General features: G+C 59.6%; 43 protein-coding genes (1 of these 43 running past the window's edge). 15 read left to right on the forward strand and 28 right to left on the reverse strand.

The window, feature by feature from the left end; genetic code table 11:
• Positions 1–388: 388 nt before the first annotated feature.
• Positions 389–1,189 (reverse strand): SDR family oxidoreductase, encoded by an 801-nt coding sequence (locus tag AAA069_RS01625; protein ID WP_006235414.1) that lies wholly within the window; start codon positions 1,187–1,189, stop codon positions 389–391.
• Positions 1,190–1,483: 294 nt separating this feature from the next.
• On the opposite strand from AAA069_RS01625, the gene AAA069_RS01630 reads away from it, so the two are divergent.
• Positions 1,484–3,229, forward strand: a complete 1,746-nt coding sequence (locus AAA069_RS01630; RefSeq protein ID WP_349127396.1) for a hypothetical protein — start codon at positions 1,484–1,486, stop codon at positions 3,227–3,229.
• 388 nt (positions 3,230–3,617) lie between these two features.
• Here AAA069_RS01630 and queA read toward each other — a convergent pair whose 3' ends face one another.
• From queA to AAA069_RS01650, 4 genes are all read right to left on the reverse strand, one after another.
• Positions 3,618–4,829, reverse strand: a complete 1,212-nt coding sequence (queA, locus tag AAA069_RS01635; protein WP_343000696.1) for a tRNA preQ1(34) S-adenosylmethionine ribosyltransferase-isomerase QueA — start codon at positions 4,827–4,829, stop codon at positions 3,618–3,620.
• Positions 4,830–4,962: 133 nt separating this feature from the next.
• Complete coding sequence (gene argF, locus AAA069_RS01640; protein ID WP_055285784.1) at positions 4,963–5,973, reverse strand: ornithine carbamoyltransferase; 1,011 nt, start codon at positions 5,971–5,973, stop codon at positions 4,963–4,965.
• A gap of 32 nt (positions 5,974–6,005) precedes the next feature.
• On the reverse strand, positions 6,006–7,250 hold the full coding sequence (locus AAA069_RS01645; RefSeq protein ID WP_148332090.1) for an arginine deiminase: 1,245 nt from the start codon (positions 7,248–7,250) through the stop codon (positions 6,006–6,008).
• A 28-nt stretch (positions 7,251–7,278) separates the two neighbouring features.
• Complete coding sequence (locus AAA069_RS01650) at positions 7,279–8,721, reverse strand: YfcC family protein (protein WP_035137320.1); 1,443 nt, start codon at positions 8,719–8,721, stop codon at positions 7,279–7,281.
• A gap of 253 nt (positions 8,722–8,974) precedes the next feature.
• On the opposite strand from AAA069_RS01650, the gene AAA069_RS01655 reads away from it, so the two are divergent.
• On the forward strand, positions 8,975–10,225 hold the full coding sequence (locus tag AAA069_RS01655; RefSeq protein ID WP_035137321.1) for an arginine deiminase family protein: 1,251 nt from the start codon (positions 8,975–8,977) through the stop codon (positions 10,223–10,225).
• A 2-nt stretch (positions 10,226–10,227) separates the two neighbouring features.
• On the forward strand, positions 10,228–10,884 hold the full coding sequence (locus tag AAA069_RS01660) for an XRE family transcriptional regulator (protein ID WP_052044062.1): 657 nt from the start codon (positions 10,228–10,230) through the stop codon (positions 10,882–10,884).
• A gap of 61 nt (positions 10,885–10,945) precedes the next feature.
• Here the strand turns inward: AAA069_RS01660 and AAA069_RS01665 are convergent, their stop codons facing one another.
• Both AAA069_RS01665 and AAA069_RS01670 read right to left on the reverse strand, forming a co-directional pair.
• Positions 10,946–11,521, reverse strand: a complete 576-nt coding sequence (locus AAA069_RS01665; protein ID WP_347478869.1) for an epoxyqueuosine reductase QueH — start codon at positions 11,519–11,521, stop codon at positions 10,946–10,948.
• Positions 11,522–11,531: 10 nt separating this feature from the next.
• Positions 11,532–12,098 carry a DUF3267 domain-containing protein gene (locus tag AAA069_RS01670; protein WP_349127397.1) on the reverse strand — a complete coding sequence of 189 codons (567 nt, stop codon included), beginning with the start codon at positions 12,096–12,098 and terminating at the stop codon, positions 11,532–11,534.
• 132 nt (positions 12,099–12,230) lie between these two features.
• On the opposite strand from AAA069_RS01670, the gene AAA069_RS01675 reads away from it, so the two are divergent.
• Both AAA069_RS01675 and AAA069_RS01680 read left to right on the forward strand, forming a co-directional pair.
• Positions 12,231–14,381, forward strand: coding sequence for a class I tRNA ligase family protein (locus AAA069_RS01675; RefSeq protein ID WP_195234927.1), 2,151 nt, complete (start codon positions 12,231–12,233; stop codon positions 14,379–14,381).
• Between the two features lie 59 nt (positions 14,382–14,440).
• A complete protein-coding gene (locus AAA069_RS01680) occupies positions 14,441–15,544 on the forward strand; it encodes an RsmB/NOP family class I SAM-dependent RNA methyltransferase (protein ID WP_349127398.1) in 1,104 nt (367 codons plus the stop codon).
• Positions 15,545–15,568: 24 nt separating this feature from the next.
• Here AAA069_RS01680 and AAA069_RS01685 read toward each other — a convergent pair whose 3' ends face one another.
• A complete protein-coding gene (locus AAA069_RS01685) occupies positions 15,569–15,739 on the reverse strand; it encodes a hypothetical protein (protein WP_195234931.1) in 171 nt (56 codons plus the stop codon).
• A 192-nt stretch (positions 15,740–15,931) separates the two neighbouring features.
• On the opposite strand from AAA069_RS01685, the gene AAA069_RS01690 reads away from it, so the two are divergent.
• Positions 15,932–17,023 (forward strand): hypothetical protein, encoded by a 1,092-nt coding sequence (locus tag AAA069_RS01690; protein WP_342996742.1) that lies wholly within the window; start codon positions 15,932–15,934, stop codon positions 17,021–17,023.
• An 81-nt stretch (positions 17,024–17,104) separates the two neighbouring features.
• Here the strand turns inward: AAA069_RS01690 and AAA069_RS01695 are convergent, their stop codons facing one another.
• Positions 17,105–17,995: a DegV family protein gene (locus AAA069_RS01695; protein ID WP_055285769.1), complete on the reverse strand. Its 891-nt coding sequence runs from the start codon at positions 17,993–17,995 to the stop codon at positions 17,105–17,107.
• Positions 17,996–18,315: 320 nt separating this feature from the next.
• Between AAA069_RS01695 and AAA069_RS01700 the strand changes: the two genes are divergently transcribed.
• From AAA069_RS01700 to AAA069_RS01710, 3 genes are all read left to right on the forward strand, one after another.
• Positions 18,316–20,232, forward strand: coding sequence for a fructose-1,6-bisphosphatase (locus tag AAA069_RS01700; RefSeq protein WP_349127399.1), 1,917 nt, complete (start codon positions 18,316–18,318; stop codon positions 20,230–20,232).
• A 78-nt stretch (positions 20,233–20,310) separates the two neighbouring features.
• Complete coding sequence (locus AAA069_RS01705) at positions 20,311–20,706, forward strand: GtrA family protein (RefSeq protein ID WP_022095122.1); 396 nt, start codon at positions 20,311–20,313, stop codon at positions 20,704–20,706.
• A gap of 219 nt (positions 20,707–20,925) precedes the next feature.
• Positions 20,926–21,333, forward strand: a complete 408-nt coding sequence (locus AAA069_RS01710) for a GtrA family protein (protein WP_022095123.1) — start codon at positions 20,926–20,928, stop codon at positions 21,331–21,333.
• A gap of 159 nt (positions 21,334–21,492) precedes the next feature.
• Here the strand turns inward: AAA069_RS01710 and AAA069_RS01715 are convergent, their stop codons facing one another.
• The 7 genes from AAA069_RS01715 to AAA069_RS01745 form a co-directional block, all read right to left on the reverse strand.
• Positions 21,493–22,395 carry a DUF4430 domain-containing protein gene (locus tag AAA069_RS01715; protein WP_349127400.1) on the reverse strand — a complete coding sequence of 301 codons (903 nt, stop codon included), beginning with the start codon at positions 22,393–22,395 and terminating at the stop codon, positions 21,493–21,495.
• The gene (locus AAA069_RS01720) at positions 22,385–26,215 is read right to left on the reverse strand and encodes a DUF4430 domain-containing protein (RefSeq protein WP_349127401.1); all 3,831 of its coding nucleotides are present in this window, start codon (positions 26,213–26,215) and stop codon (positions 22,385–22,387) included. The genes AAA069_RS01715 and AAA069_RS01720 overlap by 11 nt, the downstream gene beginning before the upstream one ends.
• A 350-nt stretch (positions 26,216–26,565) precedes the next feature.
• Positions 26,566–28,329 carry a lipopolysaccharide core heptose(II) kinase RfaY gene (locus tag AAA069_RS01725; RefSeq protein WP_349127402.1) on the reverse strand — a complete coding sequence of 588 codons (1,764 nt, stop codon included), beginning with the start codon at positions 28,327–28,329 and terminating at the stop codon, positions 26,566–26,568.
• 8 nt (positions 28,330–28,337) lie between these two features.
• Positions 28,338–28,754 carry a hypothetical protein gene (locus AAA069_RS01730; protein WP_117583986.1) on the reverse strand — a complete coding sequence of 139 codons (417 nt, stop codon included), beginning with the start codon at positions 28,752–28,754 and terminating at the stop codon, positions 28,338–28,340.
• Positions 28,755–28,853: 99 nt separating this feature from the next.
• The gene (locus AAA069_RS01735; protein WP_349127403.1) at positions 28,854–30,377 is read right to left on the reverse strand and encodes a C69 family dipeptidase; all 1,524 of its coding nucleotides are present in this window, start codon (positions 30,375–30,377) and stop codon (positions 28,854–28,856) included.
• A 355-nt stretch (positions 30,378–30,732) separates the two neighbouring features.
• Positions 30,733–31,587, reverse strand: coding sequence for a tetrahydrofolate dehydrogenase/cyclohydrolase catalytic domain-containing protein (locus AAA069_RS01740; protein WP_349127404.1), 855 nt, complete (start codon positions 31,585–31,587; stop codon positions 30,733–30,735).
• 2 nt (positions 31,588–31,589) lie between these two features.
• Positions 31,590–32,222 carry a cyclodeaminase/cyclohydrolase family protein gene (locus AAA069_RS01745; protein ID WP_195919175.1) on the reverse strand — a complete coding sequence of 211 codons (633 nt, stop codon included), beginning with the start codon at positions 32,220–32,222 and terminating at the stop codon, positions 31,590–31,592.
• A 548-nt stretch (positions 32,223–32,770) separates the two neighbouring features.
• On the opposite strand from AAA069_RS01745, the gene AAA069_RS01750 reads away from it, so the two are divergent.
• The 4 genes from AAA069_RS01750 (at position 32,771) to AAA069_RS01765 (ending at position 36,825) form a co-directional block, all read left to right on the forward strand.
• Complete coding sequence (locus tag AAA069_RS01750) at positions 32,771–33,199, forward strand: hypothetical protein (RefSeq protein ID WP_349127405.1); 429 nt, start codon at positions 32,771–32,773, stop codon at positions 33,197–33,199.
• Between the two features lie 241 nt (positions 33,200–33,440).
• The gene (locus tag AAA069_RS01755; RefSeq protein WP_195621080.1) at positions 33,441–34,034 is read left to right on the forward strand and encodes a hypothetical protein; all 594 of its coding nucleotides are present in this window, start codon (positions 33,441–33,443) and stop codon (positions 34,032–34,034) included.
• Between the two features lie 305 nt (positions 34,035–34,339).
• Positions 34,340–34,894: a hypothetical protein gene (locus AAA069_RS01760; protein WP_349127406.1), complete on the forward strand. Its 555-nt coding sequence runs from the start codon at positions 34,340–34,342 to the stop codon at positions 34,892–34,894.
• A gap of 86 nt (positions 34,895–34,980) precedes the next feature.
• Positions 34,981–36,825 carry a phosphatidylinositol-specific phospholipase C gene (locus tag AAA069_RS01765; RefSeq protein ID WP_349127407.1) on the forward strand — a complete coding sequence of 615 codons (1,845 nt, stop codon included), beginning with the start codon at positions 34,981–34,983 and terminating at the stop codon, positions 36,823–36,825.
• 95 nt (positions 36,826–36,920) lie between these two features.
• Here the strand turns inward: AAA069_RS01765 and AAA069_RS01770 are convergent, their stop codons facing one another.
• Entirely contained in the window at positions 36,921–37,190 is a 270-nt protein-coding gene (locus AAA069_RS01770; protein WP_022095134.1) for a hypothetical protein, read from the reverse strand.
• 168 nt (positions 37,191–37,358) lie between these two features.
• On the opposite strand from AAA069_RS01770, the gene AAA069_RS01775 reads away from it, so the two are divergent.
• A complete protein-coding gene (locus tag AAA069_RS01775) occupies positions 37,359–38,408 on the forward strand; it encodes a PDDEXK nuclease domain-containing protein (protein ID WP_349127408.1) in 1,050 nt (349 codons plus the stop codon).
• Between the two features lie 429 nt (positions 38,409–38,837).
• On the opposite strand, the gene AAA069_RS01780 is transcribed toward AAA069_RS01775, so the two are convergent.
• The gene (locus AAA069_RS01780) at positions 38,838–40,175 is read right to left on the reverse strand and encodes a hypothetical protein (protein ID WP_349127409.1); all 1,338 of its coding nucleotides are present in this window, start codon (positions 40,173–40,175) and stop codon (positions 38,838–38,840) included.
• Between the two features lie 218 nt (positions 40,176–40,393).
• Between AAA069_RS01780 and AAA069_RS01785 the strand changes: the two genes are divergently transcribed.
• A complete protein-coding gene (locus tag AAA069_RS01785) occupies positions 40,394–41,575 on the forward strand; it encodes a cation diffusion facilitator family transporter (RefSeq protein ID WP_260699241.1) in 1,182 nt (393 codons plus the stop codon).
• A gap of 12 nt (positions 41,576–41,587) precedes the next feature.
• Here AAA069_RS01785 and AAA069_RS01790 read toward each other — a convergent pair whose 3' ends face one another.
• From AAA069_RS01790 to AAA069_RS01835, 10 genes are all read right to left on the reverse strand, one after another.
• The gene (locus AAA069_RS01790) at positions 41,588–42,574 is read right to left on the reverse strand and encodes a hypothetical protein (protein ID WP_347478890.1); all 987 of its coding nucleotides are present in this window, start codon (positions 42,572–42,574) and stop codon (positions 41,588–41,590) included.
• A gap of 179 nt (positions 42,575–42,753) precedes the next feature.
• Positions 42,754–44,421 carry a formate--tetrahydrofolate ligase gene (locus AAA069_RS01795; RefSeq protein ID WP_347483834.1) on the reverse strand — a complete coding sequence of 556 codons (1,668 nt, stop codon included), beginning with the start codon at positions 44,419–44,421 and terminating at the stop codon, positions 42,754–42,756.
• Positions 44,422–44,565: 144 nt separating this feature from the next.
• Positions 44,566–45,633, reverse strand: coding sequence for a Holliday junction branch migration DNA helicase RuvB (ruvB, locus tag AAA069_RS01800; protein WP_117769533.1), 1,068 nt, complete (start codon positions 45,631–45,633; stop codon positions 44,566–44,568).
• On the reverse strand, positions 45,633–46,253 hold the full coding sequence (gene ruvA / locus AAA069_RS01805; RefSeq protein WP_055310211.1) for a Holliday junction branch migration protein RuvA: 621 nt from the start codon (positions 46,251–46,253) through the stop codon (positions 45,633–45,635). Before ruvA ends, ruvB begins: the two co-directional genes overlap by 1 nt.
• Positions 46,253–46,774 carry a crossover junction endodeoxyribonuclease RuvC gene (ruvC, locus tag AAA069_RS01810; RefSeq protein WP_035137351.1) on the reverse strand — a complete coding sequence of 174 codons (522 nt, stop codon included), beginning with the start codon at positions 46,772–46,774 and terminating at the stop codon, positions 46,253–46,255. Before ruvC ends, ruvA begins: the two co-directional genes overlap by 1 nt.
• Positions 46,775–46,911: 137 nt before the next feature.
• Positions 46,912–48,897, reverse strand: a complete 1,986-nt coding sequence (locus tag AAA069_RS01815; protein WP_347478892.1) for a hypothetical protein — start codon at positions 48,895–48,897, stop codon at positions 46,912–46,914.
• 117 nt (positions 48,898–49,014) lie between these two features.
• Entirely contained in the window at positions 49,015–49,377 is a 363-nt protein-coding gene (locus AAA069_RS01820) for a desulfoferrodoxin family protein (protein ID WP_055285739.1), read from the reverse strand.
• A gap of 165 nt (positions 49,378–49,542) precedes the next feature.
• Entirely contained in the window at positions 49,543–53,007 is a 3,465-nt protein-coding gene (locus tag AAA069_RS01825) for a DEAD/DEAH box helicase (protein WP_349127410.1), read from the reverse strand.
• Positions 53,008–53,168: 161 nt separating this feature from the next.
• Positions 53,169–56,972 (reverse strand): DNA polymerase III subunit alpha, encoded by a 3,804-nt coding sequence (gene dnaE, locus AAA069_RS01830; protein WP_118377276.1) that lies wholly within the window; start codon positions 56,970–56,972, stop codon positions 53,169–53,171.
• 175 nt (positions 56,973–57,147) lie between these two features.
• Positions 57,148–57,671 carry the end of a UvrD-helicase domain-containing protein gene (locus AAA069_RS01835; RefSeq protein ID WP_349127411.1) on the reverse strand. The gene runs 3,103 nt beyond the window's last position, so only the last 524 of its 3,627 coding nucleotides appear in the window; its start codon lies off the right edge, out of view; its stop codon occupies positions 57,148–57,150.

Below are 57,671 nucleotides of genomic sequence, written 5' to 3' on the forward strand. Positions count from 1 at the left end.
GGGATACCCCCTATTTCGCTGTGCGCGCGGAGCCCTCCGCATGCGCCTCGACAGACTTGGGGAACCCCGCCGAAGGAATGGAGTGCGGGCCGACAGAACGGTATCCGCGGATATGAGACTGAGCCGAAGGCGTCGATGACATGCCGGGGGCGGACCGGGACGGGTTAACGGCAGGCCCCGCCGACCGATTGCAAGCGGTCGGCGGGGCCATTGTGGCTCTTGACAGCGGATTGGGTCATATGAGCGAAAGCTCGCCAGAGCGAGCAAGGTGACGTGAAACGAAAGGGCGCTGACCTTCTGGTCGCGCCCTTGAAGTTGAACGTCAGATTGCCGCTCTGGCGGGTTTGCAGCGTCAACTGGTTACGCGGTTCGTAGAACCGCGTAACTGTTAGGGCCGCTGACCCATGCCACCCTCGAGGGTGACGGTCTCACCGTTCATGTACTTAAAGTCGGGACCGCAGAGCTGAACGACCACACGGCCGATTTCCTTCTCGACGTCGCCGTAGTGACCCGCCGGCGGCATGTGGACGTTGGCCTTGAACGCCTCGGGATAGGCATCCTGGAAGTTCTCGAGCGCAGCGGTCCAAGCAAGCGGGCAAACGATATTGACGTTGATGCCGTCCTTGCCCCACTCGTTGGCGGCAACGCGGGTCAGGCCGCGGATGCCCTCCTTGGCGGCAGCATAGCTGCACTGGCCATAGTTGCCAAACAGGCCGGCGCCCGAGGCAAAGTTGACCACGGAGCCCTTGGTCTCCTTCAGGTGCGGATAGGCCTTCTGCATGTACAGATAGGTAGCATACAGACCGGAGTAAATGGCCAGGTTAAACTGGTCCATGGTGTGATCGGCGATGGTCACGCCCGAGGCGCTGGCCTGAGCATTGTTGACGACGGCGTCGATGCGGCCGAACTCCTCAATGGCCTTGTCGATGACGTTCTGGACGACGGCCTCGTTGTCCTGACCAGCCGAGACATCGGCCTGAACAGGCAGAACCTTGACGCCGTACTCGGCCTCGAGAGACTCCTTGGCGGCCTCGAGCTTGGCAACGTTGCGGCCGGTGATGACGAGGTTCGCGCCCTCCTTGGCAAATGCGATATCGATGCCGTAGCCGATGGAGCCAGCGGAACCGTCCTTGAGCGTGGCCTTGCCGCCGCCGGTGACGATCACGGTCTTACCAGTGAAAAGTCCCATACAAAGTCCTTTCAAATCGCGACGGGCACGCCCGCCGACTGCGCGTGTCCAACTTCACGCGCCAAAAGCTGAGATGCAACTTTAGCGTGTTCAAGCGAAAATAAAAGACCGCGGTAGGCGAACGGCACCACGTCGTTCGGCGAAGGGATTGTCAAGTGCAAACTGGATAAAGCGGCCGAGTTATTGTTATCAGATCGAGCCATCGAACACGTTTTGAAACTTTGCTGCGGCGCGCGGGATGTCGGCGCGAGACTTTATCATAGGGTGACAAACAACGATGAGGAGCACATGCCTATGACAGACGAGCTGGACCCCCAGACTCAACAGCATATTGATGATTCCGCAGACGTCACCGCAGATACTGACGCTGTGACCTGCGATGGTATCGACATCGACGACCCCATCTTGGACGAAAGCGCTACGGCGGAAACCCCCGAAACAGAAAACGCCGATGAGCAAAACGACGATGCGCCCGCTCAGGACGACGTCCCGCAAGCAGCGGGCCCCATCGAGGTGTCTTCGGAAGAAGAGCTCGATGCCGTCATGGACTCCATGATGGATGCTGTCAAAGCGATGAAAGACGCCGTCGCCGATGCCGATATTGATGCCGAGGAAGAGGAGGCCGCCGAGGCGGCCTCGACCTTTGTGCCCGGCGAGACTCCGGTTGCCGACCAGGGCAGCACCATGCCCTCGTTTCTGCAGCTCGAGCACCCCACGATTGGCGCCGATGCGGTCGATCCGCACGCAGCAGGCTTTTCTGTGGTCGAGGGCGGTACCGGCAATATCGCCGCGCCGCAGGCTGCCGATGCGGACGCTGCCGACACCGCTCGCCCGACCGCCCCGCACTCCCCCGCCGCGAGCCGCGATCTGGGGACCGCTGTCTCGAACACTGCGAACGCCGTGGGCACCTTTATCGCCCAGGGTGCCTCGGCCATGCGCGAGATGAACGCCGCGAAAAAGGCACTTGCCGATGCCCGCGCCCACCTGGCCGAACTTGAGCAGCGCATTGCCGATCAGGCCGAGGAACTCGAGACGCGCCAGGATATCGCAGGCCGCTACGAGCAGATCGTCGCCGACCAGCGTCAGGCGATCGCCACAGCGCAAAAGACCGCTGCGGCAGCCGAAATCGATCGCGATGTCCATGCTTCCAAAGTAGCAGAGCTCAAGGGTCAGCTCGAACAAATGAAGACAGAGGATGACGCGACCGAGCTCCGCCTGAAGGCCGCGCTCGATGCCGTGGAGGCCCGCGAGGCGAGCTCGCGCGAGACCGGCAACCGCCTCGTTCGCCGTCTTGAGGATTCCAAGCGCATCCGCGACAAGGTGCAGGCCGAGCGAGACGCCGGCATTGCCGCCGCACAACAAACCGTCGACGCCACGCGCGCCCAGCTCGAGACACTGCGTCATGAGTATGCCGAGCTGCAACGCAATCCCTCGGCAAATCCCGCCAACTATACGGTGCGCACTAGCGAGCTCTCGATGCAGATCTCCGACACGGCAGATGCCCTGCGTAAAGCCGAAGAAGATGTCCCGCGTATCACCGCCGACCTTGAACACTCGCTTGCCGCAGCCGAGCAGGCCGTCGAACAGGCGCAGGCCCCCATTGCCGAAGCCAAACGCGCGCACCAAGCCGTGACGGCAGAGGCCGATGCCGCGCGCGACGAGCTGCAGACCGCAAAAACCGCCGCTGCAACGCGCCAGCGCGAACTGCGCGAGAAGATCGCCGCCGAGGACAAGGCACGCCGCGACCAAGAGCAGAGCATCGCCAACGCCCAAGCAGATGCCGCACATGCGCAGTCGATCATCGAACAGGCGAACGAAGTACACGACCACCCAGAGATTACTGAGTCGCTTGCAGGGTCCTTGGCCCGAGACAAAGCCGAACACGCCGAGACCGAGCGCGAAGTCGCCCAGCTCGAGGCCACCGAGGACGCGGTGCGCGAGCGTACCCGCGACTCACGCATCAAATTCACCGGCGCCATCGTCTGCATCGTCGCCGCAATCCTGGTGATCATCCTAGTCTGGCTGTTCGCGAGCAAGTAAACCAGCTGCCAAAAAACGCTCAACGCAGTTGCGGTGAGATAGTTCCTGTTTAGCCCTCAAAAAGCCAATTTAAGAACTATCTCACCGCAACTTATTAGATTGATGCAAGGCAATCTATCCCTCTTGCACCAATCTCTTGACATAAGGAGTGTCCCCAGGTGCCGGCACAAAAGGAACGTCCCCAAGTGCCAAGTGCCCAATGACTACTCAACAACCACGGCAACACCGATGTAATGGCAGAGTCAGCGAGCGGGTCGCATTTGAGACAAGGTGACGTGAAACGAAAGGGCGCTGACCTTCTGGTCGCGCCCTTGAAGTTGAACGTCAGATTGTCCAAATGCGGCCCGCGCAGCGTCGACCGGTTACGGCGTTTGTAAAACGCCGTAACCTACAAGATGAGCATGGCGTCGCCAAAGCTGAAGAAGCGGTAGCGCTCCTCGATGGCGGCAGCGTAGGCATCCATGATCTGGTCGCGGGTGGCAAGCGCGCTCACAAGCATCATGAGTGTAGAGCGAGGCACGTGGAAGTTCGTGATCAACGCGTCGACCACGTGATAGGTCGAGCCGGGCATAAGGTAGAGCTGCGTTGTCGCGTTCTCGCGCACCACGATGTCGCCGCGGCCGAGCGTGTCGGCCCCGTCCTCGCGGCCCTCAAAATAGCGCGCCGTCACAGCCGGATCGGACACCGGCGCGTCCGCGTCAAACGCGCTCTCGAGCGAGCGCACTGCGGTAGTGCCGACGGCGATCACACGATGGCCCTCGGCCTTCGCCTTATGCACAGCGTCGACAACCTCCTGCGACACGTGGTAGCGCTCGGTGTGCATCACGTGCTGTGTAGGGTCGTCCTCCTCCACCAGACGGAAGGTATCGATACCCACCTCGAGCTCGACGGCGGCAAACTTCGCGCCCTTGGCCTCGATAGCGGCCATGAGCTCGGGAGTAAAGTGCAGACCCGCCGTAGGAGCGGCAGCCGAGTGCTCCTCCTTCATGGCGTAGACGGTCTGGTACTTCTCGGGATCGCCCTCGTAATCGGTAATGTAGGGCGGCAGCGGCACGTGGCCGGCAGCGTGGATGGCCTCGTCGAGCGTGCGCGGGTCGCCGGCGGCATTGCAACCGGCCGGCTCAAAGCGCACCAGACGGCCACCGCGGCTATCGGTAACAAAGTCGACGACCTCGGCCGTCAGCACCACGGGCGCGCCCTCGGGCGCATGGGCGCCGCCCGCACGATACTCAATCTGAGCACCGGGCTTCAGGCGCTTACCCGGCTTGACCAGGCACTCCCAGACATGGCCCAGCGGATCCACATCCTCGCGGCGCTTGAGCAGCAGCGTCTCGACCACGCCGCCCGAGCCGGCCTTGCGACCGATCAGGCGGGCCGGCATCACGCGCGTCTTGTTGATGACGAGCACGTCGCCCGGCTCGATATAGTCGATGATGTCGCGGAAGATGCGGTGCTCAACGGTACCGCCGTGCTCCAGCGGCGTTCCCGCCTGGGAGCCCTTGCGATCAACCACCAGCAGGCGGCAGGAGTCGCGCGGCTCGGCAGGAGCTTGGGCAATCAGTTCCTCGGGAAGGTTGTAGTCAAAATCATCGGTACGCATCTTTGCCTCTTTCACAAAGCGCGTCAGTCGAAAAAATCGACTGACGCGCGCATCATTCTCCCCTGTATCCTATCAGCTTGTTGAGAGAAATATAGTATGGAAACAGATTTGCGACTGTTTTCTCAACGCCCCGCTACTTAAGCGTTGCGTACATCACCGCCTTAATCGTATGCATGCGATTCTCCGCTTCTTGGAAAACACGAGACTTATCGGACTCAAAAACCTCGTCCGTGACTTCCATTTCGGTAACTCCAAACTTCTCAGCAATTTCGGCACCAACAGTAGTATTAGTATCGTGGAAGCTCGGAAGGCAGTGGAGGAAAATCGCCTCGGGCTTTGCCATAGACATCACCTCAGCGGTCACACGATACGGCGACATGAGCTTAATGCGGCTTTCCCACAGCTCTGCGGGCTGACCCATGCCAACCCAAACATCCGTGTAAATTACATCGGCATCACGAGCGCCTTCCTCAATATCCTCTGTAATGGTAATCGTCGATCCATGCTCGGCCGCAATACGACTACATTCTGCAAGGAGTTCAGGATCATAGGATGTAGCCCCCTCCGAATTTCCCCCGATTGGGCCGCAAGAACAGTAGTTAATGCCGAGCTTAGCGCAAATGACCATGAGCGAATCAGCGACGTTTCCGGCCGCCTTACCAAAAAATGTAAGTTTCCTGCCCTTAATCTCTCCAAACTCTTCACGCATGGTCAGAATATCGGCAAGCACTTGAGTCGGGTGAAATTCAGTAGTCAGCCCATTCCAAACGGGAACCCCAGCTTTTGCAGCAAGCTCCTCAACCTTCGCCTGTTCAAAGCCGCGGTATTCAATTCCGTCATACATGCGGCCAAGGACGCGAGCCGTGTCCTCAATCGACTCCTTTTTGCCCATCTGAGACGAGCCCGGATCCAAATAAGTTACACCCATGCCAAGGTCAAGTGCACCAACTTCGAAGGCGCAGCGAGTACGCGTGGAAGTCTTCTCAAATAGCAAAACAATATTCTTGCCTTCAAGGTATTTATGCGGAACACCGGCACGCTTCATGCTTTTGAAGTTAGCAGAAAGCTCAAGCAGATACTCAATCTCTTCCGTCGTGTAATCAAGCAGCTTCAGAAAACTGCGCCCAGCGATATTAACACCCATATTCGCCATCTCCCATCACAGTGGATTTGCAACTAAATATCTTCGCGCCAGAAGGGCATGCTCATGCAGCGCGGGCCACCACGACCGCGGGACAGTTCCTCGGAGGGAACGACCAAAAGTTCCAAACCGTTCTTGTAGAGCTCATCATTTGTGACAACATTGCGCTCGTAAACACAGACTTTACCAGGAGCAACGGCAAGAGTGTTCGACCCGTCGTTCCACTGCTCGCGGGATGCCTCAACCATATCGCCGGCACCGCACTCAATAAGCTGCACCTTCTCCACGCCAGTAGCCATTTCAAGAATATGTTCAAGCGTGTCATCAATCTCTTGAACAGCGACCATTCCCTCAGAGTCACCACGAGTCAGACGATAAACACGAAGGGTCTCAAAAATACCGGGATAAACTGTGAACTTATCGAAATCCACCATGGTGCAAACGGTGTCAAGATGCATGTAAGCATAGCCGTTGGGGATTTTAATAGCGTAAACGGTATCGATCTCAGAATTCCCAGATCCCCAGAACAAATTCTTTGCAAGCTCCTCAATCGCAGCCGCCTCAGTTCGCTGGCTAATTCCAATAGCCAAGGTATGAGCGTTAATGTTAAGCACATCACCGCCCTCGATATGCCAGGGATTCTTATGGTCGTACCAAATCGGAGTCCCTGCATAATCGGGATGGTATTTGAAAATCGCTTCGTAGAAGGGCACTTCACGATCTCGCTGTTTCCAATACATATGGTGAAGCAGAACGCCTTTGCCCACGGAAGCAAGAGGATCGCGAGAGAAATATGAACTCGGAAGAGGCTTCAACACCAAATCATCGGGCTTCGCATCCTCATTATCCATCATACTAAGCGTAGTCGAAACGCGAGGCAGCTCAAGGTCACGATAACGATACCCCCCCATAGCCTCAAGTACAAACTGATACGAATCTGAAATAGCGTCGAGCTTTTCACGAACAGCCTGCTCAAGCATAGGATTGACAATCCCGCTCTCAGCCATAAATGTATCGGTAAACTCAGCGCGAGCCGAGGGGCATGCATCCAGCGCTTCAGCAACGAGTTTCTCCATATAGAGAACCTCAACACCTTCGCTCCTCAGAAGATCCGCAAAGGCATCATGCTCCTTTTGAGCCACATCAAGATAGAAACAGTCGTGAATCCAGACATCATCGAACTCTTCTGCCTTTACGTTCACAAGGTCACGACCGGGGCGGTGAAGCACAACTTTCTTGAGCTTACCAATCTCGCTGTGTACATTCAGTCCTTTAGACATTCCTGTTACTCCATTTCAGCCATGAAACCTACAGGGCAATAAGTCCCGAGATTGCTACGAATACGATATTGATGAGCGACACGACCAAGAAGAATTTCCAAACGGTCTTCCACCACTGGCCAAGCTTGATCTTGCACACGCCCAAACCCGCTACAAGAATGGCGCTAGTAGGACAGATCAAAGACATCGTCGCGCTACCCATGGAGAGAGCCCACACGGCGGCCTCGGGATTAAGGCCCATGAGTTCGGTCAAAGGTCCAAAAATGGGAGCGGTCAGTGCTGCAAGGCCAGATGAGCTGGGAACCAGAATCGCCAGGAGGTTCTCAACCGCATAAAGAAGCGTAGTAAAGAGAACCGCCGGGATGCCGCCCAGACCAGTGGCGAGCGCATTGAGGATGGTATCGATGATCATGCCGTCAGAGGCAATGACAAGGATGCCACGCGCAAGTCCAACGACAATTGCCGAGAAAGCAAAGTCAGCGATACCCGCAACAAATTCCTGAGCGATGACGTCCTGACTAAAGCCCGCAATAACACCAGCCAACAGGCCCATGGCCAAAAAGACCGCAGAAATCTCGTTCATATACCAGCCCTGGGTCACAAGTCCCCAGATGATAAGGCACATACCAGCGATAAATACCGCAAGCACGCCTTTTTGACGACCCGTAAATTCCGCGTCAAGGGCAGATTCATCGGCAGCGAACTCGACTTTCTTGGCGATATCATCCTCAAATGTGATCGATGACTCAGGGTTCTTCTTTACCCTTCGTGCATAGAGGACAACCCAAGTAATTGCAACGGCAGTCAAAACAACCCAGGCAATCATACGCAGCCACAGCTGGGGGTTGCCCTGAATACCAAGAATACCTTGCGCAATGAGAACATTAAACGGATTAATCGTTGAGGCGATGTAACCCGTGCGCGCTCCAACGAACACGACCATGAACGCCGTCATCGAGTCGAAGCCCATAGCCATCATAATTGGCATGAAGATCGCAAAGAACGGGAGAGTTTCTTCCGCCATGCCAAAGCTCGTTCCGCCCAATGCAAAGAGAACCATCGCAATAGGAATAATTAGAATGTCTTTGTTCTTAAAGCGGCGAACGACACGACCCATTCCGCTCGTGATAGCGCCCGTTTTAGTAATAACCTGAAACGAACCGCCCACAATCAAGATGAATGCAACGACCTCAATTGCCTCTTGTATACCGCGCGTTGGAGCCTGAAGAACATCGAAGACGCCTTGTCTGAGATCTACTTCATCCCCGGTTTCCTCGTCAATATATGTCTTTTCACTCTGCTCATACGTACCTGCGACAGTGACTTCACGACCGTTCACCTCCTGACGCTGATAGGACCCAGAGGGAACAATCCACGTGAGAACAGCGAAGATGACCATAAGTGCAAAGATGATCGCATATACGTGCGGGACCTTGAACTGCTTGATGCCTTTCGAACTTTCCGCTGCCATATCTCCTCCTTCATTCCTTTTCCCATCTATCCAGCTGGCACCATAAATGTATGAGGTTGCTCAGCGGTGGTCGGCCAACCATCGCCATCGTGTCGCTTTTCACCTATGAACGGCAGCTAAAGTGACGTTATTAATCAATCTGATATTTAAAATTGATGTTATTTATCAATTACATACGTCTTTTAACTTTTCCGCAACACAACAAGGAACCTGCCTTAGCCTTATATAAAAACCAGCAGGACAGGAGACAGACATGCAAGGCGTACACATAACAAATGAAATCGGTCATTTAAAAGCCGTACTTGTCCATCGACCAGGAACTGAAACACAAAACTACCCTGATGCCGACTTCAGCCAAGTTTTCTCCCTGCGAAAATGGAGCGGTCGTTTTGACCTCGACAAAGCAATATATGAGCACGATTCCATGGTTCAATTGCTTGAGAAGCATGGCGTAGAAACCATTGAAATTAGGGACCTTCTCGAAGACTCACTTGAAACTGAGCCCCAATCACTTAAATGTTTTATTGATGACTACCTCCGTTGCAGTGGGGCAACAGGCAGAGAGTTCCTCGAGACAATAACCCAGCTGTTTGAGAACGCTAAGAACACCCAGGAATTGGTGAATATAGTACTTAACGGCATTCGCTTTGGAGACACTGAGCTATGTTCAAACCAGTCGGAAACACTACGGGCGCTCGTGCACGAGCAATTTGACCCCGCCTCGCTCTTGGTCAATCCCCTCAACACGCTTTTTTTCACTCGTGATCCTGCTGTGGTAGTCGGAGACGGCATCATCCTAAATCATATGTATTGGCCTGAGCGTGATCGTGAGGTCGCCTTATACCGGCAGATATTCACCCACCACAAGATCATGGGAGAAACCCCGGTATGTGATTTGAACAGGAGTAGTTACCATATCGAAGGCGGAGACATTCTTGTTATCAGTGCTAAGACATTATTAGTTGGAATCTCTGACCGAACTGAACCCGCCGCCGTCGAGTCACTTGCCAAAGAGCTCCTGACCTCAAATAAATTCCAGACTACCGAGCTAATTGCGATTCGAGTCCCCTCTGACGGGCTGCGTATCCACCTCGATACGTTCATAAGTAGAATTGATCACGACGCGTTCCTCATCGATCGTGAGATATGCAATGCCGTTGATGCATACAGCATTCAACTAAAACGATCCGGAAAGGGCCTTACGATCACTCCTATCGATCGCACGATTCCGGAAATACTCTCTGCAGCCTGTTGCGAACCAATAAAAGTAATTGACTGCGGAGGCGGGAATCAAACCGCCTACGAAAGAGAGCGCCGGAACAACGCAACGTCTATCCTTGCGCTCTCGCCAGGAAAACTATGCGTATATGAAGAAAACGTTTGGACCAACGAAGCGCTTGAGAAAGCAGGAATGGAATTATTCCCGTTATCCATTGACGAGCTCACCAAAGGCTATGGTGGCACAAACTGTCTATGCCTCCCTCTGTGGCGAGAGGATCTATAGCCATGGGCTTCGGGGCAAATATTCGTAAACTCCGCACCATGGAGCATCTTGGTCAGGCGCAACTTGCAGAGATGTTGGGGGTATCTAAAGAGACCGTTTGTCGTTGGGAAAAAAGTCGGTATGCCCCCCGTGAGCGCCATATTGAAAAGTTACAAGCGCTCTTCGGTTGCACCCGCGATGAACTTGTTGGCGAGGAAAACGGTTTGGCCGTAAAGCTCGCAAATAAAAGAATCGTCACCGACGAAGACCCTGCTATCCACGAAATGGAGGGCGCATTTCCCGTCATCGATATCGAATCGCAAAAGCGCCGCATCACGCACAGCCAACAAAATGCTTGCGCGCCTGTAGACGTAGCCAAGCGTCACCCACATAGCGTTTTCGTTAAAATCAAAGGTGACGAAATGTCCCGCATTTACCCTCCCGGCAGCTTACTACTTGTCGATACCACCGCAAAGCCTTGGAACGGCTGTGCTGTATTGGCGCTCGCAGACGGTAAAACACCGGTAATTAGGCGATTTGCAGAAGGAAACGACATGATTGTGCTGTCGTCCCATTCATATGCAACAGCAAGTCCGGATCTGATGTTTAACAAACGGAGGATTAGAATCATAGGAGTCGTCGTTTGGTATCAAGCGAGCCACGATCACACGCTTAATTAAATCGACTTTCCCAAAAACGACCGTACCGCACAGACAGCTCAAAGCCCCAGCCCAAAATGAACTACTTTTTGGACGCTTTGCGCTCGTCGCGGATGCGGGCGCGGTCCATGGCCGCCTCGGCAGCCGAGAAGCGGCAACCACAGTAGTTCTGCCGATACATGCCCAGCTCGCGCGAACGGCGTGTCGCCTCGGGGTAATACGGACGAAAATCGCGAATCACCGGAGTGAGACCGCGGGCGGCAGCCAGACGCTCCAACACATCATTGCAGGTTTCGAACAACTGATACGGCGAGACGGCGAGCGTCGTACCCACAAACTCAAACCCACATTCCCGGGCCACACGGCACGCCTCGGCCAAGCGCAGGGCATAGCACGCACGACAGCGACGGGGCCGATCGGCACCCAGCGGTGCCACGCCGGCCTCCCAGCGCTCACGGTCCTCCCCCGCCTCGATAAGCTCGATGTCGCCTTCGGCACACCACCGGCGCAGCTCGTCCAGGCGACGCTGCCATTCATCGTGCGGCTGAATATTGGGGTTGGTCCAGCAAATCGTGGGCTCAAACCCCTCCTCGCGCAGCAGGCGGACCGGCTCAAGCGAGCATGGTGCACAGCACGCATGCAGCAACAACGACTTCATCGACATCTCCTCACCCAAAAAAGCGCACGCCAAAGGACGTATCCTCGCAGGCGACAATGCGGCGGTCGCGCAGGATCGTCCGCACGTAGTACCAGTCGCCCACGCAGCCCGAAAGGTGCAAACCAGCCGCCAGATAGCACAGCAGCGGATAGCCCGAAAACGCAAACCCCAGGGCAAACGCTGTCGTCACAACAACCGTCGGCGCCAGGCAAACTGCCACGTACCGCCGGCGCGAATACACAATCCCCTCGGCGCAGGCATAGATCATCGCCGTCTCGCGATTCGCCCCAAAGGTCACCTTCGCGCCCGCAGGCGCCAGCAGCTTAAAAAACACACCGTGCACCAGCTCGTGCACGGCAAATGACGCCGCAGAAACCGCAGCCAAGCCGACTATCCAGCCCACGACAGCCATCCAGCCGCCCGCGTCAGCCGCATCCAAGTCTGCAGGCCCGCCCAGCAGCATAAACACCGGTACCAAGCACACGGCAAACACGCCGACGACGACCATCCCCCACACGAAGCAAGCGTGCAGAAATTCCTCGTCCTCAAACGCATGTATGTTGGAAATCTCATTCATAGCATCTTAGGATAGCGCCCCTGCCACGTACCCGTCCGCATGTGCGATAATGTCGAACGATATGCACGAATTGACCACCGCGTCGCCAGGCCTTGCGCCCGGCCGCGCTCTCACCATATGCGAAGGAGTCCCATGGCATCCAAATACTCCATGAACGACCGTCCCAGCTGGCCTCGCCGCGCCATCGTTACCGCCGGCGAGCCCTATGGCAACAAGGGCCTTCACTTTGGCCACGTTGGCGGCGTCTTTGTCCCGGCCGACTTCTTCGCCCGCTTCCTGCGCGACCGTCTGGGCCGCGAGAACGTCATCTTCACCTCGGGCACCGACTGCTATGGCTCGCCCATCATGGAGAGTTACCGCAAGCTCAAGGAGAACGAAGGCTACGATAAGTCCATCAGCGAGTATGTCGAGTCCAATCACTCCCGCCAGGCCGCGACCCTCAACAACTACAACATCAGCTGTGACATCTACGGCGGCTCGGGCCTTGAGCCGGCTGCGCAGATTCACAACGAGGTGACCGCCGAGATTATCAAGCGCCTGCACGAGCAGGGCACCATCTCCAAGCGCTCCACGCTGCAGTTCTACGATGCCAAGGCCGGCACGTTCCTCAACGGCCGTCAGGTGATCGGCCGCTGCCCCATCCAGGGCTGCAAGTCTGAGAAGGCTTATGCCGACGAGTGCGACCTGGGCCACCAGTTTGAGCCCGAGGAGCTCATCGCGCCCAAAAGCCAGCTCACCGGCGAGGTGCCCGAGCTGCGCCCGGTCGACAACCTCTACTTCGACCTGCCGGCCTACCTCGACTTTATGAAAACCTATACCGCCAAGCTCGCCCAGAACCCGCAGGTTCGCTCCGTGGTCTCCAAGACCATGGAAGAGTGGCTGCTGCCGGCTCAGCTCTACATCCAGAACAAGTTCCGCGAGGCCTTCGATGCCGTCGAGGATCAGCTTCCCGAGCACACCGTGCTGGAGCCCGAGGGCAACAAGAGCAGCTTTACCGTCACCTTCCCCAGCTGGAAGGAGCGCGACGATGCCCACGCGGTGCTCGCCAACGGCGGCGTGCGCTTCCGCAGCGGCAAGGCGCTCGTACCCTTCCGCATCACCGGCAACATCGACTGGGGCGTTCCGGTGCCCGAGGTCGATGGCGTCTCCGACGTCACCTGCTGGTGCTGGCCCGAGAGCCTGTGGGCTCCCATCAGCTATACGCGCACCGTGCTCGCACGCGATGCCAAGGCCGCCGGCGTGACCGAGGGCGTCGCCGCCCAGGATGCCGCCCTCATGGGCGAGCCCGCCGCCGATTCCACGCAGGTCCCCGCGCCCACCTACCAGCACAGCTCGCTCGACTGGCGCGACTGGTGGTGCTCGGATGACGCACAGATCTACCAGTTCATTGGCCAGGACAACATCTACTTCTATTGCATCGCGCAGACCGCCATGTGGGAGGCCCTGGGTTGGAACCTCACGCAGAGCACCGTCAGCGCCTGCTACCACCTGCTCTACATGGGCAAAAAGGCAAGCTCGTCCTCGCAGACGCCTCCCCCGCCGGCAGACGACCTGCTCAACCACTACACCTGCGAGCAGATGCGCGCGCACTGGCTGTCGCTCGGCCTGTCCGAGAAGCCGGTGAGCTTTAGCCCCAAGGCATACGACACCCGCGTGACCAGCAAGGACAAGGACGGCAACGAGGTGCACGCCTGCGACGACAAGCGCGTCATCGATCCGGCCCTTAAGGAAAGCGCCCTTTTGACCGGCGTCTTCAACCGCCTGGCCCGCAGCTGCTTCTACGGCGTCGCCGTCAAGGAGGGCGACGAGAGCCCCTATCGCAACGGTTGCATCCCCGCCGGCGCCGCCTCGGCCACCGTGGTGGAGGCCGCCGAGCAGGCCGCCCTCGCGTTTGAGCAGGCCATGTACAAGTTCGAGACGCACCGCGCGCTCGCTGTGTGCGACGACTACCTGCGCGCCGCCAACAAGCGCTGGAGCGACGCCTCCAAGGCTGCCAACAAGCTTGAGGGCGAGCAAGCCAATACCGCGATGACGCAGGCCCTCGTCGACGCCTTCACCGAGCTGCGCGTGGCGACCGTGCTCATGCACGGCATCGTGCCGGCCGGCTGCGAGCTCATCTGCGAGTACTTCGACGTTGACCCGGTCGCCTTCTTTAGCTGGGATAACATCTTCGCCTCCACGGATGAGTTTGTGGAGAGCTTGGGCGAGAAGCCCGGCGAGCACCGAGTGAAGCCGCTGCCCCCGCGCTTCGACTTCTTTAGCAAGCACGAGAGCCAGTACTAAAGCACGCCAGCAACGGCGTACCCGGAAAGTAGTCAATTTGGGACGGGAAGGAAAAACGGATGTCCAAGCCGCGTCGTCGTAAGCAGAAAAAGCAGGTTAAGCCCGAGCTCAAGCTTAGGCAGTTTGCCTCCACCGAGCTTTCCGACCAGCTTGCCGCCCAACACTCCGCCGCCGACCTGCCGCGCTTTATGGTCGACACGGTCGCCGGCGCCTATGCGCCCGCCGATGCCGAGCTCATGATCGAGGGCTTCGGCGCCGCGGCCACACGCCCGGTCACGCTGCGCGCCAATACGCTCAAGGCGACCGCCGAGGACATCGCTGCGGCGCTCGATGCCGCCGGAATCGCCCACAACCCCGTCGCCTGGTACCCAGACGCCTTTATCCTGCCCGAGGCCCAGGTTTCTGATCTGTGGGACCTCGACATCTACCGCGACGGCAAGATCTACTTGCAAAGTCTGTCGTCCATGATGCCGCCGTTGGTCCTGGGCGCTCAGGCCGGCGAGGACATCCTCGACATGTGCGCAGCCCCTGGCGGCAAGACAACGCAGATCGCCGCCCTCACCCAGGGCCAGGCACACCTCACGGCCTGCGAGATGAGCATTCCCCGCGCCGAAAAGCTCGAGTCAAACCTCCATCGCCAGGGTGCCAAAAACGTGCCCGTCATGCGCATCGACGCACGCGAGCTCGACGAGTTCTTCCGCTTCGACCGCATCCTGCTCGACGCTCCCTGCACCGGCACGGGCACCGTCATCAGCGGCAACGAGAAAAGCCTGCGCGGCCTCACCGAGCAGTTGCTGAGCAAGTGCGCCCGATCGCAGCGAGCACTTCTGGATCGCGCCATGGGGGCCCTCAAACCGAGCGGCACGCTCGTCTATTCGACATGTTCGATCTTGCCGCAGGAAAACGAGGATGCCCTGCAAGAGGCCCTCGACAAGCACATGGACTGCGAGCTCATCCCCCTCGACAGCACGCCGAGTGAAAGCGAAGCACGCCGCGCCCGCGAAGCCGGTGAGGAACCGCGCATCGAGTGCAACGCCCTTACCGAGGCCATTGCCGCGGGCCACGTCTCGGCCATTGCCAACGGCATGCCCGGCACGCTGACCATTCCGCCCAGTCGCGACTTTGAGGGCTTCTATATCGCCCTGGTCCGAAAACGCAGCTAGCGCACGGATTCAAAACTCAACAAACTATCTCCGTGCGCGCTTGTCCTGCTGGTCACGGCACTGCTTAAGTGCCTCGCGCTCCTTGCGCTCGGCCTTTTTGCCCTTAATGGCCGTGACCGCAAAGTAGATGACCGCGGCGGCAACGATTGCGCCCACGCATAGGCCAATCGAGCCTAACATTGCCGAGAATTCCATACCGCGTCACCTCTCTTTTGTATACGGGACATTCAAGATAGCACCTCGATTCCCGCCACCACAGCTCCTTCACGTTCGCCAGCCCTTCAGTCTAACGGATGGCGCGGCGGGGAAAAATCAACTCGTCAAACGATTTAGCAATCGTAGCGCCGGTCGCACGCTGACGGGCGCACAACATAGAAACGGACCGCCATGGATTCTCTCAACGATTTGAACGAGCGCGTCGACGCCTTTGTCGGCACCAGCTCCTTCGATACGCCCGCCGCGACCGACGATCAAGCCCCCATCGATGTGCCCGCCGAGGTTCACGAAGACGTCGTCGCCTCGGTCGACTTCTCCGAGGTTGAGCTTGCAGACGAATTTACCGAGCCCCAGGTGGCCGTAACCCCCAACGGCCTTTTGCCCATGGAGCCGCTGCCCATCGACGGACGCCTGCGCAAGGCGGCCCTCCGTATGCCCGATGAGATCGAGGAGGCCAGCGGCTTTACGCTCTTTGGCCGCCGCATCAAATCGCTCATCTACACCACCGACGTGGCGGTCATCCGCAACTCCAATGCCGACGCCGTGTTTGCCGTCTACCCCTTCACGCCGCAGCCCGCCATTACGCAGGCGCTGCTGACCGTTGCCGAGTGCCCGGTCTTTGTGGGCGTTGGCGGCGGCACCACCACCGGTAAGCGCTCCGTGCAGATGGCGGCCGTTTCCGAGATGCAAGGCGCGGCGGGCTGCGTGGTCAACTCCCCCGCTACTGCCGAAATGGTCGAGCACATCACCAACATCGCCGACATCCCCGTCATCGCCACGGTCGTTCGCTGCGACGACGATGCTCACGCCAAGGTGCGCGCCGGAGCCAAGATTCTCAACATCGCCGCCGGCAAGAACACGCCCCAGGTCCTACGCGAGCTGCGCGAGCACTATCCCAACCTGCCGCTTATCGCGCCGGGCGGCAAGACGCCCGAGAGCATTCGCGAGACCATCGCCGCCGGCGCCAACGCCATCATCTGGACACCGCCTTCGGCCCAGCAGCTACAGACCGACATGATGCAGCGTTATCGCAAGATGAAGGAAGACGCCACACCTGTCATCTCGCGCGACAACGTGCCCATTATCGACCAGGTCGCCGCCGCCGAGGTCAGCCAAGTCGAGAACATGAATCCCGATGTGCCGATTCCCGACGAAGTCATCGAGCGCGTCGCTTCGATCCACGAGCGCGTCGAGGAGCATCGCGCCAACCGCGGCCTCAAGCCGTCACTGCACGGCTTTTTCTTCCGCGGAAAGAAACGCTAGCCGCAACAGCAAGGCCCGCCCCACAAACGTGAGGCGGGCCGTTTTCGTTTGAGCAATCATGCAGCGACGTGATGGGGCAAATTAATCCACGCGCTTGTCGCCCATAAAGAAGAGCGCCACCGTACCAGGTCCGGTATGCGAGCCAATCAGAGTACCGATGTCATTGATCTCAATCTTGCCTTTAAGCTGCGGAACCTGTTCCTCAATCAGTGCCGCGACCGCCTCAGCATCCTCGCGGCACGCCGACTGCGACATGATGCACTTACCCGAATAATCTGCACCGTCCTGTACGTGTGCCATCATGGTCTTAGCCATCTCGGAAATCGCGCGCTTCTTAGTGCGAATCTTCTCACGTGGCGACAGCTTACCTTCGCAATCGACCGTCATAAGCGGGCAAATCTTAAGCGCCGTGCCGATGATCGCGCTCGCGGCCGAAATGCGACCGCCGCGCAGGTAGCTCGACAGATCGGTCGAGAAGAACCAGTGGTGCAGGTTGAGCTTGTGCTCCTCGATCCAGGCAGCCGTCTCGTCGAGTGAAGCCCCGCTATCGCGCACATCGGCGGCATATTCCAACAACAGGCCAAAGCCCGAAGACGCCGCCAGCGAATCGATGACGCGCACCTTGCCGCCCTCGGGATAGCGATCCGCAAGCATCTGCGCCGCGACGCAGGCCGATCCATACGTGCCCGAAATACCCGACGACAACGTCAGGTGCAGCACGTCTTTACCCTCGGCAACAAACGGCTCCCAAAACTCCTCGTACTCACCCACGCTCACCTGAGACGTCTTGGGCATGGCGCCCGCGGCAATCTGGGCAAAAAACTCGTCCGGCGTAATCGACTGATACAGATCGTCCGTATAGACAACATCGTCGATCTCGTAATGAAAACACACGACAGGGATATTGCGCGACGCAAAGAACTCACGGGTTCGATCGGCGGCGGATTCACAGGTCAGGACAAAATCACTCATATGAGGCTCCTTACTCATTGCTGCGCAAATTATCGCACAGTGAGCCTACATGCGGTACATATGTCCACTATTTACCAAATCGAACCAAAAATAGTGAACATCTTTACCACCATCGTCTCCACCGGCCCCACGCATAAATATCTGAGAAAACACCCTCTGTCGTCTCCACCCAACCGCCATATCTACCTCAACTAAATCGATTTACCAAACCGTTCAGCCGACAATTCAGCCGCTGGCGCAAAATCGAAACAAAAGCGGCGCATACTGATAAACGTTTGACGTTGTTTATCAGTTTTACCAACCATATCGGAAGGTGTTTCATGGTCGCATTCGATCGCAACCCGCAAGACTTCAAGTATCTGCGTCTGCTGTCGAGACAATTTCCCACCGAGCAATCCGCGTTTACCGAGATCATCAATCTCTCGGCCATTCTCAACCTGCCCAAAGGCACTGAGCATTTTATGAGTGACGTGCACGGCGAATACGAAGCCTTTATGCACATCCTCAACAACTGCTCGGGCGTCGTGCGCGAGCATGTCGACGAGATCTTTGGCGACACGCTCTCCTTTGACGAAAAGGGCGAGCTGTGCACGCTCATCTACTACCCGCGCGAGAAGATCGACCTGGTCCGCAGCCGGCGCGAGGACTCGCCAGCCTGGTACAAGACGATGCTTGACCAGCTCATCATGGTCGCTCGCTCACTTTCAAGCCGCTACACGCGCTCCAAGGTGCGTAAGGCCATCCCGCGCGACTACGCCTACATCATCGACGAGTTGTTGCACACGCACCCGGACGAGAACAACTATCGCGTGCGCTATCACGAGCGCATCGTGGAGTCCATCCTGGAGACCGCCAGCGCCGACGACTTTATCGAGTCGCTCGCCTCGCTCATCAAGCGCCTGGCCGTCGACCACCTGCACCTGGTGGGCGACATCTTCGACCGCGGCGGCGGCGCGGCCAAGATTATGGACCGACTGCTCACCTACCATTCACTCGACATCCAGTGGGGCAACCACGACCTGCTGTGGATGGGCGCTGCAGCCGGTGAGCCCGCCTGCATCGCCACGGTGCTGCGCAACAACCTGCGCTACGACAACTACGAGATCCTGGAGAACGACTACGGCATCTCGCTGCGTGAGCTTGTCGCCTTTGCCGATGCCACCTACACCGCCGGTGAGTCCATCACCCCGCTGATCAAGGCCATAAACGTGCTGCTCTTTAAGCTCGAGGGCCAGATTATCCAGCGCCACCCCGAGTTCGATATGACCGACCGCCTGTTACTCGACAAGATCGACCACGACACCGGCACAGTCACGCTCGCCGACGGCAGCGTGTGGCCGCTCACGACCAACGACTTCCCCACCGTCGACCCGGCGGACCCCTACACGCTCACGTCTCAGGAGCAGCACATCATCGACAAGCTCGTGTCAGAGTTTGTCACCGCCGATCACCTGCATCGCCATATCGATTTCCTCTATTCCCACGGCTCGATGTACAAGGTCGCCAACGGCAACCTGCTGTTCCATGGCTGCGTTCCGCTCAACGAAGACGGCACCTTTAGCAGCATGAACTGTCTGGGCACCTGGCACGCTGGCCGCGATTATCTCGATTTTTGCGACCACATCGCCCGCCGCGCCTGGCGCGTGGGCGACTGCGACGCCCTCGACTGGATGTGGTACCTGTGGATTGGCTTCAATTCACCCGCCAGCGGACGCTTAGTGCGTACCTTTGAGCGCGCCTATATCGCCGATAGGAGCACCTGGGTCGAGCCGATGGACCCGTACTTTACGCTTACCAAGTCGCCCTCGGTCTGCGATGACATCATGCGCGAGTTTGGCGTCGCGCCCATGGCATGTTCGCCGACCGGACACATCATCAACGGCCACACGCCCGTTAAAACCACCAAGGGTGAGCAGCCCATCCGCGCCGAGGGCAAGCTGCTGGTCATCGATGGCGGCTTCTGCCGCGCTTACCATCCCAAGACGGGTATCGCCGGCTATACGCTCATCTCGAGCTCGCGCGGCTGCCGCCTCAAGTCGCACCGGGCCTTTACGACGGTTGCCGAGGCACTTACGCGCAACGTGGACATCGAAAGCGAGACCAACCGTTTTGACCAAGCGGACCGTCGCCGCATGGTGAGCGACACCGATACTGGCGCCAAGATCCGCAGCCAAATCCAAGACCTGCGTCAGCTGCTCGATGCATATAGAAACGGTACTATCGAGGAGCGCGCCTAGCACCACCCGCGGGGATTGGCTAAACTTGCTGAGTTTATCATCCCCACGGCGTCCCCGCGCCACCCTAAGGCAGGTACCATGCAAAAGCTCCTTGCGCAGATCATGAAATTTGGCGTCGTCGGTGTCATTGCCACGGTTATCGACTTTGGCATTATGAATCTGCTCCACTACGGTCTCGGCCTCAACATCCTGATCGCCAACACCAGCGGCTTTATCATCTCACTCATCTTTAACTACCTCGCAAGCATGAAGTACGTGTTTGCGCACAAGGAAGGCATGAGCCGCCGCCGCGAGTTCATCATCTTTGTCGTGCTGTCCGTGATCGGTTTGGTGCTCAACGACGGCATCGTGCTGGCGCTCAACGCCGGTCTGGGGCTCGAGGCCAATATCGCCAAGATCTGCGCCACCGCGCTTGTCATGGTCTACAACTTTGTGACCCGAAAGATCTTCCTGGAGGGCGACGAGACCAAGTAGCTCGACACCCCCGCAGCATTACGGTGCCCACGGACGACACGCACTCAGCGCAGTATCGTCCGTGGGCGCCGCTCGTTTACGGGCAAATTTTCAACGTTTACGGATTAGCTCTTGAAAATTTGACGAGTTCGTATAGTTCTTGGCAAAGACCTTACGTTTCCCTTGCAAAAGATCTAAAGTATCCCCTGCTCGATTCATCAACGCATTGGATGTGATTACGTGCGCAAGGCGCTGGCACAACCTCATACCAAGCAGTTCCTCAAGTTTGCTGTCGTGGGTCTTATCTCCTTTGGCATCGACTGGGGCATGCTCATTGCGCTCGTCGAGCTGTTTCACCTCGACTTTTTGATGAGCACCACGGTTTCGTTTATCACGTCCGTCGTGGTCAACTACTGGCTCAGCATGAAGTACGTGTTCGACCACCGCGAAGGCATGAGCCGCAAGCGCGAGTTCACGATCTTCACCATCCTGTCGGTGATCGGCCTGGGCCTCAACGACCTGTACATGTTTGTGGGCGTCACGTTTTTGAGCATCGGCTACCAGGCCATGAAGGCCATCGCCACGTTCCTTGTCACCTGGTACAACTACTTCAGTCGCCGCTTCTTCCTCGAGGGCGCACGGTCGTAGTCGATTCACTATTTGCTTGAATGTATAACCGGTTGGAATTACCGTTCCAACCGGTTTTTTGTTTGCAGAGAGACCCGGCGACCCAGTCCCATTCGCATGAAAAACGGGCGGTCCGGATGTTGGTCCGAACCGCCCGTCTGGCGCGCTATGTCGAGGCCTCTAGCCCGTTACGTAATACCAAACGACGTTGTCGCCATTGGAGAGAACGTAGTTACTGCAGGCCGTCATGGGCGTTGCGCCGTTGACGGAGTACATCCAGCCGCTCGTGCCGCCGTACTGTTTCTCGGCCAAACCACCAATCGCGGAGACATACGTACCGTACGACGAGCCATGTGCGTTGACAGAAAGGCCCAGCGCGCACAGGGCATCGTAGACGGTAGCGCCTTCGTTAAAGGTAAAGGTGCCACCAGAGGACACAGGATTGCCCACGGCGCTCGATGTGACCGAAACCGTCACCGTAACGTAGTTGGACTCCTGTGAGCCGCTCTGGCCGCCCGAGGAGGCGTTTCCACCATTAGAGGATGAGGCTCCATTAGACGACTGGCCACCGCCCGAAGAAGCACCACCAGACACCTCGGAAGTATCGCCGGCGCCCGTATTCTGGGCAGCGGATTTATCGCCAGACTTCTTGCCGTCCTGGTCCTCGGACTTCTTGCTATCCGAGTTTTTGTCTGATTCCTTGTCCGAAGACTCGGAATCGTCCTTGCCGTCGTTCGAACCCTTGGACTCGTCTTTTGCGTCATTCGATGACTTGGAATCCTTGGAACTGGCCTCGCCCGAAGCGGCAGACGAGCCAGACCCCTTGGTGTCCTTGGCGACGACGCTCTCCCCCGTCACGGTCTGAACGATCCAGTCAATGGACCAGGCGCCGCTCTCGGAAGGATGGACGAAGCCCAGCGAGACGACGATCAGAATGGTGCACGCGGCAGCAAGAACGCCAAGGAGCGCCTTGCGACGAGAGGCGGACGCCGCCGAAGCGGCGCCCTTTTGCTTTGGATCATCGAGCTGGATAAACGAGGAGTCGGGCTGTTGCCCGCTGGTCTCCTTGGGCTTATCGGGCATTACCGTCACCCTTGCCGCGCTTGGTCAGCACGAAGACGGCGATGAGCGCGAGGCCAATCACGCCGGCGGCGATGCCAACGATGGCGAGCGGATTGGTGCCAGTCTCCTGCTCGGAAGCACTAGAGGACTTCTTAGCAGTGGTCGTGGAAACAGCACCCGTATCGGACTTGGAATCGGACTTCTTATCGGACTTATCGGAGTCCTTCTTGTCGGACTTGTTGTCCCTGGTCTCGGTCTTGGTCGACACCGTCGTCTTGGTCACCGGCTTCTGGCCCGGGGCAATAGCGCCGCCCTTCGAGCCGGAGCCAGAACCAGCGCCAGCGCCAGTGCCGGAACCAGTACCGGTACTAGAACCGCCGCCGCCATTCGAACCAACGCCGCCATTGCCGCCATTGGAGCCTGAACCGCCATTACCGCCAGGGTTAACGGCATTCTTGGTCCACTTGGCATACAACGTCAGGTCGGCCGTCACCGGCGTACTGAAGTCGTACGCCTGCGTGCAAGGCTCATCGGTATACCAACCGCCGAAAGTGTAGCCATCGCGCATCGGATCGGCCGGCTTGACCAGCTTGCCATCGGACGTAGCAACAAACTTAGTGTCGCAAGCAGACCCGCCGTTGGAATTAAAGGCAACCGTCCAAGACTCAACGGCCCCAAGCTTGAACAGCGTGCCCGAGTCATTGATGTAGTACAGGTTGCCAGATGCATCGGCAATGACCGGAGAGTCACAGTACTGGTAATGGCCAGCCGCATCATAAATCTGCGTCGCCTCTGCATCGCCGAGCGTATAGCGATACACCCCACCACCAGCAGAGTAGCTGACGTAGTCCTTGCTATCCGCGCTATTAACGGTGAAGTACACATAGGTTTTGCCGCCCTGAACACTCACCAGCGGAGTAGCAGCAATACCGTTAAATCCGGCCGGTAGTTCTTTACCGTCAGCAGCGGTGACCATCGTGGTCTTACCGGTCTTCAGATTATAGAGAACCAGAGCAGATCCAGTAGCCGTCTGCCCACCGACAATCAAGTTGTCGCCAGACACCGCCGGGGCGCTCATGTTATTCGTAAGACCCAGGTCGACCGTCTTCTGCTCGCTCAGCACGCCCTTCGCCGAAAGCGAAATCACATGGAGCTTTCCGTCGTGCGTCATCTGATAGAAGGTCGAGCCATTGGACGGATCGGCGACGCAGTCAGCGTTCGCAAGGACGCCGAGCTTCATGGTCGAAACGACATCACCCGTTGCCTTATCAATGCACTTAAGCGTACCTGCGCTCGTGGGGACGATGGCGTACTTATCCGTCAGGGCAGCGCCAGTCCAATAATAGCCCTCAGCTGCGTCGATGTTCTGCCAAGAGACTTCGCCTGTGGCGATCTTGATGCGCGTAAAGGAACCGTTGACGTATTTCTTCCCATCAGCCGTGCCTACATAGACGTACTCGCCGTCCGAAACGACGGTGCAGGAGCTCTGCGTCAAGTCCGTCAAACCAGGCGTCAGCCACTTGCAGATCAGCTTGTCTGCAGTAATCGCCTGGACCGCACCGCCGTTGAGCGGAACGATGATAAGGCCATTGGTATAGATCGGACGAGAGGTATAGCTCACCTTGGAGGCAAGCGGCGCAGAGGCAACCTTTTTGCCCGTGGACGAATCGATCTTAATGAGCTCGTTCTCGGTCGCGATGTACACAAAGCCGTTAGCAATGACAGGCTCGCTGCAGTTGGCATACTGCTGACCAGACTCGACCTTCCAATCGAAGGCCCACTTAAGACCGGCGGCCTGCGCAGGCGTCTTGGCATCCGTTACGGTCGAACCGTTGCCACTGTTGCCGTAGCCGGCCCACTCGGCATCCCAATCAGGAGTCGTCGCGCTCGGATCCACGACAATCTTGTCGGGATCGGGCATGGGCGAATTATCGGTGGTATAGGCAAGTGTGACCTTATCGCCGCTCTGGAGCGTAATCTGATTGGCGCAGAGTAAGGAGGGCTCTCCGTTGATATACAGATGCCAGTATTTACCGGTCGCACCATCCCAGCCGTACGGCTTGTGATCGAACGGCGAAGTAATGGAATTAAGGAACCAGTACTCACCACTCTGGGAGCCTTTGTACGCAACGCCCTTGGCCTTCAGAACCGTCTCAATAAGGTTCTGGGCAGTAGAGCCTTCAGGCAGAGAAACATTGCTTGCCGTGCCCCAACGCGTATTGTTCCCGTTGACATCGGGACCGATAACATCGGCGGATCCAAGCACCTGACCGGGGAGGGCATCGGCGTCAGCACCATACATAAAGGTGACGGCGTCACCCTCCTGGAGCTTGTAGGCACCGGCGCCAACGTCGGCGAACTTGCCATTTACGTAGAAGCGCCAATAGCTCTTGGTCGCAGCATCCCAGCCATAGGACTTACCATCAAACGGCGAAGTAATGCCGTTGAGGAACCAGCCCCAAGACGATTCGCCAGCATCGAGAGTAAGGCCGGTCTGCTCAAGGAGATCCTTGGCAGTAGAGCCTGCCTTGAGACTCGTCTGGCCCGTCGAAGCCCAAATCTGCTGCTTGCCGTCCTTGTCCTTACCAAGCACCTGAACGGAAGCATGAACGGAATCAGAGGGCAGCTGGTCGCCCCAGCCACCGTAGAACCACGTGACGGTATCGCCAACATGGATGGTGACATTGTCCGCCGTATAGTCACTCGACTTGCCGTTGATGAACAGCTGCCAATAGGTCGAATAATCTTGGGGCGTACCCAGTTCAACACCGTTGTACTTAAGGCTCAGAATGAAGGAGCCCGCAGCAACGGCGTCAATGTCGTTCGCCTCAAGCGCGACCTTCGTAAGGTCAAGTGCGCTCGAGCCGGACGTCACCACATACTGCGCGTTATCGACCCAGGTCTGAGTCTTGCCCTGGGCATCGCGACCAATGACGGTCACATTTGCGGCAACCTGGTCCTTAACGACAGGGGACGAGCTACCAGCCGTATAGGCAAACTCAATCTTCTGCCCCTGGGTGAGCTTGACGCTGCTCGCGCCAACCGAGGAAGACGCGCCGTCGACGAACAGCTGCCAGTAGGCATAGGTCGTGGGATCGTAGGCAAGCGTGCGGCCATCGCTCGGGGATGTGATGCTTTCGAGGTAGAAACCGTATGCCGTGTTCGGATCGTACTTCGCCTTGAAGCCCGTCTTCTCCTGCAGCTTAATGAAGGCATCCGCAGCCGTCGCGCCCTCGTCGAGCTTGAGCTGCGTAGGTGCCACCCAGGTCTGAGCCTTGCCGTCGGCATCGGTGCCGATAATCGAGAACGAGACCTCGACTTGCTTCTTGGCGACATCGCCGGTTTCTGTCGGGTTCTCTGTCTGGACGGCAGCCGCGGCGGCAGATCCTGCTTGGCCAGCGGATGCCGTCGAAGACTGCTCGCTCGTGGCAGGGCTCTCCCCCGTCGTCGAGCCTTCGTCGCCAGTTGCTGCCTCTGTTGTGGCGGCACCAGCTGCAGGCGCGCCCTCGGAATCCGAAACCTCGGCCTTGCCCTGGTCGGCAGCACCGTCCGCGGCCCCCGTGCCCTCACTCGGCGTCGCAGCCTGAGCCACAGCCTCGGCAATGCCCTCGGCGCCCTCGGCCCACAGCTGAGCCGGCGTGGTGCCAAAGGCCATCGCGAAGGCCAGGAATGCCACCAGGCCGCGCTTGGCTACACCGCGTGCAATCGCGCCACGGCGATGCAACGAGGCGCGCTCGCGCTCGTCCTCAAACATATCCAATTGTCCCCCATTGTCTGTACTTGGAGCGTTGCCTTGAGGCTGCCCCACGTCATCGCGCATGTTGCGCTCGAGTTCCCCCATCGGGGTCCTCCTTCCCTCCAGAGCCCTATGCACACCGGCGGCATACGCCGCGGCAACGTGCAAGATGGGAGGCGATCCGACTTAACCTTAACGGCTCAGGCGCGCCGTCCGATCTGCGACGCGAACATCCCGAGCCAAGAGGAATTACGGTTACTGGTACAGCCGGGGACTTGCACCCCGATTCTCCCAAACGCGCAGGAAAACCGCGCATTCGTGCGTCTCCGCACCACCATCTAGGCCATCGATTATTACCGTCAAAATGGTATCACGCAAAAGGGCCTCGCACGCAGGCGAAGCCCAAGGTAAAAGCTATTGTTTGCGATAGGAAAATGCGGTGACGGCCGCAGCCTCTAGTGCTTGCCGCCGTGACTATTGAGCCAGATATTGCGGCCCAGCATAAGCGCCAGCACCAGCGCGCTCACGTAGCCCATAAAGCCAATGACCGGGATACCAAACACAACCGGCTCGATGCGCGCGTAGTACACCACCGACGAACCGATAAACAGACCGGCGATCACAATTGCCATCGACATGCGGTCGATAATCCCACCTAGCTGTCGCAGCGCCTTATCGCTGCTCATGATCTGCGTGTTCACCTTAAGCTGGCCGCGTGTGAGCATGCGCGAAGCCAAGCCCAGATACTCGGCCGCCTCGAGCGAGCCCTTCGCCGCGCGATAACTGCTCGCTGCAAAGTCGCGGCTCATCTCGCGCATGCGGGCGTAGGTGCTCTTCTCGTTTTTGATGTGCGTCTGGATGATCTGGATCATGTTGACGTTAGGCATGTACTCGGTCAACAGGCCCTCGAGCGTCACCATGCCGCGGGCGAACATTGTCACCACGCTCGGCAGCTCAACGTCATTTTTGCGCGCGAGGTTTAACAGCGAGGTCAAAAACTCGCCGATATCCAAGTCTTTAAGGTCAAGGCCCGCAAAGTCAGCCACGATAAAGTCCAAATCGGACAAAAAGGCCGAATGATCGAGCTCAGCCGAGTCGCCGCGCGTCACGGCAAAGCGCATGAGCGAATCCTTGAGCTTGGGCACGTCACCCTCGGCCACGGCAAAAATCATGTCCTTGACGATACCGCGATCGTGACTCGACATGCGTCCGACCATGCCCAAGTCGATAAAGTAAACGATGCCGTCCTTGAGGATGATGTTTCCCGCATGCGGGTCGGCATGGAAAAAGCCGTCGTCGAGCACCTGCGTCGAATAGTCCTCGACGATTGCGGCACCGATCTTTTCCAAGTCATAGCCCTCGGACACTAAGCGTTCAGGATCGGCGATCGAAATGCCGTCGACGTAATCCATGACCACCACGTGCTCGGTGCACAGGTCCAGATAGGATTTAGGGCACGTCACGCCATGAACGCTCTTATGGAACTCGTAGAAGTCGTTGAGGTTTTTGGCCTCGGCCAAAAAGTTGGTCTCCTCGCGAAACGAGGTCCACAGCTCCTCGACTACGCCGTGCAGGTCAACGAATTGATCGGTATTGACGAACTTGGAAACGATACGCACCACCGAGCGGATGATATCGATGTCCTGTGCCATAACCTGCTGCGCACCGGGGCGCTGCACCTTGACGGCCACGTCCTCGCCCGTCACCAGACGAGCGCGGTGCACCTGTGCGAGCGACGCACTACCGAGCGGGTTGGGGTCGATCGCATCGAACATCTCCCCCAGGCGCAGGCCGTATTCTTCTTCCAGACAACTGAGTACGACCTCGTACGGCACCGGTTCCACGTCGGAGCGCAGACGACGCAGCTCGTCGCAAAAGCGTTGCGGCAGAATCTCGGACCGGTTGGCCAAAATCTGCCCCATCTTGACGAACATGGGGCCGAGTTCCTCGAGCAGGCGGCGCAAACGAACCGGCGTGAGGTTATCCCACACGCGGTACTTTTTGACCAGGCGAACAATCTGCCCAATGCGTTCGCGACGACCCGCCGGCGTGAGCTGGTATTCCTCGTCCGGCGCCATCGCGTCGGGCTCCTCGGGCACCATATCGACAGCGCGCGGCTTCTTGCGAGCGCCCGAGACGGCGGCGTCGACCTCATCGACAACCGCCGCCTCGTCACCCAAGGGATCTAGATTGTTGTAATCGGTGGTGGAATCTGCCATCTGCGCTGCTACTCGGCCTCTTCGGTATCCTTCGCATCGTCGGGCTCAACGGACTCAACGGGCACCGAAGTCACGTTGTCCTCGACCGAATCGACGATGTCGCGCACATGGGCCAGGAAGGCCGTGCGCTCGGGGGCGGTCATAACGCGGACGCGGGCAAGTATGAGCTCGTCGAGCACGCGCTGGGCCGCGGTCTCGCCCTGCATGCCCAAGCGCTCGGTCAGATCGGAGATGGTACCGCCGGCCTGCTCGAACATGTCGGACACGCTGCGGGCGATATCGGGGGTGGCGGTGTCCTTGCGGACCTGCTCGCCCTTGGTGTTAAGGTCGTCGAGGACCTTCTTGCCGCCTTCGACAGCAACGGCGGCAGCGCCAAAGCCCACGTTAATGGCGCCGTTAACAAGCTGATCGAGTTTCATAACCATGGTTGTCTCCAATCACAAACAACTGCATTGGCGTTCTTGTACCCAAGATTGAGCGAAAGCGACAAAGCGTTTTAGCGCTATTCGATCGACGGGAAATCCCTACCTCACGTTGTCGTTCATCGCGAAGGAGTTCTTCATGGCACAGCTCGTGGTGTAGAGCACCTTGCCCAACAGGGCATCGGTCTCCACGCGCACGAGCTCGGCAAAGGCCTCGTTGGCGCGTGCAAGCTCGGCAGGCACCTCGGCCTCAGGCAGAGCGGCTACGGCAGCATCGACGTCATGGATCTGCTTGTGGCCCATGCCACCGACCTTCTCCTGATAATCCTCGACCGCGCGACCGCACTCATGGAAGCGGACGTCGGCCAGCGCGCCGATCAGGCGGTTGGCCCAGTAGAAGTTTTCGGACGTCACGCGAGCCTGCGTGTCGGCATAGTACTCGGGCATGGTCTCGACGTTGGCGTACAGCGGAACCAGCGCGTTAAACGAGTTGGAGCCAAAGGCCATCCACTGCACGGCGCGGTAGGCCGGCTGCGCATAGGGGCGCAGCTGCAACACGGCAAGCTGGCTGTTGCGGTTGATGCCGATGGGGCGATAGGCGCCGCGCGTGGCGGGCGTACCCTTGCTGCCGTAGCAGTCGTACTCCGTGCCCTGGTAGTGGCTCGAGAGTACGTACTTAATGTCCTCGATGGTCACCTTGCGCTCGGGCACACGGCTCCAGGGGATGTCATCGCTCTCGGGCGTGTAGTCGGCGTCGGGACCATCCCACACGTCGCTGGGGTTGAGGCAGCGCTGCATGTACCAGGCGCGCGGCGTGTTGTAGACATGGTCGCTGTCGCTGTGCGAACCAAAGGCCTCGCGCGGGTTAAAGACCGCAGCCGGACCGTCGCCCTCGACACCCAGCGTCAGGTCCAGATGCCACTCGGCCATCCAGGAGCGCAGGTCGGCGGAGCACATGTGGTCGGCCTGGTCGCCCTCGGCGTCGTCCAGGTCAAAGCTGTCGATGCCCAGCTGGTTGGGCATGGTCACATAGGCGTCGTCAGGCACGCGCTTGGCGATCCAGTGGTGACCGCCGATGGTCTCGAGCCACCAGATCTCGTCCACGTCGCTAAAGGCGATGCCGTTGTTCTCGTAGGTGCCGTAGCGCTCGAGCAGCTCGCCCAGAATACGCACGCCGTCGCGGGCGGACTTGGCGTACGGCAGGACCAGGGTCACCATGTCCTCCTCGCCCAAGCCACCGGACTGTGCCGGAACGTATCCGTCCTCGCCCTCGTTGCCCTTGGCGGGCACATAGTCCACGAGCGGATCGGCACCGCGGACGCGCTCGTTGGTGGTGAGCGTCTCGGTTGCGGACATGCCAACATTGAGCTCGTTGAATCCGGCCTCGGCCCAAATACCGTGACCGGGAACGACGTCGGGGACGCTCGTGTAGCGCATGGGATTGTCGGGCAACTCAACGGTCAGGTGGCTCAGGACGCTCGTGTAGACACGCGGCTGCTCGTCGGGATGCACCACGCGCATGCGCTTGGGCTCAAACACCCCGTTGGACGAGTCCTCGTTGCGGGCGACCAGCGTCGACCCGTCGTAGCTCGCGTTCTTACCAACCAAAATCGTTGTGCACGGCATGCGCATCCTCCTTGAGCGAAGAAATCAAACGGCAACAGTGTATCGCTTCGGCGCAAAAAGGGCGAAACCACGGTCTCGGCAGCCCCTGTGGTCAAAAAATGCCAAATATGAGTACTGTCACCAATTTAGTAACAGCAATTTTGCTACGCATGGGTGTCGGAAGTCTACATTTGTTCAAAAATTAGATGATGTAATTCCCCATAGGTCCAATAAAATAGGCTCTCTATCGATAATAAATATCGTTAGAGAGCCAAATTAACCTAAAATATATGTGACTATCTTTGCAACACTACTCATATTTGGCATTGTTTGACCACGTGGTATATAGCTAACCCCCTCAAACAGCTCAAAACGCCTATTTCGATGCGCGCTCCGCCGCCTCAATCACGTGTTTGGCGAGAATCGCGGTGGTCACAGCCCCCACGCCGCCCGGCACGGGCGTGATGGCGTTAACGACCGGCTCCGCAGCATCAAAATCGATGTCCCCGACCAGCTTGCCAGCGGCCTCGTCCCAGTTAATGCCAACATCAATGATCGTCTGGCCCTCGCGAACGGCATCCGCGCCAATCGTGCTCGCGCGTCCAACGGCCGCAACAACGATATCGGCAGAACGGCACTCGGCAGCAAGATCGCGTGTATGCGTATGGCACGTCGTCACCGTGGCATTGCGAGCCGTAAGCATGGCGGCAACGGGACGACCAATCACCAGAGACCGACCGACGACCGCAACCTTGGCCCCATCCAGCTCAACACTGTAATGGTCCAGCAACGCCAACACGGCCTCGGCCGTGCAGGGAGCAAAGCCCTCGCCACGACCCGAAAGCGTGGTAAGCAGCGAGGCCGGCGTCATGGAGTCAACATCCTTGGCGGGATCGAGCGCCGCGGCAGCCGCATCCTCGTCAAGTCCAGCGGGCAGCGGGCGAAACACTAGGCAGCCATGAACAGCGGGGTTGGCATTGATGTCCTTAATAGCCGCCAGCAGTTCATCCTGCGAAACATCGGCAGGAAGCAAAACGCGGCGAGCCTCAATGCCAACCTTCTCGCAGCGCTTGAGGGCACCGCGCTCGTAGGACAGGTCGTCCTCGCGCTCGCCCACGCGAACGATGGCGAGCGTCGGCACAACGCCGCGCTCACGCAAGGCGGCACAGCGAGCAGCAAGTTCCTCGGTCAGCGCGCGAGCAACAGGAGCACCCTTCAGTAGCTCAGCCATGGCTATCCTCTCTTCCTTGCAGCGTCGGCGGCGCGGCGCGCCAGCGCATCGGCGCGCGGCAACCATGTGTCGAGCAGCTCATCACACGCCGTCTCGAGCTCCTCGGCACGAACGCGATCTTTCATAGACGTGGTGTTCGCAAAGAGCGTCAAGCTCGCGCCCTGCATAGCGGCACGGCAGAACACGGCGCCGCACGCCACATCGGACAGCAGCTGACGCGAACCCTTGTCGGCCATGTCCTCGAGCAGCGCCAGCGCACGCCCGCAGGCATCCATAATGCGATACGGCGGCATAGCGGCCACATGCAGCGCATCCTGAATCGCGGTCGCTCGAGCCGGATCGTCACGCGGAATACCGTACGCCGCGGACACCCGCCTGTAGGCACGAACGTCCTCGGAAACCAACTCGACAAGCTCCTGGGCCAGCTCATCAGCCTGGGCAAACGCGCGCGTCAGGTCATCCGCACGATCAGCAAGCGCGGGATTAGTCGCACCGTAGCGGGCAACCATTCCGCACAGCGAGGCGCCCAGCGCGCCCACAAAGGCGCTCGCGCTGCCACCGCCGGGAACCGGCTCGCGCGCGGCAAGCGCCTCGGCAAACCCGCGGCAGGTCTTGTCCATCATCTCTTGGCTCATACGCATGCACCTTCAAGTCATATACATCGGTCGGGTGGAAACCGCCGACCGACCGCATCGATCACATAATGGTGCTAAGTCTAGCCCATAAGTACATAAGCGTCAGCGCACCTGGCCATCGCGGATTTCTATGACGAACGATAGGCGTCGGCACCGCAAACATGGAACACATGGCCCACCTTTCGAGACTTCCGGGCAGCGGCAACTGGGGCATACATATAGGTAAGGAGCCCTATGTTGGGGCAAGCTCATCACGGCACCGGACGACGAATGGAAGAATAACCGCACAGTAAACAAAGACATCATGCGCATGCGTAACCGCCGCCCCAGCGATCCGCGGCACACGATGTCCCTGGCAGACAAGGAGGACGCCACCATGAAGAAAAAGACCCTATCGATCCCTTTCCCTTTGCATCGCCCTCTTTGCCGCGTTTGCCCTTGTCGGCTGCGGCGGGAGCGCATCGGGCGGCGGCAGCGCCCCCAAGAGCGAGAGCAAGGAAAAGGTCCCCGTCGCCAAGAAGACCGACTTTATCTGGTTTAAGGTCGAGATGCCCGAGAGCGTTGGCGTGAGCGACCCTGCCGGCAAGAATGCCGACAGGGTCCAGCTCACCTTCCCCGAAGACGAGAACGCCTCGGCCGATCGCTTTATCCCCGTTTGGAAAAAAGCGCTGACGGCCGAGGAATCCCACGCCGACCAGGCGGAAAAGAAGGGGGATACGTTCCAGTGGAAGGATGGCGGGTCCGTCGAGTATAACGGCAGGACGTGGCTCGTCGGAACATACGAGGACAACAGCGGCATCTCAACCATGCTTTTTACCGATGTTGAGCCGGGAAGCGTCTACGTCCTCATCTCGAACTTCGACCAGCACAAGAAAGAAGCCGAGGCACTCCTCAACTCCATCGAGTTCCCCGATGACATGGAAGAGGCAGTTTCCGAGGCACGCGAAGTCGAGATTTCGAGCATCGAGATCAAGTAACGGGACACCCGCACGCGCCTACGCGCACCCGCGCACATGCGCCCCATTAAAACAACGGGCGCCCAACCCGGGGAGGGCCGACAGCACCAGCCCTCCCCTCTTTTGCGCCCGAACATATTGCCACTTAACGGCGCAAATCCGGCCCTCAGAATGGGACACATGGCCCACCCTAGCGAGCCGTCCACGCGTACAGTAAAGACAGGTAATCCATGGGCGGTTACAGATCGAGGAGGACACGACCATGAAAAAGAAGGCCTTTGCGATTCTCACCCTCTGCATCAGTCTCTTTGCCGCAGTTGCCCTGGTGGGCTGCGGTGGCAGCGGCGACGCTACCGGAAGTGGCGGTGGCGGCGGCGCAGAAAAGCCAGCCGTGGATATGAGGACCGACTTCATTTGGTTTAAGGTCGAGGTCCCCGAGGGCGTCGAGATCACCGACGTCGCAGGCGACACTGCCGACAGGGCCCAGTTTAAGTTCACCGAGAGCGAGCACGCCAGCGATCGCTTCATCCCCGTCTTCGATCCTGACAAGAACGCCGACGAGCTGTTCGACTACGAGGCAAAGTGGAATGCCAGCTTTGAGTGGACCGAGAATGACCCCGTCAAGTACAACGGCAAGACTTGGCGCAACGCTTCCTATACACACTCGGGCGGCGTAACGACCGAATACTTCACCGACGTTGACGGCGGCAGTGTGTATGTGCGTATCGACAACGTCGAGGAGCACAAGGACGCCGTCGAGACCATGATGAAGTCTCTGGAATTTGCCGACGACATCGCCGAGGCCAAGACCGAGGCCATGGACGTCAAGCTCGACGATATCGAGATCAAGCGCTAAGCGACTGGCGAGCGCAACGGGAAACACGGTCGCAATGCAAACAAGCGACGGTACCCCAGCGCTTCGTACCCAGGGAGGGCCGGTAAACCGACCCTCCCTTTCTTATGCCTGTAGCCGACGAACGCGAGGATGCCGGACGCCGGAACCGCCCCAAATGTGGCAACAGTACGAAAACGACAAACACCCCAACACGTCCGCCCACCGATTTATTGCGCCGCGCAGACAATTAAACCAGCATCTTTAAACATCTGGGCAGTATAGTGACCAAAACTATCGCATAACCGCACTCTGCGAATGGAGAAGTTATGACCGAACACCATGCCATCAGCCGCCGAGCGTTTACGCTGGGCCTAGGGCTTGCGGCGTTGTCACCACTTGCAAGCCTGCCCGAAACCGCAGCGCCGGGCATTCCCCTGCGAGCGGCATTTGCAGACAACACACCCGCACCGTCGGACAGCCTCCACAATTTCGTCATTCGCCTTCGCCCCGCGGGCTATTTTCGCACCGCGAGCGTCAACCAAGACGGCAACGTTCGCGGCAACGTCTGTCACCTGTTTAACGACGGCACGTCCAGCAAGCTCATCCTTGAGAACGTAACGACCAAGAATGACGATACAAACTGGTACGCCATCCGCACCTTGCTCAATTTCGAAGAGCATAAAAAGACGGGCTACAGCATTTGGTCGGTCGACGACGACTCGGACAAAGATGGAAAGGTCATCCACGTATGGGGCGGCGAGTATGACAACAAGCCCAGCCGCGCTTTTGCGTTCGAGCGTCAATCAAACGGAACCTACATCATCCGAGACCGCACGGTCGAGAAAGAAACCGAGAAAAAGACATTAAGTACCTGGCAATAGAATCGAACGGCAAAGACCAGGACAACAATAAGATCTGCCATAAGAGTAAGAGCATTCCGTGGGAGCTCGAACTTATCGGTTACGACATGAAAAAGAACGATGCCACGGTTAGCAGCCTCGACTGGATCACGTACAGCAGCTACGTCGACGGACCATGTTGGATGAAATACGTCGACGACAACAAGTTCCTCGACGAGCTGAGCATCCCGGGTACGCACGATTCGGGCACCTGCAGCGTGGACAACGACACTGAGCCCCAATCCTCGCAAGTAAAATGCCAGCAGGATTACATTCCCACGCAGTTGCTCGAAGGCATTCGCTATTTCGATATCCGGCTCGGAAAGGGCGATGACCCCGGCATCGACCACGGGATTTTCTACCTACTCAAAAAAGACGGGAACTATCTGCATCTCTCCGATGTCATCGGGTACTTCAAAACGTTTTTGAACGAAAACCCGTCAGAAGCGCTCATCATGCTCGCATCGCGCGGCAACGATGAGGCTACCGACGAAAGCATAACGACGGCCTTCGCCAAGGTTATGGCCGATAACCCCAACCTGTTCTACACGTCGAGCCACGTCCCCACGCTGGGCGAGGTGCGCGGAAAGATCGTCCTGCTGCGTCGATTTGGGCTCGCCGGCAACAGCGTAAGCGGCCACACGTGGGGCCTCGACCTCACCCAATGGGATGACAAGATCAAGGCGCATTCCGGGCAGTCGATGTGTCTCGTCCAAGACGCGCGGGGATTTGAAGCCATAGGGGAAACGGGCAATGAAGAGCCCTATTGCACCAAGGTATATGCCCAGGACAAGTACAAACTCACGGGAACCGACAAGCTCAGCTGGGTCGATAATGCGCTGAAGGAAACGACCGGGCGCACGTGCAACAAGGTGGACGTCGTGGACGATGCCGAGGCCGAGGTGCAAGTCCAGGAGCGTTGCTGGTCTATCAACTACACCAGCTGCACGGGCTTGTCGCACGGAGGCAATCCTTTTACCTCGGCACGAGTAGTCAACGAGCATCTGTACAAGAGCCCGTACATCAATCCCAGCGGCACCGAGGATACAAAGTCAGATTACCTCAAGCACATTGGCATCATCGCATCCGACTTTGTTGATGCGGCGCTGGCCCGGAGCATCTACCAGCGCAATTACAATTACGATACGAAGCACACGCAGTCGGCTTCGTGCTGCCTCCCGACCCGCATGCGCATGACGTACGGCGACTCGCTGAGCGATGCCTCGCTCCAGGATGGCAAGACCGTTGGCGAGGGCCATTTCCGCCTTGTCGACAGCAGCAACGTACTCAACGTGGCGGCTTCGGGCCATGCGTTTACCATCGAATACGTGGATGTCGACGCCTTGGGCAACGAGACCGTTACGGGGCTGCAGGGATCCGTGCCCATCGATATCGATCCGCGCGCACTGACACCCCACTTTGAGGGGCTCGAAGGCCTTAAGGCCGGCGAGGATGTGCGCACAAAGGTCGCGGCGCTGCTCGAGGGCAAACTCGAAAACGATGCCTGCACGGCTCAGCTCGAGTTTGTGCACGACGCGGACGGCGCTCCGGGCACGGCAATGGTCGAGGGCGAGGCATTTACCGCGGGAACGTACTGGGTGCGCGCGAACGGTCTTTTGGGCGACGCGGCGCAAAACTACAAGCTTGCTAATGACGGAGCCGCGAGCTTTACCGTAGCGGCCTCGAGCAGTGCAGGCGGCACCGGCACCGACGGTGGCACGGGTTCCAACGCAGGCAGCGCTGATAAGAACGGTAAGGGCAACAAGGGCAAGAACTCGGGCGGAAAACTCGCCGACACGGGCGACGGCTCCGGCATTGCCGCCGGGCTCGCCGCTGCCGCCGTGGCGACGACGGTCGCCGGCGCAGCAATGCTTGCAAATGACCGCGAAGACAACGGAGACGTTGACGATTAGGCCAGCCGGCCCTTTTGGACACATCGATTTAATGAGGGGCGCAGGACACCGTTCTGTGCCCCCGATTTTTACCTTGGCCCGAACGCCGCCATGGGCTACATCACCATGTTCAGCGCGTTCACAAATTCCTGGGCCTTCGCACGGCTGCTCAGGCTAAAGACACAGGCAGTCAACAGCCTGTTACGTAGGAAAACGTCGCGGCCCTTGATCCTGTTGACCCCCGTGATGTCCTTAAGATAGACAATCTCGGTGTGCTTGCCACCAAACGTACCCTTCTTGAGCACCTCAATACGGTTAGGGTAGATCTTGACGTCTTTAAACCTACCCGAACCTTTGTCCTGGAATAGCAGCGTGTTGTTGTCCATACGCGTCGCTCCCGTGGGGTTCGCTAAAACTGCCTCTATGGCCACATTTTAGTCACCGCAAGGCTCCCATGCGAAGGTGCTAGACAGCAAAGCAATTCGTGTCCGCGCGAGGCTTTAAACTAAATGCGATAAAGATGCATTCCACAAGAGGAAAGTGGGGCGACAGTGATGGGCGAACTGGTAAACCGTGGAGAATCGGCAATCGTGCCCGAAGGTTTTTACAAGCAGGTTTCCTCGATTCTCAACGCCGCTCGCGACAAGGCCTATACCGCCGTTAACTTTGCGATGGTTGAGGCGTATTGGGAGATCGGCAAGAGCATTGTTGATGAGCAGGGCGGAGAGGAGCGCGCCAAGTATGGAGAGGCGCTGCTCAACGCCCTCGCAATCAGGCTTACCAAGGATTTTGGTAAAGGTTTTGAAGCAAGAGAGCTGCGCAAAATGCGTCAGTTCTATCTTGCATTTCCAATTCGGGACTCACTGCGTCCCGAATTGAGCTGGACACATTACCGCAGGTTAATACGCATTCCTGACCCCGAAGCTCGCACCTGGTACATGAACGAATGCGCCGACTCTCGCTGGAGCACGCGCCAGCTCGAACGTCAGATCAACACCATGTTCCGCGAGCGCCTACTTGCCAGCAAAGACAAGGAGGCTGACACCCAGGAAATCCAAAAGAGCGCCCCAGCTCGTCGCCCCGAGGATATCATCCGCGATCCATATGTACTGGAGTTTTTAGGTTTCTCGGACGATGCTGCGTTTCGCGAGAGCGATCTAGAGCAGGCGCTCATCACGCATCTTCAGAAGTTCCTGCTGGAGCTTGGCCGTGGCTTCGCTTTCGAGGCGCGCCAAAAGCGCATCACCTTTGATGGGCGCCATTTCTATATTGACCTTGTTTTTTACAACTATCTGATGCGCTGCTTCGTGCTCATCGACCTTAAGACCGATGACCTTACGCATCAGGACCTGGGCCAGATGCAAATGTATGTGAACTACTACACACGCGAGCTCATGAACGAAGGCGACAATCCGCCCATAGGCATCGTGCTCTGCGCGGACAAAAGCGATTCGATCGTCGAGTACACGCTGCCCGAAGACAACGACCAAGTGTTTGCCGCCAAATACCTGCCGTATCTTCCAAGCAAGGAAGAGCTGGCGCGCGAACTAAGCGCCGAGTACCGCGCCATCAACGAAGCGACTAATGGCGAAGTGCAAGGATAACAGCACGTTGCGACCGATACCACCGCAGCCGTCGCAGGCGCACTCGCGGTTGCGACGCACGCTACGAAACAATACCGGTCATGGACGCCGGCAACGACATTCTAGCCGTGGCTGGCGAGCGTGACCTGACAGACAAAGACGCGACCTTCGTCTGATGTGGGTCCATTGGCTGCCACAGAAAAGGGCCGGTTGCAGCCGGCCCTTTAGACGATAATACCTGCGTTGCCCGCGCTTCCGAAGTGTGACTAGCTGAGGAGCGGGTTCCGCGGCACAACCTGATTTTACCCGGTGGGGCGGCTCTTTTGCAGCCGTTCCACCGTTTATTTATATCTGGCACCCTCAAACAATCAGACGGCAGCCCGCACTCCTGAGAGCCGCCCCGCACCCCCGGCCATCACCTTACGGCAACAACCGGTGCTACTCCCCCCCCTACTTCCCAAATAGCGCACCCAGCAGGCCGCGACGTTTGGGCTTCTCCTCTCGGTAGGAACCCTCGACGGCGGCTGCAACCTGGCGCGGTTGCTCGCAGCCTCCACGGCGTACGATCTGGTATAGGAACGGCGATTTAACGTATTTGACCTCGATGGGCGTGGCGTGCACGGTGCTTTCGCTCGACAGCATCACGTTGGGATTGAGCGGTGCCACCACATGCGTCTCGCGCTTGTCACTAAACACCACCGCAGCCGCGCGGCCCGTCTGGCCGTTCACGGCGATGCGCACCTGTTCGCCATCGCGACTATCCGAGACAGGACGATCGACAAAGTACACCGGCACCATAACCAAGCCGTCCTTGTGCTTGCGGGCCTTGCGCGCCCACGTGCGGATGCTCTTTTTATTGAATCCCAGCACCGCCTCGGCGTCGTTGCCCGCAACGTCGAGCGCCAACTTATCAATAACCACCTGGTCCTTGGTAGACGCATCGACGGAGACAACGCGAAAGTCACCTTCCTGCATGGCCGGGTCAAACGGCCCAACCTTGGCAAAGTCCCACGGCTCCAAAATGCCCATGAGGCGAACGTCCAGGTAGTTTGCCCTGGGATATGCCCAGTCGAGCACCTCGTAGTACACCAAGGTCTCCTTGCTCAGGCCCTTGCCCGGGAAGGACGCCATCATGCGCAGGTCCGCCAGCGCCATGGGGAAATAGAAGAGCATCATGTCGTTTTGGATCGCATCTTCCACGTCGTGCCCGGCAAAGGATTCCGCATACTGGCGCACCAGCTGCAGTGCGTTGGCACGTGCCTGCTGCGGCGAGATTTCGCAGGGAATGCCCTGCTCCGGCACATACTCTGCACCCACGCCCATGGTCAGACGCTTGCTGAAGGTACCGGGCTTGAGCAGGTCGGCAATGCCGATCTTGTTGCCGCAGGACGGGCACTCAAACACGCGCTGCGTTGACTCGCCCTCAAAGGACGCCCCGCAGAAGGGGCAAGGAATGCTCACATGCGTGACCTCTTGGAACTCTTGCGCCGTGCCGCGATCCTCCCACAGCAGATGTTCCAGGACCGACTGATTGCGCCAGTGCGCGTTGAAGAAATACCAGTCCGGGTCCTCCGGGCGCTCGAGTTGCGACACATGCGTGAGTTTGAGCAGTCCATCCACCACCGTCAACGGCGTATGGCGAATACCCAAAGCGCTCTTGGGCTCTCCGGCGTCCGCCTGCCACGGAACGACCGTGCCGCAATAGGCGCACTCAAAGCTGCGCTTAGCTTGGTGCGAGTACATAGGGCCGCCGCAGTTTTGACATTTAATGGCAAACATCTCGTCCATGGAAACGTCCTCCTTTGCACAGGGGCTGTCGACATTAAGTATGTCGAGCAAACAGGCACATGCCCATACCCATGTGGCCCAAAATGGACCACCCAGGCAGACAAGAAGGCTCGCTCGTTAGCACCGGCAGACTATTGCTGCATTTTCTGAGCATCGGTGCACGGCGCCCCCGCGCGAGCTACACTATCCCCTTAAACATGATTGTGAGGACGACCGCTATGCTATTTGTAAATCGGCTGGTACATACGCTTGTTCCCGGCGGCGAGGACGAGCCGGTCGATGCATCTTGCCGCACCAACGCGGGTTTTGCCGCAAGCCTCATCTGCATTGGCCTCAACATCACCCTGTGCCTGGCCAAGGGCATCGCGGGCCTGCTCGCCGGTTCCGTCTCCCTCATCGCCGACGCTTTCAACAACCTCTCCGATGCCTCGAGCAACATCGTGAGCCTGCTCGGGTTCCGCCTTGCCAGCCGCCCGGCAGACGAGGGCCACCCTTACGGCCACGGCCGCTACGAGTACCTGGCTGGTCTGTTTGTCGCCGTCCTGGTTTGTGCCGTCGGCATCAACCTAATCCTCGAGTCGGTCACCAAGATCATCAAGCCCTCGCCCACCGTGTATTCGGCGCTCTCCATGGCTGCCCTTGTTCTGTCCATGCTCGTCAAATTCTGGATGGCAGCGTTCAACCGCACGCTGGGCGATCGCATCGACTCCGAAACGCTCATCGCCACGGCGCAGGACTCCAAAAACGACGTCATCACCTCGGGCTCGGTCTTGGTGGCGGCGCTTATTTCGCAGACGACCGGCTTTGATCTCGATGGCTGGGCAGGCCTGGGTGTAGGCATCTTCATCTGCATCAGCGGCCTGGGCCTGGTGCGCGACGCCATCAGCCCGTTGCTGGGGCAAGCGCCCGACCCCAAGCTCGTCCAGGCAATCCGCGACAAGATCATGTCCTATCCGCAGGTCTTGGGCACACACGACCTCATGGTGCACGACTACGGCCCCGGTCGTCAGTTTGCCAGCGCCCACGTGGAGATGCCCGGCGAGGGCGACGCGTTTGAGCACCACGAGATTCTGGACACCATCGAGCACGACATCAAGCGCCAGATGGGCATTGGTATCACACTGCACTGCGACCCCATCGCGACAACCGGCGATGACTTGCGCGGCTGGGTCAAGCGCGGCGTCATGCAGATCGATCCCGCGCTCTCCATCCACGACCTGCACGAGCACGACGGGTTCGTTTCGTTTGACCTGGTGCGTCCCGACGGCTTTGACATATCCGACGAGGAGCTGCTGGGGCTCGTCACGCGCATCGTGCACGAGCGCCGACCCGATGCCTCATGCGTCGTCACCTTTGATTCGGGCTTTAGCTCGCCCGACCGTCCGGCCGAGCAACTGTAGCCTGCTTAACAGCTAGTTTCCCTGCGCGCCCGAGATGCCGTTTTGCAGCGCGTCCCAGGCATTGGTAGCCATATCGCCCAGATTCTGAGCAGTATCGCCGAGGTTTTGGGCTGTATCGCCCAGCTCTTGTGCCTTGTCTCCCAACTCCTGTGCCTTGTTGCTCAAATCCTCCAGCGTATTGGAGCTCGAGCTGTCGGTACCGCTTTGGCCGCCGGACGAGTTGCCATAGCTGTTCTTGTGCGTGAGCTGAATCTCCAGGTTGCCGTTGTCGTTATAGTAGGCATTCGTAACAACCCAGTTGGAATCGATGACGGGCGTTGAGCCATCGTCGGTCAGGATCACGGCGTTCGAAAGGTCGGCTCCGCGTGACTTGAGGAGCTTCTTGGCGTTGGACCAGTACTGTCCCGGGATATCGCTCAGGTCGACGGCAGCAGACTGGGTGGTCTCGGCCTGCTCGGTCGTGGCATCGGTCGTGGCGCCCCGCTTGTTGAGCATGCCCGACACGATGGCGAACACGACCGACAAGGCAAAGAAAATCGCCAGCACGATGAGGATCTTCTTGATCACGCTCGACGAACGCGACGGCTTCTTCTCCTCGTCCTCGCCATATTGCGGAATCGACTTGGGGTACTCGCGATACGGCTCGCGCGACTCGTAGCGAGGCTGCGCCGTGCGAGGCATATACGTCGTCTGCTGAGGCTGCGGAATGGGATTTTGCGGCAGGTTGTCATAGGGATTCGGCGTCGAGGCAGCATAAGAATCCTGCGGCGCGTAATCAAACGGATCCGGAGCTGCGTTGCCATAGGGGCCTTGCGAAGATGCAGCGTAAGAATCCTGCGCCGTGTCGCCATAGCCCATAACCCGGGTGGGCTCGGCAGAAGGCTGCGTCGCGGCGGGGTCGGTATAACCGGGGTTGGGAACAACGCGGGTCGCATCGGCGCTATCGCCAGCCTGCGCGGAACCGTAGCCGCCCATCACGGTTGTCTTGTCCTGATCCATGCAACGATTCCTTTCCGTCGCGCGTGAGTCTCAAGTTATCCATGCATTCTACCCGCGCAAAAGCCTATGATGGGCAGAGTCCGTCGGTGTCTACAAGACATGCGCGGTCCTAAGGATCAAAAAGCCCCGCCGGGCCTTGTGGGCACGGCGGGGCGGGCAAGCGGCTATGAGCAGCAGGCTTAGAACAGGCCGGTGATGTTGCCGTCGTTGTCGACGTCGATGTTCTCGGCCGCGGGAACCTTGGGCAGGCCGGGCATGGTCAGAACGCTGCCGGTCAGCGCGACCACAAAGTGGGCACCGGCGGAAACCTTGAGCTCGCGCACGGTGATGTGGAAGCCCTCGGGAGCGCCCAGCGCCTTGGCGTTGTCGCTAAAGCTGTACTGCGTCTTGGCCACGCACACCGGCAGGTTGCCAAAGCCGTTCTCGCGCAGCTCGGCGAGCTGGCGCTTGGCAGCCGGCGTAAAGTCGACGCCGTCGGCGCGGTAGACCTTGGTGGCAACGGCCTCGAGGGCGTCGGCCACATCGGCGCCGTCCTCGTAGGCAAACTTGAGCTCGCTCGGCTGCTCAATCAGACGCATGACCTCATCGGCCAGGTCGAGCGCGCCCTCGCCGCCCTTGGCCCAGACCTCGGAAAGCTTAACGCTGACGCCGAGCTTCTGGCACTCGGACTCGATGAGCGCAAGCTCGGCCTCGGTGTCCGTCGGGAAGCGGTTGATGGCGACCACGCAGGGCAGACCATAAACGTTCTGGATGTTGTCGACGTGACGCAGCAGGTTGGGCATGCCAGCCTTGAGTGCTTCGAGGTTCTCCTCGTTGAGGTCGGCCTTGGCGACGCCACCGTTGTACTTAAGCGCACGAGCGGTAGCGACGATCACGACGGCGCTGGGGCGAACGCCCGTCATGCGGCACTTGATGTCGAGGAACTTCTCGGCACCCAGATCGGCACCGAAGCCGGCCTCGGTAATGGCAACATCACCAAAGCGCATCGCCATACGCGTGGCCATGATGGAGTTGCAGCCGTGGGCGATATTGGCGAAGGGACCGCCGTGGACAAACGCGGGCGTGCCCTCGAGCGTTTGCACCAGGTTGGGCTTGAGCGCGTCCTTAAGCAACGCGGCCATGGCACCCTGGGCCTTGAGGTCGCGGGCACGGACGGGCTCGCCGGCAAAGCTATAGCCGACGACAATCTCACCCAAGCGTTCCTTGAGGTCGCTGATGCTCGTAGACAGGCACAGGATTGCCATGACCTCGGAGGCGACGGTGATATCGAAGCCGTCCTCGCGCGGCACGCCCTGGGCCTTACCGCCAATGCCGTCGATGACGTGGCGCAGCTGACGGTCGTTCATATCGACGACGCGCTTCCAAGTGATGCGCTTAACGTCAATACCGAGCTGATTGCCCTGCTGGATGTGGTTATCAAGCATGGCGGCCAGCAGGTTATTGGCGGCACCGATAGCGTGGAAGTCGCCGGTAAAGTGCAGGTTGATATCCTCCATGGGGATGACCTGAGCCCAGCCGCCGCCGGCAGCACCGCCCTTAACGCCAAAGACGGGGCCGAGCGAAGGCTCGCGCAGGGCAACGGCACTCTTGACGCCGCGACGACGCAGGCCGTCGGCCAGACCGATGGTCGTGGTGGTCTTGCCCTCGCCCGCGGGCGTTGGGTTGATAGCGGTCACGAGGACGAGCTTGGCCTGGTGATCAGTCGGCTCGTTGAGCAGTGAATAGTCGACCTTAGCCTTGTCGAAGCCGTACGGAATAAGGTGCTTAACGTCGACGCCGGCGTTCTTGGCCACCTCGGTAATAGGCAGTGGCGTGACAGAACGTGCGATTTCGATGTCAGTAGGCATGGGCGGTCCTTTCGTTACCGAATGAGAAAAAGACCAATTCAGCATAGCACGGGCGCGCAATAGTAAAACGCCCATAACCGATGAACGGCGATATGTTTACCCGATGCCCAGCGATAGTCCAACAGCCCGCCAAAACAAAGCGCCCTAAACGGTAGGTTCAATCCCCAGGTGCTCAAAGGTGCGAAGGGTTGCCTGACGGCCCTGCGGCGTACGAATCATCAACCCGCACTGCAGCAAATAGGGCTCATAGACATCCTCGAGCGTGCCCGGGTCCTCGCCCACCGCACTGGCAAGGGTCGTCAGGCCTACAGCACGGCCGGAGAACGTCTTGGCAAGCGTCTCCAAGATACGAATATCCATCCAGTCCAGACCGAGCTCGTCGATCTCGAAAAACTCGAGCGCCTGGCGGCAGATATCGAGCTCGATAGGGCCGCTGCCACGCACCTGTGCGTAATCGCGCACGCGCTTGAGAAGGCGGTTGGCAAGACGTGGCGTGCCGCGCGAACGCGAGCCGATCTCGAGTGCACTGGGATGGTCGATCGTCACGCCCAGGATAGTCGCCGAGCGCGTCACAATCTGCGCGAGCTCCTCGACCGTGTAGTAATCCAGGCGATACGAAATGCCAAAGCGGTCGCGCAACGGGCCGGTCAACATGCCTGAGCGGGTCGTTGCCGCTACCAGCGTAAACTTGGGAATATCCAGGCGAATCGAGCGCGCCGCCGGACCCTTGCCAATCACGATATCGAGGGCAAAGTCCTCCATCGCGGGGTACAGGACCTCCTCGACCGAACGGTTGAGGCGGTGGATCTCGTCGATAAACAGCACATCACCCGGCTGCAAGTTAGTAAGGATGGCCGCCAGGTCACCCGTGCGCGCGATGGCAGGGCCACTCGTGGTCTTGATCTGAGCGCCCAGCTCGTTGGCGATAACGGTGGCCAGCGTGGTCTTGCCCAGGCCCGGAGGACCCGAGAAGATCACGTGGTCGAGCGTCTCGCCACGGCTCTGCGCCGCTTCGATCAACACGCGCAGGCTCTGCTTGATGTGCTCCTGACCACAGTAATCGTCCAGGCGCTGGGGGCGCAAAGTGCGGTCGACATCGAGGTCCTCGGCCGTCAGCTCCGAGCCCACCATGCGCTCGCCGTGCGCCATGGATGCCGCCGGCGAGTTGCCGGGCGTCGCCCACAGGTCCTGAGAGTCATCGGCTTCCCACATCACGCATCCATTCCGAGTCGCTTAAGCGCCGCGCCGAGCAGATCCTCGACACGCATATTCTGCCCATCATACCCGCTCAGGGCAACATCGGTCTCCTGCGGGCTAAAGCCCATGGAAAGGAGCGCCGCACGGGCATCATCGATCGCCGAGGGAGCGGCAGCGGGCACGGGCATCGCAACCTGTCCGGGAATCACGTCGACCGGCACAAAGCCCTTATCCTTGGCAAAGGTGCTCTTGAGTTCCAGGATCAGGCGCTGAGCTGTCTTTTTGCCCACACCGGGTACCTTGGCCATGCCCTTGTCGTCCTCGGCCATCACCAGCGAATACAGCTGCCCCACGGTATAGGTGGAAAGCACGGCAAGCGCCAGGCGCGGGCCAACGCCCGAAACGGACACGAGCCGGTCGAACATCGTGCGCTCATCCTTTGAGGAAAAACCGAAAAGTGTCATGGCGTCCTCGCGCACCTGCATACGCGTGTAGAGGCGGACCTCGCCACCGGGCGTCGGCAACGTGGCCGCAGTGCTGCCCGAAATGCCGAGCTCAAAGCCAACGCCCGACACATCGACGACAGCAGAGCTCATCGTGGCCTCGACAAGCGTTCCGTGGAGCTGGGAAATCATCAGTATCCGGTTCCTCTCTGTTGATAGAACTCGCCACCGGTAAGGGCGCGGGTGCGGCTGAGGTTTACGTGGCAGATGGCGCAAGCCAGGGCATCGGCGGCATGGTCGGGATGCGGGTCGTGGTCGAGCTGCGTTAGCGTGCGTACCATGTAGGCGACCTGCCGCTTGTCCGCGGCGCCGGTGCCCACCACAGCCTGCTTGATCTGCATGGGCGTGTATTCGCCAATCTCGAGCGCGCATTCCGACAGCGCCACGAGTGCAGCCCCGCGGGCATGCGCCGTAGGAATTGCCGAGCGAACGTTAGCACCAAAGTAAATGCTCTCGATAGCAGCGGTATCGGGTCGATAACGCTCCACGACACCCTTGAGGTCGCGGGCGATATGCGACAGGCGCACCGCGAGCGGACTTCCGGCACTGGTCTCGATGCAGCCGTAGGCACGGCAGCGAACCTCGCCGCGCCGCTCCTCGATAATCCCCCAACCCGTATGGGCCAAACCGGGGTCGATACCCAAAATGACCAAGCCGACCTCCCCTCGCCACAAGCACAGCGCAAGACAAGGCCCCGCGCATCATTCACGAACGTCTGTTCTAGAATAACACAACGGGGCCGAAATGCTTAGTTGAAGTATCGGGGCTGGGAGCGAATCCTATCCCATAGTTAGTTCTGCGAGAAAAAGGGGAACTGCCTCGGATCCACCGGCGGATGCGGCATCGGACCACCCTGGGGCCCACCCTGCGGACCGCCCTGACCGCCCATCATCTTATCGATGGCGTCCTGAACCTCGCCCTCGAACTTTTTCATACCCTCATGCAAACGACGCTGGCCATCCTCAGAGCGCAGCTCCTCCATCTGCTCGGGCGAAATACCCAGTAGCTCGCCCAGCACGCCCATCATCTCGTTTCGCACGCGCTCGCTCGTATCCTCGTCAGCAAAACGGCGCACCTCGGCGCGCGCCAGCGAATCGACCGTCATACGCTCCTTGCCGTTAAGCCCCAGGTCGGACCACGCGAGCATATACGGCCAGGCACGCTCGGCAAACGAACGGGCCGAGACGATCGGCGCCATCGGCAACATGCGGCGGGCAGCCTCACCCTGTCGAACGAGCATCAGCAGCAGCGAGCAAGCCTCAGGCTTGCCAGCGGCCATCGGGATGTCGTCGAAAGATCGATTGCGGTCCACGTGCGCCTCGAGCGCGCCATCGACCTCACCCGGCTCAAGCCCGCCGAGCAGCTGTGCCGCGCGGTCGAGCATATCGACCGGACCGTCGAGCGTCGAGAGCGCTTGCGCCAGCACGCGCTCCATACAATCTTCCACCGCGTTGAGCGTCACGAGCTCTTGGGGCACCACGGCAGACGTGCGGTTGCGCACACGCGCCACAAACTCAAGCGTCGACAGGTACACATCGCCAAAGGGCGCGTAATCGCCCTGGTAGCCGCCGCAAAGCGCCGGCGCCGCCAGCGCGTACTCGGTTTTGGACAGCGGGCTCAGCGCCATCGCACCCAGCTCGAGCGCCGTGTCCTCCAGCATGAGGCCCAACGTGCGCGAGCGCAGACGCTCGGCATCGCCCGCCGACACGTCGCGATCGAGCACACGCGCCGCATCCGGTGCATCGCGCTCGACGGTGCGAATGTGCAGACGCTCGGCGATGGCGCGGACGGCGGCACAGCGGGCAGCCTCGGCCTCTTCCTGCGCCGGCGTAAAGATACGGTTGCGCCCCAGCACCAGGCCAATCACATTGCGCGGGCCCAGAGCGTCGACGGCCAGCGCCGCCAGCAGGGACGACGGCAAGTCACCCTCGAGTGTCACCACAGCACGCGACGCACCGTGGGCTCGGGCGTTGTCGCGCACGGCGAGCACCAGCGCCTGCCACAGCCACTCCTCGGAACGGAACTCGGGCAGTTCGTGATCCTCCAGGGCATCGAGCATCACGCCGCGCTGAATCTCCTGAACCAGCAGGCTCTCCTCAAAGCACGGCGCCTGGGCCACCACGCGACCGCAGTCGTCGAGCACAAACGAACCGCCGGTATACACCGACTCGTCATAGGCACCGACCGGCGCCATGCAGGCAAACCACACGCTGCGCTTGGATGCGATCTTGCGGTAGGCGCCGCTGCGAACGGCAGCAATGGCGGCAGTCTCGCGGTCGGTCATGTCAAACGCGTTGAATTGGAAATACGCAATGAGGTCAACACCGGTCGGCAACATCTCGAGTTCGCGGTCCAAGTCAAAAATCACGGCGATGCGCACGCCGTCCACGTCGAACACCGGCGGCGCCCAACGTGTGTCGTTGTTCTCGCCACGCTGCAGGGCAATGCTCGAACGCGCCGGCACCACATGACCGTCCTTGAGCATCATGTAGTCGAGCAGCGGCTGGCCCTCAAACGAAACCGCCGCGGGCACGATGCAGATCATGTCAAGCTCCTGGATACGCTCGGCGACACCAGTCAAACCGGCAAGCACGTCGTGCTCAAAGTCGGCAGCGCCCACCAGGCCACCGGGCATGGCGCCCATAAAGAGCGGAGCCGGAACGCACAGCACGCGCGCCCCGCGCTCGTGGGCCAGACGAGCCTGGTCCTCGATGCGGCCGCAAATGCCCTCAATATCACCCAGGCGCATATCGATCTGTGCAAGCGCGAGCTTCATGGCCCAGCCCTTTCCGTCGTAAACCATCGAAATCGTAGTAAAAGCGCCGGCCGCATAATGCAGCCGGCGCTTGCATGTGCATATGCTAGTTATGATACCCCGAGCGGGGGCGCGCTCCTAGAATGTCGCGGACCACAGCCCGTGCAGGTTGCAGTAGGCATAGACGGTACCGGTCTTGGAGCCGCCCGCGAAAAACGTCGCGGGTTTCATGCCGGGCTCAAGGTAATGAACCTCTAAGCGGCCCTCGGCCTCAAGCGCAATCCACTCAATGTAGTGTTCGGGCAGGCTGGGGTGCTCGACCGAGCCAACGCGTGCACGAATCACGTGACCGTCGCGCTCGGTCTCGACAACAGGCACGTGCTTCTCGTGCGCCGCGTCCTCAGTGTTTGCGGTCAGTTCCGTGCAACCGGCAGGGGTCGCAACGTCGTCGCCAAGGGCAGCGATGAGCTTACCGTCGGGGTCCTTAAAGAATTTCGCCATGATGTTCTCCTTTGCTGATGTGCCAATGTTCTTGATGGTTCTTATGCCCAAAGGCAGACAAACCATCCACGGCATTGCAAATGAACACATAACGGACCAGGCAAGCGGTCGGGCCAAAATGCGTCGACCGTCCTGCCCACTCCAGCAGTCCCACCCCGCGCGCGGCTAGCGCCCGTCGCCGCCGAGCAGCGCCAGAACATCCTCGCGCGTGAACAGTGCCGACGAGATGCCGTCGCCGCCGAGCACGCTGTTGACCAGGTCGCGCTTGGACTCCTGCATCTGCATAATGCGCTCCTCGATCGTGTCCTTGGCGATGAGCTTGTACACGGTCACGGTATGTTGCTGGCCAATACGATGCGCGCGGTCAGTCGCTTGGTCCTGCGCCGCCACGTTCCACCACGGGTCGTAGTGGATTACCACGTCGGCCGCCGTCAGGTTAAGGCCCACGCCGCCCGCCTTGAGCGAGATCAAAAAGACCGGCACCTCGCCCGCCTGGAACTGTGCGACCATCTTGGCGCGGCTCTCTTTAGACGATGCGCCCGTGAGCTTAAGGAAGGCGATATCCTCCTTGGCCAGGCGCTTACCGATAATATCGAGCATACCCGTAAACTGGCTGAACAACAGGATGCGATGTCCGCCGTCGAGTGCGCCGTGCACGAGCTCCATGCACGTATCGAGCTTGGCGCTCCCCGCCTTGTAATCCTCGTAGTGCAGACGCGGGTCGCAGCAGATCTGGCGCAGCTTGGTGAGCTCGGCAAGTACCTTGAGCTTGTCCTTCTTAAACTCCCCGGCCTCGCGGTGCTGCACCTGCTGGGCGATGCGGTCCTGGTTGGCCAGGTAGAGCTTGCGCTGCTCGCCGGTGAGCTGCGCCATGACCGTGTCCTCGATCTTTTCGGGCAGATCGGCCACCACGTCCTCCTTGACACGGCGCAGTACAAACGGCGACACGAGTGCCTGCAGACGAGCGGCGCTGTCGCCCTCGGCGTGCTCGACCGGGCTTTCGAAGCGCTTGGCAAACGACTCGCGCGTGCCAAGCAGGCCCGGCATCAAAAAGTCGAAGATGCTCCAGAGCTCGGACAAGCGGTTTTCGATGGGCGTGCCCGTCAAGGCAAAGCGCACGCCGGCAGGCAGGCGCTTGGCGGCACGCGCTACCTGCGTGAGCGGGTTTTTAATGTACTGGGCCTCGTCGAGCACCACGCGGGCAAAATCCTGCTCGACGTACTCGTCGATATCGCGCCGCATAAGGTCATACGACGTCACGACCACGTTATGCTCGGCAACGCCGGCAATCTGCACGCGACGCTGCGCCTTGGCGCCCACGATGGCGCACACATCGAGCGACGGGGCAAAGCGCTCCAGCTCGGCGGTCCAGTTGTACACAAGCGACGCAGGGCACACCACAAGCGTGGGCTTGGCGTCCCCCGCTTCCACGCGCGCCAGGATATGTGCGATCATCTGCAGCGTTTTGCCCAGGCCCATGTCGTCGGCCAAGATGCCGCCAAGGCCCAGGTGTTCGAGCGAGCCGAGCCACTGGTATCCGTCGACCTGATAGCCGCGCAGTGTGGCCTTGAGCGAGACCGGCACCGTAAAGTCCATCTTGCCGAGCGTATCCAAGCGCTCGACGGTGCGGCGGAACGCGGCGTCACGATCGGCCTCGAGCGCGGGCGTGCGCGCGAGCATGCTATCGACGAATAGGGTACTCGACGCGGGAAGCGACACGCCGTCGAGCAGGTCGACGGCATCGACACCCAGGTCCTCGGCGAGGCCAAACGCGGCTCGGGCGCCCTCGTCCAGGCGAATGATGTCGCCGGACGTGAGACGCGCAAACGTCTGGTGACGCTTGTACGAATCGAGATAGACGGCAAGGTCCGCGGCCGAAAGCCCGCTCGCACCCAGCTCGACATCGAGCAGATTGCTCTTGACGGTCGCACGCACCGAAAGCTTGGGCGCAGGGCGGACCGAGATCTGGCGCAGACGGTCGCTGAGCATGACCTCACCCAGCTCGGACAGGGCGGACAGGCCCTCGGTCAGCAAGCAGAACAGGCTCTCGTCGTCGCGCTCCTCAAACGCCAGGCCGCCCTCGTAAAAGTCGAAATACAGGGCCGCCGTGTCCATAACGCGAAACTCTGCTATCTCGTCGCGCGGCGGCACGCCCGGGCGCTGTTCTTCGAAGGGGCTTCCCGGAGCACCCAGGCTAAAGAGATCTGCCGACCAATCACCGTAGGCAACCGTAATCTTGCAGGTCACGAGCCCGTCGTCGACACCGATTGCCATGGCAAAGCTCGGCTCGGGCGCCACGGTGTCGAGCACGGCGGGAGCGGTGAGGTCAGTGTATTCGCGCAGCACGGGCAGTGCCATGCGGCAGAATTCGCCCACCTGTTCGGCGGCGATATGGACCGGCGTGCGACAAGGCAGCAGACGCGACAGAAACGGTGCGGCATGCTGAGCAAACGCTGCATCGGCGCGGCGCGCGCGGTGCGTGTCGACCAGATAGGCCGCGTCGCCTGCGACAAAGCAGTACGTATCGGCCGGCAGGCGCAGGTCGTAGCTGCCACCGGCCGCCGGCGCGATCTTGGCGGCAAGGAGTGGCGGTTGTTTTGCCGAGGCCTCGTCCTCCCCCACCGGCAACAACTCAACCGCCACCTCGTAGGAACGATGCGTCGTCGTTCCCCGCGACCAGGCGGGCTCAAAGGAAATGGTCCGGCCACGCAGCAGGTCCAGCATGTATACGATGTCATGCTCGGACAGCGGCAGCTGGCGCTCGGCGACAAAGCCGCTGCGTGCAAAATCGTACGACGCCGAACGCGAACTTGTGATGTCGCTCAGATACACAACCGTTGCCACAACAAGGTCGAGTAGACGCACCGAAACCTCGTCGAAGGCCTCAGGTGTATGGAGGAATGTGAGCTTTTTGCCGTACGAGAACGTGCCGCCGCGCACGTAGGCGGCGGCCATGCCGTCGATGTCCTTGACCACGTAGGATACCGAGCCGCAGCGGATGCGAAGCTCGAGCGCCCAGCTAAAGCGGTCGGCAAACAGCGGATTGTAGTACGGTACCAGCGAGGGCTCCAACACCGCCTTGGGGGCATCGGGGTCGACAGTGCCGGCGAGCTTGCGGCGCATGCCCGCCAACTCATCCATGCGCGCGTCCGAAAGATCGGAGAGCGCCTTCATGAGGCTCGGGCTCGTGGGGACGGGCGCCGGGAAGGGAAAGTTAGGGTTGACCGCCGGTGCGGCAGACGCAGGACGCGCGGCTTGCTTAGGCGCCGCCGTAAACGTGCGGACCGGCGTGCGCAGGCCCTCGACGGGCTCAATGCCGCTTGCGTCCAGATACGCAAGCGCCGTGGCGATGGCGTGCTTGCACATGCCGGGGTAGCGATAGGCAGCGGGGCAATCGCAGTCGTAGTCGATCACCTCGTGCTCGTCCATGTCGAGCGCCACGTGCGTCTTGTACAGGTCGCCGCGCGAGCCGCGCACTGCACCCTCAACCGTCACGTTTTTGGAGAAGCGCGAGCCGCTGTCCTCGATCGACAGCACGGCGCCGTTGAGCATGAGCGAACGCCCCTTCATAAAGGTGCCGCTCAGCGCCGCCTCTTTCCGGAGCGCCTGCACAAACGTCCCCTGCGCCATCACTTCCTCCAATCCACACAGGGTAGCTAATTTGGGACGGGGCTATTTTAGCTACCCCTCATATGTCGGTTGAGATGTATTCCGACCCTGGCTTATTCGCCGTCAGTCAAAGGGTAGCTAAAATAGCCCCGTCCCAAATTAGCTACCCCGGCAAAATCATTTTAGATAACCGTCACTCTGCCCTGGTTACCCACGATGGCCTTGGCCTCGGCCAGCAGCGGAATCGAGCGTGCGTTGACCTTGGCCGGTACCTCGGCACGCAGTACGCGCCCGTCCACCTGCTCGATAAAGATCTCCACGCGGTCGCCGCCCGGGTTGGCGGTAAGCACCGTGGCAAGACGCGCCATATTGCCCTGGCTAAAGCGGCTGTTGGGCACCATGACCTCAAACACCTTGGGCTTGTTGTTCTCCTCGTTAAGCTCAAGCGGCACGATCTCCTGCGCGATGATCTGGTCGCCGCGGTCCGAACGCTCGAGCTTGCCCTTAATGCGCACAAACGCATCGGACAGCTGCGCACCGGTCTCGGGATCGACCTCGCCGTACAGGTACCCCTCGGCCTCCTTGTAGGTCTTGGGGAACACCACGACCGTGGCCTCGCCTTCCATGTCCTCGAGCTGCACGATGCCCATGGGGTCGCCGTTTTTGGTCACGCGCTTGGACACGCTCGAGACCATGCCGGCCCACCACAGCGCCTTGCCCTCGGGAATCTCCTGGTTGATGGTACCGCCCGTAGGATTCTGAACTTCGTAGCCAGTGTCGATCTGCGAGAACGAGAAGTCGCGTGCCTTGGCTAGTGCATACTCAAACGGGCGCAGCGGGTGGTCCGAGACATAGATGCCCAGAACCTCCTTCTCCTGGCTCAGCTTAAGGTGGCGGTCCCACTCCTGGCCGTCCGGATCGGGCACGCTCACCTCAAAGCCCGAGCCCTCAACGTCGCCAAACATGTCGAAGAACGACGTCTGGCCGCTCGCGCGGTCCTTCTGGCGCTTTACCGCGGCATCGATGATGTTCTCAGGGTTGTTCTTATCCACAAAGTGCATCATCTGGCGACGCGGATACCCCGTGGAGTCGAAGGCGCCTGCCTTGATGAGCGATTCGATCACACGGCGGTTGGCCTGGCTCGAGTCCACGCGCTCGACAAAGTCGTGCAGCGTCTTAAACGGACCGCCCGCCTCGCGCTCGGCGATAATCGCCTGCGCCACGCCGGTGCCCACGCCGCGGATGCCAGCCAAACCAAAGCGCACGCCTTCCTTGGTAGCCGTGAACTCGGTACCGGACTCGTTGACATCTGGCGAAAGCACGGGGATGCCGTCGTGACGGCACGCCGAGACGTAATGCACGATCTTGTCGGTCTTGCCCGTATAGGACGTCAGAACGGCCGCCATGTACTCGTGCGGATAATGCGCCTTGAGCCACGCCGTCTGCATAACCAGGATGGCGTAGCCGGCGGAGTGCGACTTGTTAAAGGCGTAGGACGCGAACTCGAGAACATCGTCCCAAATCTTCTGGGCGACCTCGCGCGTGTAGTTGTTCTTGATGGCGCCGTTCATCCAGTGGTCGTAGGTGGTCTCGTCCGAGCCATCCTCCCAGTGGAGCACCGTTGACGTGAGCAGTTTGATCTTCTTTTTAGCCACGGGCTTACGGATACGCGAGTCCGATTCGCCCTTGGAGAAGCCGCACATCTCGACGGAGATGAGCATAACCTGCTCCTGGTAGACCATGGTGCCGTAGGTTTCGCCCAGGATGTCGTCCAGGCGGTCGTCGTAGGAGACCGCCGGCTCCTTACCATTCATACGGTTGATGTAGGACGAGACCATGCCGGCGCCCAACGGGCCCGGGCGGTACAGGGCGATCAATGCTACGACGTGTTTGTACTCGGTGGGCTTCATGTTCTTGATCGTGGCCGTCATGCCGGCGGACTCGACCTGGAAGACGCCGGCGGTGTGGCCGGAGCCCATGAGCTTAAAGATCTCGGGATCGTCAAAGGGGATCTCTTCCTCTTTGATGTCGATGCCGAAGTTCTTTTTGATGTTGGCCTTGGCCTTGGAGATAACCGTCAGCGTGCGCAGGCCCAGGAAGTCCATCTTGAGCAGGCCCATGTCGGCAACGGTATGGCCCTCGTACTGGGTAATCTCGACGCCGCCCTTGGTATCGAGCTTGGTGGGCACGTGCTCGTTGACGGGGTCACGGCAGATCAAAACGGCGCACGCGTGCACGCCCTCGCCACGAGTGAGGCCCTCGATCGAGAGCGCCGTGTCGATGATGCGGCGAGCGTCGTCGTCCTTTTTATAGGCCTCGGCAAAATCGGGGTTAAACAGATCCTCTTTGCCGGGTTGCTTTTCGAGCACCTGCTTGAGCTTGACCTTGGGGTCGCTCGAGACCATCTTGGACAGGCGCTGGCCCATGTAGACCGGATAGTCCAGCACGCGCGCGGCGTCGTTGATGGCCTGCTTGGCCTTAATGGTCGAGTAGGTGATGACGTGGGTGACCTTCTCGGGGCCGTAGAGCTGGCGAACGTGCTCCACGACCTCGAGGCGCCGCTCATCGTCGAAGTCCATATCGATATCGGGCATCTCGGTACGCTGCGGGGACAGGAACCTCTCGAACATCAGGCCGTTCTCGAGCGGGTCGAACGCGGTGATGTTCATGGCGTAGGCGACGATAGCGCCGGCGGCCGAGCCACGGCCGGGGCCGACGCCGATGCCGTTGTCCTTGGCCCATTGCACGTACTCGGCAACGATCAAAAAGTAGGCGGCAAAGCCCTTGTCGCAGATGACCTTGTATTCGTACTCAAAGCGTTCTTTGATGTTGACGCCACCGATCTCGCGTGTGGCCCAGTCGTCACCATAGTGCTGGCGCAGACCTTTCTCGCACTCGCGGCGGAACTGGCTCTCATGCGTCTCGCCGGGATCGAGCAACGGGAAGCGCGGCAGGATGATGGAGTCCCAGTCCAGCTCAACGTAGCACTTGTCGGCGATCTCGAGCGTGTTGTCGCAGGCCTCGGGGCAATACGGGAACATCGCCCGCATCTCCTCCTCGGTCTTCATGTAAAACTCCGAGCCGGTCATGCGCATGCGGTTGGGGTCGTCGACCTTGGCGTTCATGCCAATACACATGATGACGTCCTGCACGGGCGCATCCTCGCGGCGCAGGTAGTGGAAGTCGTTGGTGGCGATGACCTTGACGCCCACCTGTTTGGCGATGTCGATGAGCGTGCGGTCCATCTGCTCGTCAGTCAGGCCGTTGTCGGTGGTGATGCCGTGTTCCTGGATCTCGATGTAGAAGTCGCCGGGCTCGAAGGTATCACGGAAGGTCTCGGCCCACTTGATGGCGCCTTCCATGTCGCCGCGGTCGATGTATTTGGGGATGATGCCCGCGATACAGGCGCTCGTGCAGATCATGCCCTTGGCATGGCGGCGCAGGTTGTCGAGCGTCACGCGCGGCTTGTAGTAAAAGCCCTGCACGGCGGCCTCGGAGACCGTCTGCATCAGGTTGACGTAGCCTTCCTGGTCTTTGGCCAGGAGGATCATATGGTAGAGCTCGGGCTTGTGGTCGCGGGCAAGGGTCTCGTCCGGCGTAAAGTAGACCTCGCAGCCAAAGATGGGCTTGATGACCAGGGGCGGCTTGAGCTCGTCGATGTTGCCCTTCTCGTCCCACATGGCCATGTCTTTGACGTACTGGGCATGCTCACGCGGGTTTGCCTCGGGGTCGGGCTCCACCAGCTCGTCGCGGCGGTCCTTTTCCAAGAAGGCCTTGTCGTGGCTCCAGGTTTTGTACTCGGGCGTGTTGTGGTTGACGGCGTCGCAGGCCAGCGCCAGATCGGGCACGCCATACATGTAGCCGTGGTCGGTAATGGCCACGGCGGGCATGCCCAGCTCAACGGCACGATTGACCATATCCTGGATACGGGTTGCGCCGTCGAGCATGGAGAAAACGGTGTGATTGTGCAGATGGACGAATGCCATGTGATGAGCTCCGATGCGGGTTCGTGTTCTGACTGAACGATTTTACCCCACGGCACGGACAGCACCCGAACCTAGCCAAACCCACACGGCTCCTCTTGCAGTTGCGGTGAAATGCGGACTGTTTGGCGGCTTTTTTGGCCAAAACAGTCCGTATTCCACCGCAAGTTATTGAGGGTTAGAGGTTGTAGGTGACTACTTGGGGCTCGGCGGGTTCGACGAAGATGGCTGGATTCGCCTGCTCCACGCGGACGAACTTAACGGTCACGGCCTCAAAGCCCGCCTTGTGCAACACATCGGCGTAGACGCGCGCCTGCAGGGCGTGCTTCTCCTGCAGCTGGTCCGGCGTCTCGTCCGGCGTGCCACCCGTCTTGTAATCGATGACCAGGGCGCGCGACGGATCGGCCGGGTTCGTCGCCAAAACGTCGATGGCGCCTTCGGCATATGCACCGTAGCGGGCGATGTCCTCGTCCTCGCAGCCCAGCGAGAAGAACGGCACTTCGGCACGAACGCACGGCCACGCGAACAGCTCGGCACGAACCGACGACTTGAGCCAGCGCTCCAGAGCGACATCGAAGCGCTCGCGCTGTTCTGGCGTCAGGTGCCACAGGCGAGCCAAGGCGTCGGCACGCTCAGCGGGCAGCGCATCGGCACCCATCTCGATGAGCCACTGGCAGGCGGCGTGGAAGGCCGAGCCCAGCG

The organism is Collinsella sp. CLA-SR-H006, assembly GCF_040097075.1.
GTDB lineage: Bacteria > Actinomycetota > Coriobacteriia > Coriobacteriales > Coriobacteriaceae > Collinsella.

What these genes read in the sequence shown, in the direction of transcription:
- AAA069_RS01765 (WP_349127407.1), top strand. Translation starts at nt 34,981, where the DNA reads ATGAAAAAGAACGATGCCACGGTTAGCAGCCTCGACTGGATCACGTAC.
- AAA069_RS01770 (WP_022095134.1), bottom strand. Translation starts at nt 37,190, where the DNA reads ATGGACAACAACACGCTGCTATTCCAGGACAAAGGTTCGGGTAGGTTT.
- AAA069_RS01655 (WP_035137321.1), top strand. Translation starts at nt 8,975, where the DNA reads ATGCAAGGCGTACACATAACAAATGAAATCGGTCATTTAAAAGCCGTA.
- AAA069_RS01700 (WP_349127399.1), top strand. Translation starts at nt 18,316, where the DNA reads ATGGTCGCATTCGATCGCAACCCGCAAGACTTCAAGTATCTGCGTCTG.
- AAA069_RS01815 (WP_347478892.1), bottom strand. Translation starts at nt 48,897, where the DNA reads ATGAAGCTCGCGCTTGCACAGATCGATATGCGCCTGGGTGATATTGAG.
- ruvB (WP_117769533.1), bottom strand. Translation starts at nt 45,633, where the DNA reads ATGTGGGAAGCCGATGACTCTCAGGACCTGTGGGCGACGCCCGGCAAC.
- AAA069_RS01785 (WP_260699241.1), top strand. Translation starts at nt 40,394, where the DNA reads ATGCTATTTGTAAATCGGCTGGTACATACGCTTGTTCCCGGCGGCGAG.
- AAA069_RS01760 (WP_349127406.1), top strand. Translation starts at nt 34,340, where the DNA reads ATGACCGAACACCATGCCATCAGCCGCCGAGCGTTTACGCTGGGCCTA.
- AAA069_RS01790 (WP_347478890.1), bottom strand. Translation starts at nt 42,574, where the DNA reads ATGGATCAGGACAAGACAACCGTGATGGGCGGCTACGGTTCCGCGCAG.
- AAA069_RS01755 (WP_195621080.1), top strand. Translation starts at nt 33,441, where the DNA reads ATGAAAAAGAAGGCCTTTGCGATTCTCACCCTCTGCATCAGTCTCTTT.
- AAA069_RS01750 (WP_349127405.1), top strand. Translation starts at nt 32,771, where the DNA reads ATGCCCGAGAGCGTTGGCGTGAGCGACCCTGCCGGCAAGAATGCCGAC.
- AAA069_RS01630 (WP_349127396.1), top strand. Translation starts at nt 1,484, where the DNA reads ATGACAGACGAGCTGGACCCCCAGACTCAACAGCATATTGATGATTCC.
- AAA069_RS01665 (WP_347478869.1), bottom strand. Translation starts at nt 11,521, where the DNA reads ATGAAGTCGTTGTTGCTGCATGCGTGCTGTGCACCATGCTCGCTTGAG.
- argF (WP_055285784.1), bottom strand. Translation starts at nt 5,973, where the DNA reads ATGGGTGTTAATATCGCTGGGCGCAGTTTTCTGAAGCTGCTTGATTAC.
- dnaE (WP_118377276.1), bottom strand. Translation starts at nt 56,972, where the DNA reads ATGGCATTCGTCCATCTGCACAATCACACCGTTTTCTCCATGCTCGAC.
- AAA069_RS01820 (WP_055285739.1), bottom strand. Translation starts at nt 49,377, where the DNA reads ATGGCGAAATTCTTTAAGGACCCCGACGGTAAGCTCATCGCTGCCCTT.
- AAA069_RS01675 (WP_195234927.1), top strand. Translation starts at nt 12,231, where the DNA reads ATGGCATCCAAATACTCCATGAACGACCGTCCCAGCTGGCCTCGCCGC.
- AAA069_RS01775 (WP_349127408.1), top strand. Translation starts at nt 37,359, where the DNA reads ATGGGCGAACTGGTAAACCGTGGAGAATCGGCAATCGTGCCCGAAGGT.
- AAA069_RS01690 (WP_342996742.1), top strand. Translation starts at nt 15,932, where the DNA reads ATGGATTCTCTCAACGATTTGAACGAGCGCGTCGACGCCTTTGTCGGC.
- AAA069_RS01725 (WP_349127402.1), bottom strand. Translation starts at nt 28,329, where the DNA reads ATGGCAGATTCCACCACCGATTACAACAATCTAGATCCCTTGGGTGAC.
- AAA069_RS01720 (WP_349127401.1), bottom strand. Translation starts at nt 26,215, where the DNA reads ATGGGGGAACTCGAGCGCAACATGCGCGATGACGTGGGGCAGCCTCAA.
- AAA069_RS01780 (WP_349127409.1), bottom strand. Translation starts at nt 40,175, where the DNA reads ATGGACGAGATGTTTGCCATTAAATGTCAAAACTGCGGCGGCCCTATG.
- AAA069_RS01745 (WP_195919175.1), bottom strand. Translation starts at nt 32,222, where the DNA reads ATGAGCCAAGAGATGATGGACAAGACCTGCCGCGGGTTTGCCGAGGCG.
- AAA069_RS01695 (WP_055285769.1), bottom strand. Translation starts at nt 17,995, where the DNA reads ATGAGTGATTTTGTCCTGACCTGTGAATCCGCCGCCGATCGAACCCGT.
- AAA069_RS01680 (WP_349127398.1), top strand. Translation starts at nt 14,441, where the DNA reads ATGTCCAAGCCGCGTCGTCGTAAGCAGAAAAAGCAGGTTAAGCCCGAG.
- AAA069_RS01670 (WP_349127397.1), bottom strand. Translation starts at nt 12,098, where the DNA reads ATGAATGAGATTTCCAACATACATGCGTTTGAGGACGAGGAATTTCTG.
- AAA069_RS01795 (WP_347483834.1), bottom strand. Translation starts at nt 44,421, where the DNA reads ATGCCTACTGACATCGAAATCGCACGTTCTGTCACGCCACTGCCTATT.
- AAA069_RS01735 (WP_349127403.1), bottom strand. Translation starts at nt 30,377, where the DNA reads ATGCCGTGCACAACGATTTTGGTTGGTAAGAACGCGAGCTACGACGGG.
- AAA069_RS01740 (WP_349127404.1), bottom strand. Translation starts at nt 31,587, where the DNA reads ATGGCTGAGCTACTGAAGGGTGCTCCTGTTGCTCGCGCGCTGACCGAG.
- AAA069_RS01645 (WP_148332090.1), bottom strand. Translation starts at nt 7,250, where the DNA reads ATGTCTAAAGGACTGAATGTACACAGCGAGATTGGTAAGCTCAAGAAA.
- AAA069_RS01705 (WP_022095122.1), top strand. Translation starts at nt 20,311, where the DNA reads ATGCAAAAGCTCCTTGCGCAGATCATGAAATTTGGCGTCGTCGGTGTC.
- AAA069_RS01625 (WP_006235414.1), bottom strand. Translation starts at nt 1,189, where the DNA reads ATGGGACTTTTCACTGGTAAGACCGTGATCGTCACCGGCGGCGGCAAG.
- ruvA (WP_055310211.1), bottom strand. Translation starts at nt 46,253, where the DNA reads ATGATTTCCCAGCTCCACGGAACGCTTGTCGAGGCCACGATGAGCTCT.
- AAA069_RS01730 (WP_117583986.1), bottom strand. Translation starts at nt 28,754, where the DNA reads ATGGTTATGAAACTCGATCAGCTTGTTAACGGCGCCATTAACGTGGGC.
- AAA069_RS01650 (WP_035137320.1), bottom strand. Translation starts at nt 8,721, where the DNA reads ATGGCAGCGGAAAGTTCGAAAGGCATCAAGCAGTTCAAGGTCCCGCAC.
- AAA069_RS01660 (WP_052044062.1), top strand. Translation starts at nt 10,228, where the DNA reads ATGGGCTTCGGGGCAAATATTCGTAAACTCCGCACCATGGAGCATCTT.
- AAA069_RS01825 (WP_349127410.1), bottom strand. Translation starts at nt 53,007, where the DNA reads ATGGCGCAGGGGACGTTTGTGCAGGCGCTCCGGAAAGAGGCGGCGCTG.
- AAA069_RS01715 (WP_349127400.1), bottom strand. Translation starts at nt 22,395, where the DNA reads ATGCCCGATAAGCCCAAGGAGACCAGCGGGCAACAGCCCGACTCCTCG.
- AAA069_RS01685 (WP_195234931.1), bottom strand. Translation starts at nt 15,739, where the DNA reads ATGGAATTCTCGGCAATGTTAGGCTCGATTGGCCTATGCGTGGGCGCA.
- queA (WP_343000696.1), bottom strand. Translation starts at nt 4,829, where the DNA reads ATGCGTACCGATGATTTTGACTACAACCTTCCCGAGGAACTGATTGCC.